The sequence below is a fragment of the Pseudomonas sp. genome, assembly GCF_033723075.1.
In the GTDB taxonomy this organism is placed as follows: domain Bacteria; phylum Pseudomonadota; class Gammaproteobacteria; order Pseudomonadales; family Pseudomonadaceae; genus Aquipseudomonas.
In genome coordinates this window covers 1-55,815 of the sequence record NZ_JAWVXU010000023.1, presented here as the reverse complement: position 1 = coordinate 55,815, position 55,815 = coordinate 1, and the positions used below count along the sequence as shown (strand labels likewise).

The window sequence follows — 55,815 nt, the reverse complement described above, 5'->3', positions numbered from 1 at the left end:
CATCCGCCGGCAGAACGGCAGCTACCTGTGGGTGCTGGTGCGCGGCGTGGCCGAGCAGATCGCTCAGGGCCAGCGGCGCATGGCTGGCTCGCAGACCGACATCAGCCAGCGCCGCGCCGTCCAGGAGCAACTGCAGCATGCCGCCCGCCACGACCCGCTCACCGGCCTGGCCAATCGCGACCGCCTGGCCGAGCTATTGACCCAGGCCCTGCAGCGCCAGGGCCGCACTGGCGCGCGCGAGTCGGCATTGCTGTTTATCGACCTGGACCGTTTCAAACTGATCAACGACAGCCTCGGCCACCACATCGGTGACCATGTGCTGGTGGAGGTGGCGCGGCGTCTCGGCCACTGCCTGCGCCCCGGCGATCACCTGATCCGCTTCGGCGGCGACGAGTTCGTGGTCCTGCTCGACGATCTCGCCTGCACCGCCGACGCCGAGCGGGTGGCCCAGCGCATGCTGGACAGCCTGCAGCCGCCCCTGCAGGTGCAGGAGCACCAGTTGGTGGTCAGCATCAGCATTGGCATCGCCACGCTCAGCGAGGAAAACGCCGGCCTCGACTCGCTGCAAGCCGCCGACCTTGCCCTGTACCGCGCCAAGGCTGCCGGCAAGGCGCAGTTCGCCCGTTACAGCGTCGAAATGCAGGCCCAGGCCCAGCATCAACTGGAACTGCAGAGCGCACTCAGCCGGGCGTTGGTCAGGGACGCGTTCAGTCTGGTCTATCAACCCATCTGCCAACTGGATCGCGAGCAGCCCTACCTGGTGGCCGTGGAAGCCCTGTTGCGCTGGCAGCACAAGGGCCAGCCGGTTTCGCCACTGGAGTTCATTCCCTGTCTGGAAGAGTCCGGGGCGATCCTGGCGGTCGGCGACTGGGTGCTGCGCCAGGCCTGCGCGCAGGTACGCCACTGGCAACTGGCCGGCCAGGCGTCTCTGCGCTGCTCGGTCAACCTGTCCAGCCGGCAACTGCAACAGGTCGACTTCGCCGCACGGGTCGCCGATATCCTGCGCGAGAGCGGCCTGCCGCCCGCCAGCCTGGTGCTGGAGATCACCGAAAGCCAGCTGATGGAAGACAGCGCCCAGACCCTGGCCTGCCTGCGCGAACTGGCCAGTCTGGGCATCCAGCTGGCGCTGGACGATTTCGGCACCGGCTACTCCTCGCTCGGCTACCTCAAACGCTTCCCGCTGCACATCCTCAAGGTCGACAAGAGCTTTATCAGCGGCCCCTCCGCCGATGGCGACTCGCAGCTGATCAGCCGCGCCATCATCGGCCTGGGCCTGAGCCTTGGCCTGGAGGTGGTGGCCGAGGGCGTGGAGCGCAGCGAACACCTCGACTTCCTGCGCGCCGAAGGCTGCCGCCTGGCCCAGGGCTACTGGTTCAGCCGTCCGCGGCCACCGGCCGAGCTGGAACGGCTGTTCAGCGGCGAGGACTGCTTCGAGGGCCTCTACTGCCTGCTGCAAGCGCAGCCCGCGCTTTCCCCCACATAAAACTCAACTCGCCGGTCAGTTGCCGTGCCGCCGCCCAGGCCAATACCAGGGCGCGCGACTACGCGCAGCTTGTGCCGGCTGTTCAGCACGCGTGCGGCTGAGTATCCTGACCAGCTGCGAACCCGCAATCCGTATTGCCCCTCAACCTGCGAACCCTCGATGACCACATGGAAGACCCACCTGCTGCGTGTCATCGCCCTGATCCAGCGCAATCCGGGGCTGGTGGCGATCTTCGGCTTCGCCTCGGGGCTGGCGAGCTTCCTGCTGGTCGAACGTCAGGCCGAACTGGCCCAGGTACTGGCCACGGTGATGCTGGTCAGCTGGTTGTGGCTGATCCTGGAAAACATCCTGCGCGCGCAGATCGCCCGCTGGTTCGGCTTCGAGTTGCCGCCGCCGCTGCTGCGCTACGCGACCCAGATGATCCACCAGGAAAGCCTGTTCTTCGTCCTGCCGTTCTTCTTCATCACCACCACCTGGAACAGCGGCCAGGCCCTGTTCAGCGGCGTGCTGGCGGTGGCCGCGCTGGTCTCGATCATCGACCCGCTGTACTACCGATGGCTGGCGCCGCGGCGTTGGCTGTTCCTCGCCTATCACACCCTGGCACTGTTCGCGGTGATGCTCACCGCCCTGCCGATCATCTTCAAGCTGACCACCCCGCAGAGCTATCAGCTGGCCCTGGCCACCGCGGTGATCCTGTCGTTCCCCAGCCTGATCGGGATCATCACCGTGCAACGCTGGTGGCGCGGCGTGCTGCTGGTCGGCTTGACTCTGGCGCTGGGTGCGACCGGCTGGCTGGCGCGCTCCTGGGTGCCGCCGGCGACGCTGTGGCTGACCGAGGTCGCAGTGACCACCGAGTTCGATGACCGCAACCGCGCACCGGGCACCAGGCTGAAGCAGCTCAGTGTCGCGCAACTGCAAAACCAGGGCCTGTTCGCCTACACCGCGATCAACGCGCCGCGCGGCTTGAACGAACGCATCTACCACGTCTGGCGCCACAATGGCCGGTCCGGCGAGCATATCGCCCTGGACATCCACGGTGGCCGCGAGAAAGGCTACCGTGCCTGGACCCACAAGCAGAACTTCCCCGCCGACCCAGTCGGCAACTGGCAGGTGCAGGTCATGACCGAGGCCGGGCAGATGATCGGCGTACTGCGTTTCAAGGTGGTTGAGTAGGCTGGGCCTACGCTTCTTCAGCCGAAGAACCAGTAGCACACGCCGATGGCGGCGAGGATCCCGGCCAGGTCGGCGAACAGCGCACAGGCCACGGCATGCCGGGCGCGCTGGATGCCCACCGCGCCGAAATACACCGCCAGCACGTAGAAGGTGGTCTCGGTACTGCCCTGCACCGTAGCGGCCAGCAGGGCGGGAAAACTGTCCACGCCGAAGCTCTGCATGGTCTCGATCAGCATGGCCCGCGCCGCGCTGCCGGAGAACGGCTTCATCAGGGCGGTGGGCAGGGCGTCGATGAAGCGGGTGTCCCAGCCCAGCCACTGGACCACGGCGCGCACGCCATCGAGGCCGAAGTCCAGGGCGCCGGAGGCGCGCAGCACGCCGATCGCGCAGAGCATGGCGACCAGGTAGGGCAAGAGGCTCTTGGCCACGTCGAAGCCTTCCTTGGCGCCTTCGATAAAGCTCTCGTAGACCGGCACCCGGCGCAGGGCACCGACCAGCAGGAACAGCAGGATCAGGCCGAACAGGGTGAGGTTGCCGAGCAGCGAGGACAGCGCCGCCAGCGCCGTGGCCGAGAGCCCGGCGAGCAGCGCCATGAAGCCACCGAGCAGCAGCGCACCGGGGATCAGGTAGGCCAGCACTACCGGATCCCACAGGCGTAGGCGCTGCACCAGAGCCACCGCCAGCAGGCCGGCCAGGGTCGAGGCGCTGGTGGCCAGGAGGATCGGCAGGAACACCAGGGTCGGGTCGTCGGCGCCCTGTTGCACCCGGTACATGAAGATCGACACCGGCAGCAGGGTCAGGGATGAGGTGTTGAGCACCAGGAAGAGGATCTGCGCGTTGCTCGCCACCACCTTGCTCGGGTTCAGCTCCTGCAGCGCGCGCATGGCTTTCAGGCCGATCGGCGTGGCGGCGTTGTCCAGGCCCAGGCCGTTGGCGGCGAAGTTGAGGGTGATAAAGCCCAGCGCCGGATGGCCGCGCGGCACTTCGGGCATCAGCCGCGCGAACAACGGCCCCAGGGCGCGGCCCAGGAGGTCGACCAGGCCGGCCTTCTCGGCGATACGCAGGAAGCCCAGCCACAGGGTCAGGGTGCCGAACAGCACCACCATCACCTCGACCGCCAGCTTGGCCATGGCGAACAGGCTCTCGACCATGGCGGCGAACACTGCCGGATCGTCACCCAGCAACCAGCGCGACAATGCTGCCACTGCCGCCACCACGAAAAAGCCCAGCCACAAGCCGTTCAGCATCATCCACCCCCAATCGATGCGCGGATGATAACGCGGCTCAAGGTGCTGGCGTCGAGGTTGTGTGGTGACTGGCGGGGATTAACCGAACACAGCCCTGCCCGAGCATGGCGCCCTGCTATTGGCTATCAGCAGGCCCGCAACGCTCTGCCAGCGCCCCATTGCAGGGCGCCAGCCAGTGCCGTGGTTAGCTAGCCCCGTGGGCGGCGGCCCATGATGAATGACACGATGAACAGCACCAGGAACACCACGAACAGAATCTTCGCGATACCCGCGGCAGTGCCGGCGATACCACCGAAGCCCAGTACGGCTGCGACGATGGCGATGATCAGAAAAGTTATGGCCCAGCTCAGCATGGCGTTTCTCCTTGGTGCGTGAGGTCTTGCTGTATATGACTCGAATTCAGTGTAGGACGTTCCAGCTCGGGTATTGCCAGCACCTGGCCAGCGCTGCTTGGCCCGCCGCACGGCTGACCCGGCTCGACACCCGCCTGGGCGCGACTGCCCCACAGCGATTGGCCGGCCAGCACCGTATCGCCGAGCATCACGCCTGACAGGGCCAGCAGAACAACCAGCAGCAAGACCGTCGCACAGAGGGCCGCCTTGCTCGTCTGCTGCGCCATGAGCATGGCTAGAAGACCCAGCCAGATTGACGCGGCGGGGCGTTCCAGGCCGGCGCCAGGCTATCGCTGCTGACCTGCTGCAGCCGCCGGACCGGCGCGGCACCTGGCGGTAGGGCTGGAGCCGTGAGCATGGCGCGGGGCGCAGTCACTTCGGCATCCCGACTCAGCATCAGCCCGATCAGCGCCAGCAAAAACGCGCTGCCAACCAACAAATACTTATCGCTCAACGCGAGAGCGAACTGACGGCTACTCATCCTGAAATTCCTCTCGGTTGTCCGGTGCCCGGCCGGCATGGATGCTGGCGCTGGGTGCTTAAAGATTGACTATTGCAGTGGGCATTTGCAGTTGCCATGCCATCGCTGCAGAAAATAAAAAGACATAAAAATCAACAAGATAAAAATAATTTTAGCAACGACTACGGGCATCCTGCACGAACCATTGCTGGCCGTCGGGCGTTTTGCCCGACGGTCGAGAAGAAGCACCCCTGTGCCGCCAACCGGCTGGCTCCATCGATTGCCCGGGTTCACCCAGGCGTTCGGCCGGCGCACAACCCCGGCGGAGCCCGGTGTGCAACCTTTAGTCCGTGATGCTCAGGCCTGCGGCCTCCACCGCCCGTACACCGCGGATGTTGCGCGCGGCGTACGGGCAGTTGACGAACGGGGCAGGCTGGCCGCCCCGGCAGGGGTCACTGCAGGGAGTTCTTGAGGGCGCGCATGCGGTCGTGGTTAGCGCGGACCTTGGGCATTTCTGCCATCAGCAGTGCGCGCACGTCCGGCTCGGCGCTTTCCAGGGCATCCTCGAAGGCATGCAGGATGCGGTCTTCGGCTTCTTCCAGTTGCGCCACGTAGGTGGCTTCCTTGTCGCTGGTCAGGCTCGCCTTGGTTTCTGCATAGACCTGACGCAGTTTGCCGATAAAGGTGCCTCCGCTGGCCGGGGTTTCCTGATTGGTGGCGACCTTTACCGAGAGCGCGCGAATCAGCTCGGTTTTGCTCTGCGACATGTCGCGGAACAACACCTGCAGTCGTACATCCTTCACTTCGTCGTGGGCATGTTGGTAAAACTGCTGGCCGTCACGGGTGATTTCGATCAGCTCGTTCAGTTGTGCGATTTTGTCGGTCATCTGGAATTCCTCTGCGTGCATCGGCTGCACGCTATTGGGGGACAGCAGCCTTGGGGCGCTGTTTGGATGGGTTAGTCGGCGACGCTCAGGGCGTCGGCATTGACCCCGCGAACGCCGCGGATATTGCGTGCGGTCTCGATGGCCAATTGCTTCTGCGCGCTGCTCGATACGCTGCCGCCGAGGCTGACCTGGCCGTCCTTGGTTTTTACCGAGATGTCCAGGCCGTCGAGGTTGCGGTTGTAGATAAAGCTGGATTTCACCTTGCTGGTGATCCAGGTATCGCTGATGGCCTGGCCGGCATCATCGGCGGCGTTCTGCGTCTTGGCGGCGGCAGTAGCGTCACCGCTGACGCGGATCTGGTTATCGACCTTGCGCACTCCATCGGTATTGCTCGCCAGGCTGCCGGCCAGGTCCTTGGCGGCCTGGTTCTGGGCATTACCGCTGAGGGTGAGGTTGCCATTGTCGGCCTGCACCTTGATATCCAGGCCCTCGGTGTTGCTGTTCCACAGCAGCTTGGATTTCACCGTGGCCACCGTGGTGGCGTCATCGAAGCGCTGCGCCATGGTCGGTTTGCTGCTGCTCTGCCTTTCGACGTTGGGGTCGACCTTGAGTTGGTTATCGACCTTGGTCACGCCTTCGATGCCCAGAGCCAGTTGTTCGGCCAGGTCGCGCTCGACGTCGGTTTCGACGCTGCCGCTGAGCTTGGCGCTGCCGTTTTCCACGTCCACGTCGATGGTGAAGGGATTGAGGTGGCGGTTAAGGGCGAAGGTGGTCCAGATCGAGCCTTCCTGGCGGGCCTCGCTAAGCTGGCGACTGGTATCGCCCTCGGCGGCGAAGGCACTGAAGGGCACCAGGCCGATCAGACCGGCGGTTGCGGTGGCCAGGGCTAGCGTTTTCAGTTTATGCATGGCAGTTGCTCCAATTAGTCACGATCAATCAGCCGCCTGTCGCAGCCGTTACCAATACTTCGCAAGCGTCGTGCCAGCTTAAATAGATAGAAAACCCTTTTATTATCAGTTGCTTATATATTCATCTAGACGAGTTGTTGCATGCAGCTTGCATGATCGCCCGGCCCACGCCGTGCAACTTGCACGACATCCTGCGGCCTAAACCCTTGCACTCGGTTTAAGGAGGAAGGGTATGCACGCAACGGCAATGGAACAGAACAACGGGCGCATTCTGCTGGTCGATGACGAGTCGGCCATTCTGCGGACTTTTCGTTATTGCCTGGAGGACCAGGGCTATCGGGTCAGTACGGCCACGACCGCAGCCCAGGCCCATGCCTTGTTGCTGCGGCAGGTCTTCGACCTGTGTTTTCTCGACCTGCGCCTGGGCGCGGACGATGGCCTCGAAGTACTGGCGCAGATGCGTCTGCAGACCCCCTGGATGCGGGTAGTGATCGTCACCGCCCATTCGGCGGTGGACAGCGCGGTGGATGCCATCCAGGCCGGTGCCGCGGACTATCTGGTCAAGCCCTGCAGCCCCGAGCAGTTGCGCCTGGCCGCCGCCAAGCAGCTGGAAGCGCGGAAGATGGTCGAGCGCCTCGAGAGCCTGGAAGGCTATGTGCGCAAGCCCGGCACCGACCTCGACTCGCAAAGCCCGGCGCTGATGGCGGTGCTGCAGACCGCCCGGCAGGTGGCCGACACCGATGCCAATATCCTGATTCTCGGCGAGTCCGGCACCGGCAAGGGCGAACTGGCCCAGGCCATCCACCGCTGGAGCAAGCGCGCGAAGAAGGCCTGCGTGACCATCAATTGCCCGTCGCTGAGCGCCGAACTGCTCGAGAGCGAGCTGTTCGGCCACAGCCGCGGAGCCTTTACCGGGGCCAGCGAGAGCACCCTGGGCCGGGTCAGCCAGGCCGATGGCGGCAGCCTGTTTCTCGACGAGATCGGCGATTTCCCGCTGATCCTGCAGCCCAAGCTGCTGCGTTTTATCCAGGACAAGGCCTACGAGCGCGTCGGCGACCCGGTGACCCGTCAGGCCGACGTGCGGATACTCGCGGCCACCAACCTCAACCTGGACGAGATGGTGCGTCTGGGGCGCTTTCGCGAAGACCTGCTGTACCGTCTGAATGTCATCACCCTGACCATGCCGCCGTTACGCGAGCGCCGCGAGGACATCCTCGACCTGGCCGAGCGCTTTCTCGCCCGCTTCGTGGTCGAATATGCCCGCCCCGCGCGCAACTTCAGTGACGGCGCGCGCGCGGCGCTGCTGGCGTACGCCTGGCCGGGCAATATCCGCGAACTGCGCAATGTGATCGAGCGCGCCAGCATTATCTGCACCGAGGAACTGGTTCAGGTCAGCCACCTGGGGCTGAGCGTGCATCACGGCACCAGCCAGCCCCAGGTCGGCGATCCGCTGAGCCTGGAGGCACTGGAGAAGGCCCATATCAGCGCCATCCTGGCCAGCTGCGAGAGCCTCGATCAGGCCGCCAGAACCCTCGGTATCGACGCCTCGACCCTGTACCGCAAGCGCAAGCAGCTGAGCCTGTGACGTTGCGCAACCGCCTGCTGCTGAGCAGTGGCGCGCTGCTGACGGTGGCGTTGATCGGTCTGCTGCTGGGGATTTTCAGCGTACTGCAGCTGACCCAGGTGCAAAGCCAGGTGATGCAGCGCAACCTGCAGATCATCGACGCCAGCCTGGGCCTGCGCCAGGAACAGGGCAAGCAGGTGCTCCTGCTGTTGGCGGAAGACCTCGACCGGGCCGCCCTCGAAGCTTCCGACCAGCGCTTTCGGCGATGGCTGCAGCGCGCCGAAGAGAGTGCAATGGATGTCAGCGATCGCCAGGCCATTGGCCAGATCGAGCGCGCCTACACCCACTTCGACGAGCTGCTGGCCAAGCCGCTCACCGTGCGCCGCGAGCTGCTCAACAATGACCAGTTCGGTCAGGCCATGGACATCCTGAGCGAGCGCATCAATGCCGTGCAGCTGCGCTATGTCGCCGCCGTGGAACAGGCGGAGGCCAGTTCGCGGCAGCGTGCCTGGCTGATTGCCGGGCTACTCGGGCTGATTGGCCTGGCGATGCTGCTGATCGGTTTCGCCAGCGCCCACGGCATCGCCCAGCGCTTCGGCCAGCCGATCGAAGTCCTCGCGCGCGCCGCCGACCAGATTGGCCAGGGCGACTTTCAGGTCGTCCTGCCGGTTACCCCGGTGGCGGAGATGTCCGCCCTGAGCCAGCGCTTCGGGCTGATGGCCGAGGCCCTGCGCGAATTCAGGAACAGCGACGTCGAGGCCCTGCAGGCCGAGCAGCACCGCCTGCAGGCGGTGCTCGACAGCATCGACGATGGCCTGCTGATCTTCGACAGCCAGGGCCGGATCGAACACTTCAACCCGGTGGCCCGGCGCCAGCTTTGCTGGGACGCGCAGTACCTGGGCCGCGAACTAGGCGAGGCGTTGCAGCGTCCCGAACTGAGCACGCAACTGCGGCAGGTCTTGCAGGGTGAAAGCCTGGATGGGGAGCTGGACGACCTGCAGATCGAGGTCGCCGGCGAGAAGCGCCTGCTGGCCTACAGTCTGTCGTCAGTCAGTCACGGCGAGGGGGCCTTTATGTGCGCGGTGATGGTGCTGCGCGATGTCACCGAGCTGCGCATGTTCGAGCGGGTGCGCAGCGAGTTCGTCCTGCGCGCCTCTCACGAGCTGCGTACCCCGGTCACCGGCATGCTGATGGCCTTGTCCCTGTTGCAGGAGCGCCTGGATTTCCCGCCGGCCTCCCGCGAGGCGGATCTGCTGAGCACCCTCGATGAGGAAATGCACCGGTTGCTGCGGCTGATCAACGACCTGCTGGACTTCTCGCGCTATCAGAACGGCCTGCAAAGCCTGGTGCTGTCGAGTCAGGTCATCGAGCCCCTGCTGCGGCAGGCACAGCAGCGTTTCAGGGCCCAGGCCGACGAACTGGGAGTGGCCATCAGCACCCAGCTGCAGGGCGATCTGCCGCTACTGGACATCGATCCGCTACAGATCGAGCGGGTTCTCGACAACCTGATCGGCAATGCCCTGCGCCATAGCCAGCCAGGCGGCGAGATCCGCCTGCAGGCCAGCCCCAAGGGCACACGGGTGCTGATCAGCGTGGAGGACAGCGGCGAGGGGATTGCCCATAACCGGCAGGCGCGGATCTTCGAGCCCTTCGTCCAGTTTGGTGAGCGGCGCGGCGGGGCCGGCCTGGGCCTGGCCCTGTGCAAGGAAATCGTGCAACTGCACGGCGGCCATATCGGCGTGCGCTCGCAGGTCGGTAAGGGCGCGCAGTTCTACCTGTTGTTGCCGGTCTCGGCTGTCCCGGCGGTTGCAAACCCTACACCGCAGGCGCCCCAGGCGGGCGTTTCATGCCCACAGCTTTAGAGGTGGTGAGCATATCGAGCGCCGTAGCGATACTGTCTCCAGGCGCTCATGCTCCAGGCGCTCATGTAGCGCAAGCGCAACAGCGTAGCGAACGTTTTTTCACAACCTCTCAGTGCTGCATCTGCTGGTTGAGCACCAGCAACAGCGCCGCCGTCTCGGCATCCGGCTCACCGTCGTAGCGCGCCTGGCGGTACTTCATCTGGAAGGCGGCCAGTACATTGCGCGTGGCCTCATCCAGTTCGCCATGTTCGGGCACCAGATAGCCCTGCCGCGCCAACTGCTGCTGAAACCAGGCCACCGTGGGCAGGCTCTGGCTGAACAGGGCCTGCTGCTGCGCCACGGCCTGGGTGTCCGGCCAGGGCAGCAGACCGGCGTCGGCCAGGCGTTTCCAGGGGAACAGCGGTCCCGGATCGACCTTGCGCTGGGGTGCCACGTCGCTGTGGCCGAGAATGCTGCCGAGGGGTAGCTGATGGCGCTGCATGATGTCCTTGAGCAGTTCGATCAGCGCGTCGATCTGTGCCGGGGCATAGGGTTGCCAGTAGCGCCCGGCGGGGCCCTCGTAGTAACCCTGGTTGATCAGTTCGATACCGATCGAGGTGCTATTGAGCCAGGTGCGCCCCTGCCACTGGCTGTCGCCGGCATGCCAGGCACGGCGATTTTCATCGACCAGGCGGTAGATGGTCGGCGGCGTAGCGCCGATCAGGTAATGGCTGCTGACTTCTTCCTCGGTCAGCAGGCGCAAGGAGCGCGACAGATCGGTCGAGGTGTAGTGCAGGATGATGTACTGCACCCGGCTGTTCTGGCCGACCGCGGTGTAACGGCTGTCGATCCGCGGACCGCTGGCACAACCGGTGAGCAGGGTGATCAACAGGGCAAGGCAAAAGAATTTCATGGGCGGATATGCAACACGCTTTGCAGGTTATCCAACAGCATGTCGACGCTGAGCATGATCAACAGCATGCCCATCAGTCGCTCTACTGCGGTCAGCCCGCGGGGGCCGAGGAAACGCTGCAGGAACGAGGCCTGCAACAGGATAAAGGCGGTCGCCGCCCAGGCCAGAATGACTGCCAGGTAGAGTTCCCAGAGCGGCCCTTCATGGGTATTGCGCAGGGTCATCAACACCGCCAGGGCCGAGGGCCCCGCCACCGCCGGCGTCGCCAGCGGCACCAGTATCGGCTCGCCATCCGGGACATCGCCGAGCACGCCTTGCGGGCCGGGGAAGATCAGGCGCATGGCGATCACGAACAGGATGATACCGCCGGCAATCGCGGTTGCCTCGCGCGACAGGCCGAGGGCGCTGAGTACTTTGTCACCAAAGGTAAGGAACAGCAGGAGCAAGGCCAGGGCGCAGAGCAACTCGCGCCCCGCGATCCACAGCCGGCGCCTGGGTGCGACGTTCTTCAGCGCGGCGATAAAGATGGCAATATTGCCGAACGGGTCGGTCACCAGAAAAATCAACACCGCGATACCGAAAATATCCATGCAGCACTCCTCGACAGGTCGCGACAGTCTAATGTTGTAGAAGGCGTCAGTCTGTCGGCAATACGCCTTCGCCAGGCACATCGGCGGCAAGCGCCTGTAACCGCCGCCCATCCCTTGGGTCAAACGACACTCGAGGAACCCCCCATGCGTGCACTGTTGTGGTTCAAACAGGATCTGCGCCTCGACGATCACCCGGCCTTGCAGGCCGGGCTGAGTGCAGAGTGCCTGCTGCCAGTGTTCGTCTTCGATCCGGCGCAGTTGCAGCTCTGCGCGTTTGGCACTCGCCGGCTCGGTGTGCACCGTGCGCGTTTTCTCCTGGAAAGCCTGGCCGCACTGGATGGTGCCCTGCGCCAGCGCGGCTCGCACTTGCTGGTTCTGCCGGGCGCGCCCGAGCAGGTGATTCCCCAGCTGGTCAGCCAGTTCGACTTGGACCTGGTGCTGACCCTGGAAGAGATCGCCCCGGACGAGCGCGCGCAGCTGGCTCGTGTACAAGATGCGCTCGCCGGCGTGGCGCTGCAGCAAGCGCCGGGCAACAGCCTGTTGCGCGCCGAGGAGCTGCCCTGCCAGATCGCACAGATGCCGCAAGTCTTTACCCAGTTCAAGAACCTGGTCGAGGATCGTGTGCATGTATTTCAACCGCGTCCGCCGCCGGATCGCCTGCCGGTCCTGCCGGATGGCGCTGCGGCGTTGCTGCAGGCACTGCCGACCCTGTCCCAGCTGGGCCTGGGCGATCCGCTCAGCGTGTCGGCCAGCGCCTTCCCCTTCTCCGGCGGCGAGACCGCGGCCCAGGCGCGGCTGCGCGACTACCTGTGGGGTAGCCAGGGTGTGCGCCACTACAAAGAGACGCGCAACGGCCTGATCGGCAGCGAATACTCGTCGAAACTGTCCCCCTGGCTGGCCAGCGGCAGCATCTCGGCGCGGCGGGTGATGGCCGAGTTGCGTCGCCATGAGGGGCAATACGGCTGCAACGACTCAACCTATTGGTTGTGGCTGGCACTGCTCTGGCGTGATTTCTTGCGCTGGACCCTGGTTCGCCACGGCAGCGCGCTGTTCAAGGCCGGCGGTTTGAAAGCCACGGAGCACGCCCCGCAACGACTCGATCAAGGCTTCGAACGCTGGTGTCAGGGCCGTACCGGCATGCCGCTGGTGGACGCCAATATGCGCGAACTGGCTGCTACCGGCTTCATCTCCAGTCGCGGCCGGCAGATCGTCGCCAGTTACCTGATCAACGACCTGCAGCAGGATTGGCGGTACGGTGCCGCCTGGTTCGAGGAGCACCTGATCGACTACGATCCGGCGAGCAACTGGGGCAATTGGGCCTACCTGGTCGGGGTCGGCAGCGACCCCCAACGCCAGCGCACCTTCAACGCTCTGCGCCAGGCCCGCGAATACGATCCGGACGCTACCTACGTCAGCCTCTGGCTGCCGGAGCTGCGCCACCTGCCGCAGCATTTGCGCCACACGCCGTTTCTGCTCTCGCAGTTGCAGCTGGACGCGCTCAACTACCCGCGCCTGGAACAGATTCCCGAGACCTGGCGGCCCTATCTGCCGAGAGCGGCCTGAAGCCCCGGACTGGACGTGGAGAGCGGAGGATGGGGCGAGCCGCGCAGGTGACAACCCCTCCGTACTGCAAATGCCGGCGCAACTCGTCCGCAGGATGTGTTGAGCGCAGCGATACCCATCAAGCGGTTTATGCCTGTACCCGCAGGCAGGGCGAATATCGATGATGGGTTACGGCGCGTTTGTTCTGCGGGCAGCAGGTCAATTTGCGGGCGCCTAACCTCGGCGGCCGCTCCTACATGGGGTGGCGAATGCCCAGCGCCTATCCTGAGGGCTCAGCCCGCCTCGACGCGGTTGCGGTTGCCGCGCTTGGCCCGGTACAGGGCCTGGTCGGCGCGCTCGAAGACCTGGTCGGCGCGTTCAGCGCTGGCGAAGGCACTGATCCCGGCCGACAGGGTAATAGTCACCCGCTCGCCCCTGAAGTGGAACGGGCAGGCCTCAATGCCGGCGCGCAGGGTTTCCAGCAGTTGCAAGCCACCCGCCAAGGGGGTCGCCGGGATCAACAGGGCGAACTCCTCACCGCCGAAACGGGCGATGAAGTCGGTCTTGCGCAGGCGCTTGTGCAGTTCGCCAGCGATGATTTTCAGCACTTTGTCGCCGGCCAGGTGGCCGTACCCGTCGTTGATCCGCTTGAAATGGTCGATGTCGACCACTGCCAGTAGCAGTTCGCCGCCGTAACGTTGCCAGCGCGCCAACTCCAGATCCAGGCGTTCGTTCCAGGCCGCACGATTGGGCAGGCCGGTGAGCGGATCGAGCAAGGCCTTCTGCCGTTGCTCTTCCAGGTGCTGACGAAAGCCCTTGGCTTCCTGCTCCATGTTAGCCACTCGCTCGACCAGGGTTTGCAGGCGCCCGGCCACCAGTTGTTCGCGCTCGTCACGCTGGCGCTGGTATTGCTCCATGGTACCGAGCAAGCCGCCCAGGCGGGTTTCCACCAGTTCCTTGAGGCTCGGCAGATCGGTTGCCTGCTGCACGCTGCTGTGCAGGCCGTCGACCTGCTGGCGCAGTTCGCTATCCAGCTCGCGCGCGGCGCTGACCGAGTCGGCGTAGCCATCGTGGGCGTCCTGCAAACCGCCCTGGAAGGCCGCCAGGCGTTCATTGAGCTGCTTGAGGTAACCCTCGAACTCGCGCTGGCCGACGTCTGCGACGGCCAGCATCAGCACGGCCAGATCATCCAGCACCGGCACCAGCTCATACAGGTTCAAACCGGCCAGAATGCGCTCGCGCAGCAGGTCGGCCTGGTCCTGGTGGCGCTCCGGCAGGGCCAGCTCATCCAGCAGACCGAGCAGGGTGGTCTCGACATGCTTGGCGATGGCGCTGTAACCAGGCTCGGGCGGCGCCGGCAGGGCGTAGTCGGGATCCGTCTCGGCAGGCGCGAGCGGTGCTTCAGCGGAGCGCGGCGCTGCTGTCGGCGGCAACAGGCCGGCAGGCAGTGGCAGGCTGTCGAGCACGCTCGCCGGCGGAACCGGGGTTGGGGCGTGAACGGCGCGCGGCGCGATCTGGCTGACGGCGACCTCAGTTGCTTCGGCCACGGGGCCGGCGGGCGCTGGATCCGCCAAGGGCGCGACTGCCGGTGACACTGTCGCCGGCTGCTGCGCCACTGGCTCAGGCACGGATTCGGCCGCGGCCGGCAGCTCATGGATGGCCGGCGTGCGGCCGGCGAACAGGCGCTGGAGCAAGCCCGGACGTTCGACCTGCTCGTGCCCCAGGACAGCCAGAGCCTGTTGCTGCAGGGTACTCAGCTCGGCCAGCAGCAGCGGCAACTCACGCAGCTGCTCGGCACGGCTATCGAGCTGCTTGGCATAGTCTTTCAGCGGCTTGCGCACTTCCCGCGGCAGCTCCAGATCGAGCAACTGGCCAACCAGCGCCACCAGCGCAGTGGAAACCTGACCGACCCGCTGTTGACGCCGCTGTTCGGAGTCCAGCACGGTTTTTTCCAGACGCGGGATCAGCGCCGAGAGTCCCGCATCCATGTCGTCGCGGCGCAGGATTTCGCGCAGATCCTGCATGCACTGATCGACGGCTTTATCGGCCCCCTCGGCCGCCAGGCTGCTGCGCACCAGGCCACGACGCAGCAGATCGACCCGGGCGTCCCAGCGCCGTTCGAGGGCTTCCTGCTGTTCGAGGCTGGCCAGGTACTTGTTTTTCCAGCGCTGGGCGTCGTTGTTCATTGCGGCTTTCCGCGGGCTGGCAGGTTCGGCAGGGGCCGCTGCAGGCCGCCCAACGCATGGGGCAGACGAATTTCCACTGCCACCGGCAGATGGTCGGAGATCGGCAGGGCCAGCACCTCGAAGCGCTCCAGCAGCAGGTCGGGACTGAGCAGGATGTGGTCGAGGCAGCGCTGCGGCCGCCAGCTGGGAAAGGTCGCTTCGATCTGCGGCGCCACCAGGCCGAGGTCGCGCAAGGGCGAGCTCAGCAGCAGGTCGCTGGCGTGGGTGTTCATGTCGCCCATCAGAATCTGGTGCCGGTAGCCGCCGATCAATTCGCGGATATAGGCCAACTGGCGGGTGCGGGTACGCGCCCCGAGTGCCAGGTGCATCATCACCACCACGATGGCGTCCTCGCCTTCGCCAATGCGCAGCAGCATCGCGCCGCGGCCGCGTGGGCCCGGCAGCGGGTGATCCTCCAGCAGGCTGGGGCGCAGTCGGCTGAGCACGCCATTGCTGTGCTGGGCCAGATGGCCAAGATTGCGATTGAGCTGCTGATACCAGTAAGGGAAGGCACCGAGGTGGGCCAGGTGTTCGACCTGGTTGACGTAGCCGGAGCGCAGACTGCCGCCATCGGCTTCCTGCAGGGCGACCAGGTCATAATCCGCCAGCAGATTGCCGATGCGCTGCAGATTGCCGGCGCGGCCGTTGTGCGGCAGCAGGTGCTGCCAGCTGCGAGTCAGGTAGTGATGGTAGCGCTGGGTGTTGATGCCGACCTGGATATTGAAACTGAGCAGACGCAGGAGCCCGCCACAGGGCCAGTCGCCGACCGCAGTGCACTGCGGGTTGACCTGTGGGTCACACAGGCCAACCTGGCGGCTGCTCGACCAGCGGCGCAGCATGCTCGGCACTCGTGGCGGCCGCCTACTGCGCTGCGCGCTCTTTGTCGATCAGGTAGTCGGCCACTTGCAGGGCCTGCTCCGGGCCACCTGAGCTGCCGATGTCGAAACGGTACTTGCCGTTGACGATCATCACCGGCACGCCGTTGATCTGGTAGGCCATGGCCAGTTTCTTGGCCTTTTCCATCTGGCTTTTCACGCCGAAGGAATTGTAGGTCTTGAGAAAGGCATCCTGGTCGACGCCCTGGGTGGCGAGGAATTCAGCCATTTCCTGTGCCGTCGCCAGCTTCTTGCCTTGCTTGTGAATGGCGTCGAATACGGCGGCATGTACTGCAGACTCCACCTTCATCGCTTGCAGGGTGATAAAGCCCTGGCCTTGCACATTCCACAGCCCGCCGAACAAGGCCGGGATGCGCACGAAGTTGACGTCGTCCGGCAACTGCTCGATCCACGGATTGATGGTCGACTCGAACTGATAGCAATGCCCGCAGCCATACCAGAACAACTCGACGACTTCGATCTTTCCGGGCTTGGATACCGGTACGGGGCTGGCGAGCTCGACATAGTTCTTGCCGGCTACGGGTTCGGCCTGAACAGCCAGGGCGAACAGGCTGCTGATAGCCAGGGCGGCGCCGAGGATCAGTTTACGCATGTGGTACTCCTTGCTTGGATGTTAAGCGTCGCCCAGCGACGAGTCGTTAGTGAGACTCTGTGCTGTGGACCAGGTTCCAGCCATTGTAGCGGGCTGACAAACGAAAAAGGGTGGCCGCAGCCACCCTTTTCTTTGCAGGTTCTTACATCATCCGCGGCAAGGCTCAGCGATTGTGAAAATATCGAGAGGATTTTTTCACAAGCGCTGGGTGAATCAGTGCAGGCCCTGGATGAAGCTGGAAACCGCTTCGATATCCTTGTTGCTCAGCTTGGCGGCGATGCTGCGCATGATCAGGCTGTCACCGTCGTTGGTGCGATTGCCTTCACGGAAATCGGTCAACTGCTTGGCCACATAGCCGGCATGCTGGCCACCGATTTGCGGGAAGCCGGCAGCGTCGAGGCCCGCACCATCGGGCGAATGGCAGCCGGTACAGGCCGGCATGCCTTCGTTCAGCTTGCCGCCACGGAACAGTGCTTCGCCACGGGCGACCAGTTTCGGGTCGGCGGCGCCCACGCTCATCTTCTGGCTGGCGTAATACGCGGAAATATCGGCCAGGTCCTGATCGCTGAGGTTATCCAGCAGGCCGGTCATTTCCACGACCGGACGGGCACCCGACTTGATGTCGTTCAGTTGCTTGAGCAGGTAGCGCTCGCCCTGACCGGCCAGTTTCGGGAAGTTCGGTGCAGCACTGTTGCCATCGGCGCCGTGGCAAGCGCCACACACGACAACCTTGCCTTGACCGGCGGCAGCATCACCAGCGGCCTGGGCCAGGCCGGTGATGCCCAGGGTCAACAGCAGACTCACGAGTATTTTGTTCATCAACTAATCCAACTACGGCTAAGAGAAAGAGTTATGGGCCGGATTTACTCGGTCATCCACTGTATGACGGCTTGGTAATCCTCGGCGGTGCAGTCCATGCACAAGCCACGCGGTGGCATGGCATTCAAACCATTGGTGACGCTTTGCACCAGCACGTCCATGCCTTTGGCCAGACGAGGTTCCCAGGCAGCCTTGTCGCCTTTTTGCGGCGCCATCGGCAGTTGCCCGTTATGGCATGCCGCACAGGTACGAGCGTAGACCGTCTCGGGATCCTGGGTAGCATGGCTATTGAACGACAACATCAACACACCAGCAGCAAGCAGCATTTTTTTCATCAGATGGCCTCATCAGGGAGGGGAACGTCCTGCTTCTAGGGCAGCGGTTCTCATTCGTTCCCACGAACACTTATCCTGCGAGTGGGACAAAGCGCACACAAAATCTGCGGCATTATATACTGGCGCCACCGAAACGGAAACGACGCCGCTTGCCGTGCCGCCTGGCGCCCGGCAGGATGTGCGCAAATGTCGCAAGGGCTGCGCACCTGCAAGTTCCCTTATGCCCGCCCTCACCGGATACCCTGATGCAAGCTAAGAACCCCATTATCGGCCTGTGCCAACAGGCCACCTTTCAGATCAGCGCCGCCAAGGTCGACCAATGTCCGGACGATCTGGGCTACGAAGTGGCCTTTGCCGGCCGCTCCAACGCCGGCAAATCCAGCGCGCTGAACACCCTGACCCACGCCAGCCTGGCGCGCACCTCGAAAACCCCGGGGCGTACCCAGCTGCTGAACTTCTTCCGCCTGGACGATGAGCGGCGCCTGGTCGACCTGCCCGGTTATGGCTACGCCAAGGTCCCGATCCCGTTGAAGCTGCACTGGCAAAAGCACCTGGAAGCCTATCTGGGCAGCCGTGAGTGCCTGCGCGGGCTGATGTTGATGATGGATATCCGCAAGCCGCTGACCGAGTTCGACATCTTGATGCTCGACTGGTCGACGGCCAGCGAGATGCCCATGCACATCCTCCTGACCAAGGCCGACAAACTGGCGTTCGGCGCGGCCAAGACCGCGCTGCTCAAGGTGCAGCAGGACATCCACAAACGCTGGGGCGACCGGGTCAGCATCCAGTTGTTTTCGGCGCCCAAGCGCCTGGGCATCGAAGAGGCCCAGGCGGTGCTGGCCGAGTGGCTGCAATTGGGTGAGTTCGCGCTGCCTGACGATGAGGAAGCCGAGGCCTGATTCGGGATGGTGGACAAAAAATTTCCAGGAGAAATTTTTAACCTCGCCCCGCGACGGCCCGCAAGGTGGTCGTCAGGCCATAAAAAAAACCCCGAGACTCATATGGGGAGAGAGAGTCTCGGGGTCTAAGGGTCTGAACCGCTAGGGCGGGGTTCAGATATCTGCCAACACTTAACACAACAAGGAGCATCGAAAGGCTTTCTGGGCCATTCGTAGGTTCTGACTAGTGGGGCAAACGCAAAGTTCAGCCGTTTCTTAGATTCTATTGGTCATAAAACATCTTGGGGTGATGTCTTGAGGTTTTAAAGGCCGCGACCGAACCCTTCCGCAGACGGGTTCACGCCGGCAAACCGCCGTATCAGTGCGCCTCGTCCCAGTTATCGCCCACGCCCACTTCCACCAGCAGCGGTACATCCAGTTCGGCCGCACCGCTCATCAACTGCTTGATTTGCTCGCGCACCTGCTCGAGCAGGTCTTCGCGTACCTCCAGCACCAGTTCATCGTGCACCTGCAGGATCACCTTGGCATCCAGCCCCGATTCGCTCAGCCAGTTGTCCACGGCGATCATCGCGCGCTTGATGATGTCCGCGGCGGTGCCCTGCATGGGCGCGTTGATCGCCGTGCGTTCGGCGCCTTTGCGCAGGCCCTGGTTACTCGAACGTATCTCCGGCAGGTACAGCCGGCGGCCGAACAGGGTCTCGACATAGCCCTGCTCGGCGGCCTGTTCGCGGGTGCGCTCCATATAGGCCAGTACGCCTGGATAGCGGGCAAAGTAAACGTCGATATAGGCCTGCGCCTGCTTGCGCTCGCAACCAATCTGCTTGGCCAGGCCGAAGGCGCTCATACCGTAGATCAGGCCGAAGTTGATCGCCTTGGCGCTGCGCCGCTGATCGCTGCTGACGTCGTCCAGTGACACGCCGAACACCTCGGCAGCAGTGGCCTTGTGCACGTCGCGACCATGGCGGAAGGCATCCAGCAGCCCTTCGTCATGGGCCAGGTGGGCCATGATGCGCAGCTCGATCTGCGAATAGTCCGCGGCCAGCAGTTTGTAGCCGGCGGGCGCGACGAAGGCCTGGCGAATGCGCCGGCCCTCGGCAGTGCGGATCGGAATGTTCTGCAGGTTCGGGTCACTGGAGGACAGCCGGCCGGTGGCCGCCACCGCCTGGTGGTAAGAGGTGTGGATGCGCCCGGTACGCGGGTTGATCTGCTCCGGCAGGCGGTCGGTGTAGGTGCTCTTGAGCTTGCTCAGGGTGCGGTACTGCATCAGTACCTTGGGCAGTTCGAAGTCCTGCTCGGCCAGTTCGGCGAGCACCGCTTCGGCGGTGGATGCCTGGCCCTTGGCGGTCTTGCTGATGATTGGCAGGCCGAGCTTCTCGTAGAGGATCACCCCGAGCTGCTTGGGCGATGACAGGTTGAACTCCTCGCCGGCGATGTCGAAGGCCTGGCGCTCCAGCGCCACCAGCTTGTCGCCCAGCTCGACGCTGTGCTGGCCGAGCAGCTTGGCATCGACCAGCGCGCCCTGGCGCTCGATCCGCGCCAGCACCGGCACCAGTGGCATCTCGATCTCGCGCAGGACCTTGGCCAGGCTCGGTTCGGCTTCCAGCTTGGCCCACAGGCACTGGTGCAGGCGCAGGGTCACATCGGCGTCTTCCGCCGCATAAGGCCCGGCCAGTTCCAGGGCGATCTGGTCGAAGGTCAGTTGCTTGGCGCCCTTGCCGGCGATGTCTTCGAAACGGATGGTGCTGTGGTCGAGGTATTTCAGCGCCAGGCTGTCCATGTCGTGGCGGGTCGCCGTGGAATCGAGCACGTAGGATTCGAGCATGGTGTCGAAGGCCACGCCCTGCACCGCGATCGGCGTCGAGGCATTGGCGAGGATATTGATGTCGTACTTGGCGTGCTGGCCGACCTTGGCCTTGTGCGGATCTTCGAGAATCGGCTTGAGCGCCGCCAGTACCTGGTCACGATCGAGCTGCGCCGGCACGCCCATATAGGAGTGGGCCAGCGGGATATAGGCGGCTTCGCCAGCCGTGACCGCAAACGACAAGCCCACCAGCTGCGCCTTCTGCGCATCGAGGCCGGTAGTTTCAGTATCGAAGGCGATCAGCTCGGCGCCTGCGAGCTTCTCCAGCCAGCTGTCGAACTGGGCCTGGTCGAGGATCGTCAGGTAGCCAGACGGGGCCGGGGCCGGAGCGACGCTGGCCGGCTCCGCTTGCGGCACGGCGCTGGCGGTCAGGCTGAACAGGTCGGCGGCAGGCGGGGCGACGCTGGCGACCTTGCTGGCCTTGGCAACCTGGCCCTGGTTCTGGCGCAACAGCTGATCGCGCCAGCTCTTGAATTCCAACTCTTCGTACAGTTCGATCAGCGCGGGCACATCGGCCTCGCCCGGATGCAGCGCGTCGATTTCCAGGTTCAGGGGCACGTCCAGCTTGATGGTCGCCAGCTCGTAGGACAGGTACGCCATGTCGCGGTGCTCGGTGAGCTTGGCCGCCAGGGTCTTGGCCCCACGGATCGGCAGCCCGGCCACCTGGTCGAGGTTGGCGTAGATCACGTCGAGGCCGCCGCCGATGCCGACCAGTAGGCCCAGCGCGGTTTTCTCGCCGACCCCCGGCACCCCGGGAATGTTGTCGACCTTGTCGCCCATCAGCGCCAGGTAGTCGATGATCAGCTCAGGACCGACACCGAATTTCGCTTTCACGCCATCGATGTCATAGACGCTACCGGTCATGGTGTTGACCAGGGTAACGTGCGGGCAGACCAGCTGGGCCATGTCCTTGTCGCCGGTGGAAATCACCACGTCGCGGCCTTCGCCGGCGCATTGGCGGGCCAGGGTACCGATCACGTCATCGGCTTCGACGTTGTCGACGCACAGCAGCGGAAAGCCCAGCGCCTTGACGCTGGCGTGCAACGGCTCGACCTGCACGCGCAGATCGTCGGGCATCGACGGCCGGTTGGCCTTGTACTCGGCGAACAGCGCATCGCGGAAGGTGCCGCCCTTGGCGTCGAACACCACCGCGAAGGGGCTGTCGGGATACTGCTTGCGCAGGCTCTTGAGCATGTTCAGCACGCCCTTCACCGCACCGGTGGGCAAGCCCCTGGAGGTGGTCAGCGGCGGCAGGGCATGGAAGGCGCGGTAGAGGTACGAGGAACCGTCGACCAGGACGAGAGGAGCTTGGCTCATGAGCAGGATCAACCTTTTCGGCGGGGGCGGCGTTAGAATAGCCGCACCATTGAAAACAAAGGGACAAGGTTATCATGCGCACACTCAATCGCCTGTTGCTGGCCAGCCTGCTGGCAGTCATTCCGCTTGCGGCATTTGCCGATGATGCGCCCTCGGCCGAGCCGGATGTGACCATCCGCCAGGAAGGCGACCGCACCGTTGAGGAATACCGGGTCAATGGCTTCCTCTATGCAATCAAAGTCACGCCCAAGACCGGCAAGCCCTACTTTCTGGTGCGCGCCGACGGCAGCGACGGCAACTTCGTCCGTTCGGATTCTCCGGACATGCTGATTCCGTCCTGGGAAATCTTCAAATGGTAAGTCGGCGGTTCTGATATGTCGGTATTCACCCCCCTAGAGCGGCACGAGCTGGAAGCCTTCCTCGCGCCTTATGGCCTGGGTCGCCTGCGCGACTTCCAGGGCATCACCGCGGGCAGCGAGAACAGCAACTTCTTCGTCAGCCTGGAGCAGGGCGAGTTCGTCCTGACCCTGATCGAGCGCGGCCCCAGCGCCGACCTGCCGTTCTTTATCGAACTGCTCGATGTTCTGCATGAGGCCGGCCTGCCGGTGCCCTATGCCCTGCGCACCGAGAGCGGCGAAGCGCTGCGCAGCCTGGCAGAGAAGCCGGCGCTGTTGCAGCCGCGCCTGCCGGGCAAGCACGTCAGCCTGGCCAACCCGCACCATTGCCAGGAGGTCGGCAGCCTGCTGGCGCACATTCACCTGGCCACCCGTGGGCATGTGCTGGAACGGCAGAGTGATCGCGGTCTGGACTGGATGCTCGAAGAGGGGCCGAGCCTGGCGCTGAAACTGCCGGAGGCGCAATTGCCGCTGCTGCGTGATGCCCTGGTGGAGATCCATGCGCTCAAGCCGCGCCTCCTTGCCTTGCCGCGGGCCAACCTGCACGCCGACCTGTTCCGCGACAACGTGCTGTTCGATGGCAACCATCTGGCCGGCGTGATCGATTTCTACAATGCCTGCTCCGGGCCGATGCTCTACGACCTGGCGATCGCCATGAATGACTGGTGCTCGGACGCCGATGGCAGTCTCGATCCGCACCGCGCCCAGGCCCTGCTCGGCGCCTATGCCAGCCTGCGTCCCTTCACCCCGGCCGAAGCCGAGTTGTGGCCGGCCATGCTGCGCATCGCCTGCGTGCGCTTCTGGCTGTCGCGGCTGATCGCCGTCGATTCCTTCGCCGGCCAGGAGGTGCTGATCCACGATCCGGGTGAGTTCCAGCACCGTCTGCTGCAGCGCCAGCAGGTCGAGGTGGCGCTGCCGTTCGCCCTGTAACGGCCGGTAGGGTGCGCCGTGCGCACCAGGGTGTCTCGTGCGGCGTCGAGGCGGCCAGCCCCAGGCCCTCTCCCGGCATACCTGGCGGCACACCCCGATTGGTGCGCATGGCGCACCCTACCCCTGACCACGCACCCTATGGCAGTTGCCTCAGCCGCACTTGGAATAACCGCAATTCAGGCAGGTGGCGCAGCCCTCCAGGTGCACCACCGCCTGGGTCTGGCACTTGCTGCACAGCTGCGCACCGGGCGGGAAACCCTCGCCCGGCTCCACCGTGCTGGCGTCCTGGCTGGCCTGATAGACCGCCCACTTCTCTGCCAGCAGCCGGCGCTGTCCTTCATCCAGCTCATGACCCGCGAGCAGGCCGATGGCGATCAGGTGACGCTCCAGCACCGCGCCGATCTCCGCCACCAGCGACGGCATGTAGACGCCGCCGCGCTTGAGGTAGCCGCCGCGCGGATCGAACACCGCCTTCAGCTCTTCGACCAGGAAGGTGCAGTCGCCGCCCTTGCGGAACACCGCCGACATGATCCGGGTCAGCGCCACTATCCACTGGAAGTGCTCCATGCCCTTGGAGTTGATGAAGATCTCGAACGGCCGACGCTGCTCGTGGGGCGTGCCGGCGTTGAGCAGGATGTCGTTGATGGTGACGTAGAGCGCATGCTCGAACAGCGGCGACTTGATCTTGTAGGTGACGCCGAACAGGCTCTCCGGGCGCTGCAGGGTCTCGTCCATCTGCACCGGCGCCGGCGTCTCGGCGGCGGCCGCGCGCTGCATCGCCTCGACCTCGTCGACTACCTGGTAGCCGACGATGGGTTTGTCGATCTTTACCACCATGACCTGCTCCCATGCGCGCGGCCGGCCGCCGATACGGCGCGGCAAACCCGCTCAATACTTGCCGTAATAGCCTTCCTTCAGGGCCTCGAACAGGTTGGCGGCGCTGTGCAGCTCGCCGTCGTACTCGACCTCCTCGTTGCCCGCCAGCTCCACCAGGCTGCCGTCCTCCAGTTCGAAACGATAGCGGGTGCGCGCCAGATCCGCCTCCTTGACCAGCACGCCCTGGAACGCCGCCGGGTTGAAGCGAAAGGTGGTGCAACCCTTGAGGCCCTGGCGCCAGGCGTAACGGTAGATGTCCTTGAACGCCGCGAAGGGATAATCCGCGGGCACATTGGCGGTCTTGGAGATCGACGAGTCGACCCATTTCTGCGCTGCCGCCTGCATGTCCACATGCTCGCTGGGGCTGATGTCCTCGCTGCTGACGAAGTAGTCCGGCAGGCGCTCGGCCGGGTCGTCGGCGCCGGGCCGCGCACGCGGGTTGACCCGCGCGCGGTAGGCCAGCAACTCGTAGCTGAGCACCTCGACCCGATCCTTGCTCTTGCGCCCGGCGCGGATCAGGTTGCGCGAATAGCGCTGGGCGAAGCTCGGCTCGATGCCATTGGAGGCGTTGTTGGCCAGGCTCAGGCTGATGGTGCCGGCCGGGGCGATGGAGCTGTGGTGGGTGAAGCGCGCGCCACGCTCGGCCAGCGCCGCCACCAGTTGCGGCGCATGCTCGGCGAGGTGCTGCATGTAGCGCGAATAGTTGGCGTGCAGCACCCGGCCCGGCAGACGGTCGCCGACCTGATGGCCGTCGGCGACCATCTCCGGGCGCTGGCGCAGCATCGCCGCGGTCACCTCGAACTCTTCGGCCAGCAGCGGCGCCGGGCCTTTTTCCTCGGCCAGCTCCAGGCCCATCTGCCAGCCGGTCAGGGCCATTTCGCGCGCCACCTCCTCGGTGAACGCGCAGGCCTGCGGGCTGCCATAGCGCAGCTTGAGCAGCGTCAGTGCCGAACCCAGGCCGAGAAACCCCATGCCATGCCGGCGCTTGGCGAGAATCTCGGCACGCTGCGCCGCCAGCGGCAGGCCGTTGATCTCCACCACGTTGTCCAGCAGGCGGGTGAAGATGCGCACCACGCGGCGGAACCTGTCCCAATCGAAGCGCGCGTCGGCGGCGAACGGCGCCTCGACGAAGGCGGTCAGGTTGAGCGAACCGAGCAGGCAGGCGCCATAGGGCGGCAGCGGCTGTTCGCCGCACGGATTGCTCGCGCGGATGTCCTCGCACCACCAGTTGTTGTTCTGCTGGTTGACCCGGTCGATCAGGATGAAGCCCGGCTCGCCGTAGTCGTAGGTGGCCGCCATCAGCGCGTCCCACAGCTCGCGGGCGCGCAGCGTAGCGTAGACCTTGCAGGCCACCAGGCCGTCTTCGCGCACGCAATAGCCGTCGTGCAGCGGCCAGTCGCGCCAGCGCACCTGGGTCGGGTCATCGAGATCCAGCGCTGCACGCTCCTTGGCATGCAGCGGGAACAGCAGCGGCCAGTCGGCGTCGGCCTCCACCGCCTGCATGAAGTCGTCGCCGACCAGCAGGCTCAGGTTGAACTGGCGCAGGCGCCCATCCTCGCGCTTGGCGGCGATGAACGCGCGCACATCCGGGTGGGCGATATCGAAGGTGGCCATCTGCGCGCCACGGCGGCCGCCGGCCGAGCTGATGGTGAAACACATCTTGTCGAAGATATCCATGAACGACAGCGGTCCGCTGGTCTGCGCCCCGGCGCCGGACACCAGGGCGCCACGCGGACGCAGGGTGGAGAACTCGTAGCCGATGCCGCAGCCGGCCTTGAGCGTCAGCCCGGCCTCGACCAGCTTGCCGAGGATGTCCTCCATGGAATCGGCGATGGTTCCCGAGACCGTGCAGTTGATGGTCGAGGTCGCCGGCTTGTAAGCCTCGGCACCGGCATTGGCGACGATCCGTCCGGCGGGAATCGCGCCATTGCGCAGCGCCCAGAGAAACTCCGCATACCAATGCTCGCGCACCGGCGGCGCCTCCACCTCGGCCAGGGCCCGGGCGATACGCTGCCAGGTGCCATCGACATCGGCATCCAGTGGCTGGCCGTCACGGTCATGCAGGCAATACTTCTGCGCCCAGATATCCAGCGCCGCCGCCTGCAGGGCAATCCCCGCGGCCGCCGTCGAACTGCCCGCCGCACGCTTGGCCATCTACTGTCCTCCTGCCGCCGAGGTGATAAGAGCGAATCCTGCCTTTCACCTTAGCAGGCACGTCAAGCGGCGCGCCGGCCGGTTGTCGTGGTGGCCAGTCGGCGTTGCTATAGATAAAGGGGAAGGGCTGCAGGCAGCGAAGAGCGGTCATTGGGCCAGTCGTCGCGCAATCGTGCCCGGACGGATAACCGGATGTGACGATCTCCTCCCTCCCGATGGGCAGCGTTGGCCTCCTATCGCCAGGGGCGGAGGCCATGGCGGCCTCTTTCCCGGTCTGCAACCCTTGCCCGCCAGGAGGAAAGACGCCCGCTTGAGCTACTGGAAATCATTCCCCGCATGAGCGACCTCGAGCGCATGCAGCAGCGGATGCATGAACAGTGGGCATCCGCCTGAGCAGCGCCCCCGGGTTCAACCAAAAAGCAGTAGGTGTGGCTGGGCTCGGTCGTCCCGAACCTTGGCAGGTGTCACGTTGCTCTGTGATTAATTGACCTGCAGCAGTGTTTTTATCGATAGGGCGAAAACTTGTTCTGCGCTGGCTATTTTTGTTTGAGCATGTCTACCGAAGCCTCACCGCCGAGACCGAAATGAAGAACATCAAGATAACCCTGTGGGCGTTGCTGATAGGGCTAACCCTGCTATGGGCACTGGCAGATACCTTCCTGCCGCAGCCGCTGAGCTATTTCTCGCTGCGCGCGGTGCTGGTGCAATACACCGGCATCATCGCGATGGCGGCCATGAGCGTGGCAATGATGCTGGCTGTGCGTCCGCGCCGGCCCGAACAGCTGCTTGGCGGACTGGACAAGATGTACCGGCTGCACAAGTGGTTGGGCATCAGTGCGCTGGTGTTTGGCAGCCTGCACTGGGTCTGGGCCAAGGGGACCAAGTGGGCGGTCGGCTGGGGCTGGCTGAGCAAGCCGGCCAGGGGGCGCGGTGCGGGCCTGGGACTTGACTCCATTGAGCAGTTGCTGCGCAGCCAGCGCGGGTTGGCCGAGACGCTCGGCGAGTGGGCGTTCTACGCCGCCGGGGTGCTGATCATCCTGGCGCTGGTCAAGCGCTTCCCCTACCGCTGGTTCGCCAAGACCCACACCATCCTGGCCGCGCTCTACCTGGTGCTGGTGTTCCACACTGTAGTGCTGGTCAAGTTCGCCTACTGGTCCCAGCCGGTCGGCATAGTCACCGCCCTGCTGCTGGTCGGCGGCAGCCTGGCGGCGTTCCAGGCGCTGTTCAAGCGCATCGGAGCCCGGCGCAAGGTTCAAGGTGAAATCCAAAGCCTGACCCAGTACCCGGAGCTGCACGTGCTGGAAACCCACATCGCACTGCAAGCGGGCTGGCCCGGGCACAAGGCCGGCCAGTTTGCCTTCGTCACCTCGTCTGAGTCGGAAGGCGCGCACCCCTATACCATCGCCTCGGCCTGGAACCCGCAGCAAGCGCAAATCACCTTTATCACCAAAGCCCTGGGCGACCACACCAGCCGACTGCCGCAGACCCTGCACGCGGGCGATCGGGTGACGGTAGAAGGGCCGTACGGCTGTTTCACCTTCGAAGACCAGAAGCAGCGGCAGATCTGGATCGGTGCCGGCATCGGCATCACGCCCTGTGTGGCGCGGCTGAAGCAACTGGCGCTGACGCCTGATCATCACTACAGCATCGATCTGTTCCATCCCTCCGCCGAGTATTCGCCCCAGGCCATTGATAAATTGCGCGCCGATGCCACCGCCGCCGGGGTCCGGCTGCACCTGTTGCTCGCCGACCAAAACGGCCGCCTCAATGGCGAACGCCTGCGCAAGGAAGTTACGGACTGGCGCGATGCCAGCGTCTGGTTCTGCGGGCCTACGGGCTTTGGCCAGGCCCTGCGCGATGACCTGGTGGCCCACGGTCTGAAGCCGGCAGACTTCCATCAGGAATTGTTCCAGATGCGTTAAGCCCCATTCCAGGGGGCATACAGCTGAGTGGGGGGCTGGCGATTGCAGGAAAGTCTGCCCAGTGATGGTTCTCAGCTGTCGGCTGGAAGCGGACTGTCTGACCTTGAAATAAATGCGTCCCCTTTTTCCGCGCTCCTGCCTGATTGCGTCCGGCTCAGGCGCGGAAGCGGCCGACCAGTTCCGCCAGGGTCTTCGACAGCCGGGAGAGCTGCTGGCTGGCCTGCATGCTCTGCACGGAGTTCGCCGCGGCATCGTTGGACAGGTCGCGAATGTCGGTGATGTTGCGCGCTATTTCCTCGGTGACGCTGCTCTGCTCCTCGCAGGCGGTGGCGATCTGGGCGGCCATGTCGTTGATGCGCAGCACCGAAGCGCTGGTGTCACTGAGCACCTGATCGACCCCGGCGGCGCGCTCGACGCTGTCGCGGGCCTTGCTGCTGCCGGCGTGCATGGCGTGCACGGCCTTGGCGACGCCGGCCTGCAGGCGCTCGATGCGCACCTGGATATCCTTGGTCGAGTCCTGGGTGCGCCCCGCCAGCGCCCTCACCTCGTCGGCCACCACGGCGAAACCGCGACCCTGTTCACCGGCCCGTGCGGCCTCGATGGCGGCGTTCAGTGCCAGCAGGTTGGTCTGGTCGGCGATGCCGCGGATCACCTCGAGCACGGCGCCGATGCTGGAGGTTTCCTGGGCCAGGGCGGCAATGGTTTCCGATGCGCTTTCCACTTCCTGGGCCAGCTGGCGGATCGACTCGATGGTGCTGCCGACCACCTGGGCGCCATCGCGGGACTGGCTGGTGGCTTGCTGCGCGGCGTCCGATGCGTTCAGTGCGTTGTGTGCCACCTCATGCACGGCGGCACTCATTTCGGTTGCGGCGGTGCTGACCTGGTCGAGCGCCGCATGTTCGCTGCTGATCAGCTGGTCATTGGTCGCGGCCATGTTGGCCATGGCGCGTGCAGCCGCATCGACTTCTCCGGTAACCCGGCCGACCTCGGCAATCAGCGGTTGCAGCTTGTCGAGAAAACGGTTGAAGGCATTGCCGAGCTGGCCCAGTTCGTCAGCCGAACGCACTTCCAGCCGTGCCTGCAGATCGCCGTCGCCTTCGGCAATCTGCTCGACACGATTGAGCAGCCGGCGCATGGGCTGGAGCACCACCAGCGGCAGGCCAAGGACCAGCAGCGCGCAGCCAAGCAGGCCGATCAACAAAATGCTGCCTTGTTGCAGGCCCACGGCAGCGCCATCGTCGATCGCCACCTGGCCTTCGCGAAGCGATGCCTGGTCTTCCAGTTCGCCAAGCTTGTCGATGGCATCACGCATGGTCTCGAACTGGCGTTCGCTGTCGCCAAAGCTCAGGGCGCTGGCCGCCTGCGGATCGCTCTCGGCCTGCTCGATGACCCGCTGCGAGACCTGCTTCCACTGCTCAAGGCCGCGATTGAATTGCTCGACCAGAGCCTGGGCTTCGGCACCCGGCTGCATCGCGACATAGCGCTGCACGCGATCATGGGCCTGCTGCAGGTTTTCCGCGTGACTGGCCCGCAGCGCTTGGGTGTGGCTGCCCGCATCGCTGCCGAGCAGGCTGCGCTCGGCAACAAAGGCCTGGTAGAGATCACGATCGGCATTGAGCAGCAGGCTGATGGCCGGCAGGTAGCGCTTAGTCAGCTGAGTGCTGGACGCCGTCACCTGGTCGATGCCACGCATACCCGACCAGCCCATCAGCACCAGCAACAACGCCAGGAAGCCGATCGGCAGGGTGATTTTCCAGCGAAAGCCGAGATCGGCAAAGAAGCGCAACATGGCGTTACTCCTTGAGGGATTGTCCTTGCTATCGGCAGATATGCCCTCAGCGAAAGACCATTAGTCGATATTTTCCCAAGAAGCGATGAGAAAAGGGGGCGCCCTTTGAATGGCATCGCCTGGCGGTCTGCGAGGGATCGAATGCAGCCATGGGCGCCAAACCGGCGCAACCGTATTGGTTGCGTCCCGGGGCAGGGGGCTCTTTCCGCATATGGGGTAACCGCCTGCCACTCGTACCCAGCGACTCCGCGGCGCTCAGGGCGCCCTGAAGTTGCAGGTCAGGTAGCGATTGCTGAAGCCGTAGCGCAGCATCGAACCCAGGCGCAGCAGCAGGTATGCGGGGTGCTTGCGGTAGTACTGCAGCACGGCGTTGCCCACCCCTTCGGAGCGGTGCTGCTTGATCGGGCGTTTGACGAACAGGCCCTTGAACTGCCACCACTGGATCTGCTCGAAAGACTGAGCCGGGTGCAAAGCATGGCTGCGGAACAGGGCGAGGAACGAGGCTTTGCTGAAGTCATGCAGGTGGTGCGGGTTGCCGTCCAGGGTCGGGGTGATGGGTACCGAGGCGATCACCTGGCCCTGCTCGGCCAACAGCGCGGCATAGTTGGCAACCAGTAGCCGCGGGCTTGGCAGGTGCTCGATGGTTTCCAGGCTGACGATGCTGTCGAAGCGCGGCTCGGCACTGAAGCTCTGGGCATCGGCGCAGCGGTAGCTGAGGTTGGGCAGGCGGTAGTGCTCCTCGGCATAGGCGATGGCGGCCGGGTCGATGTCCACCCCCAGCACCGTCTTGTCCGGGTGCAGTTCGGCCAGCAAGGCGGTGCCGTAGCCGCAGCCACAGGCCATGTCGAGGATGCGCTCACCGCTCAGGCAGGCCGCGGCGAAGCGATAGCGCTGCATATGGATGCGCAGGGTGTTCTGGTCGTCGGCATTGTTCGGGTCGAGTTGCTTGGGGTAGATGCGTTCGATGGTCAGCATGCGGGCCTTCCCTGGTGAACCAGCGGCAGCGCTGATAACGCCGGACTATAGGCCAGTACAGGGATTGGATATACCGCTCGACCGATAAGACGGTTGCGACCTGCTGGTGGATCGATGTGGCGTGATCCATCCGGCCAAGGGTTACGGGCTTGCACGGTTATGGGCTGGGGCCGCTCGCGCAGCTGAGCAGCGACCGCCTTGATGGATTGTCAGCCATCCCTGGATCCCGCCGGCAACGCCGAGCACGGCCCGAGCCAGCCGTCGCCAGCCGATAGCCTTTGATCGCGCGGTCTTACAGGGCGCTCAGGCACTCGACCAGGCCATTGGCCAGGTTGTCCAGCAGGGCCTCGTAGCCGTTGCCATCCACTGACAGCGCGGCGCCCATGGTGTCCAGCTCGGCCAGGGTCACCGGCAGGCCGGCCGTCAGGGTCTCGGCCAGGCGTGGGCGCAGTGGCGGTTCGTTGAATACACAGGCCGGGCCTGCCTGTTGCAGACGGGTGCGCATGGCGGCGACATGGCGGGCACCGGGCTGCACTTCGCTGGCCACGCTGAACACCCCGGCATGCTCGAGGCCGTAGGCGGCTTCGAAGTAGTCGTAGGCCTCGTGGAAGACGAAGTAGGGCTTGCCGGCCAGGCTGCTCAGACGGGTTTTCAGGCGCTGGTCGAGGGCCTCCAGGCGTTCGCCGAAGGCTTTGGCATTGGCCTGATAGCGCGCGGCGTTGGCCGGGTCGACGCCGCTCAGGTCGGCGGCCATGCGCGTGGCGATCACCCGGGCATTGGCCGGCAACAGCCAGAGGTGCGCATCCAGGGCGCCGGGACGGTGAGCGTGATCATGCTCGTCGGCGACCGCCTGCTCATGCTCGTCGTGCTCCGCATGGGCTGGGTCGTGGTCATCGTCCTCGGCATGACTGTCGCCGAAGTGGCGCAGGTGCATGCCGGGCAGATCCTGCACGGCGACACTGGGCTGGCTGCGAGCGGCTAGCACCCGCGGCAGGAAACTTTCCAGGTCGGGGCCGATCCAGTACAGCAGCGCCACCTCGCGCACCCGCCGCACATCGGAGGGGCGCAGGGCGTAGTGGTGCGGCGAGGCGCCGGGCGGCAGCAGCACTTCGGGGCTGCCGACACCGTCCTGCACGGCCGCGGCGATCAGCTGCAACGGCTTGATGCTGGTCAGCACGCGCACCTCGGCGAGGGCGGCAGGGCTGGTGAGAAAAACGGCGCAGAGCAGACTGACAGCAGAAAAAAGACGCAACACGGAGGGCACCCGGACTGGAAGGAACGGGTAATATAATAACGTCTCCAGTCTCTGCCGTCCCTGCCCATGACTCAGCCACCGCTCGCCTCACGTCCCCACGACCATTCCCACTGCGTCAGCCATGCCCTGGCCGAGGCCGAAAGCATCTGCGCACGGCAGGGTCTGCGCCTGACCGCCCTGCGCAAACGCGTGCTGGAGCTGGTCTGGCAGAGCCACAAGCCGCTCGGCGCCTACGACATCCTTGCCGAGTTGAGCGAGCAGGACGGCCGCCGCGCCGCGCCGCCGACCGTATATCGGGCACTGGATTTTCTCCTGGAAAACGGCCTGGTGCACCGCATCGCCTCGCTCAATGCCTTCGTCGGCTGCAGTCACCCGACGCATACCCATCAGGGCCAGTTCCTGATCTGCCGCAATTGTCATGCAGCCATCGAACTGGAGCACCCGGCGATCAGCGAAGCGATCGTCAGTGGCGCGCAGAGCGTCGGTTTCGTGGTCGAAGGCCAGACCGTGGAAGTGGTCGGCCTCTGCGCGGGCTGCCAGGAGGCTGCATGAGCGATGCCCTGATTCGCCTCGACGGGATTGGCGTCAGCTTCCGCGGCCAGAGCGTGCTGCAGGATGTGCAACTGAGCGTCAAACCCGGCGAGATCGTCACCCTGATCGGCCCCAACGGTGCCGGCAAGACCACCCTGGTGCGTGCCGTGCTCGGCCTGCTCAAGCCCGATAGCGGCAGCGTCTGGCGCAAGCCGAAACTGCGCATCGGCTATATGCCGCAGAAACTGCATGTCGATGCCACCCTGCCACTCAGTGTGCTGCGCTTTCTGCGCCTGGTGCCCGGCGTCGATCGCGCCAGCGCCCAGGCGGCGCTGGCCGAAGTCGGCGCCAGCCAGGTGATCGACAGCCCCTTGCAGAGCATTTCCGGCGGCGAGCTGCAGCGCGTGCTGCTGGCCCGCGCCCTGCTGCGCGAGCCGCAGCTGCTGGTGCTCGACGAGCCGGTGCAGGGCGTCGACGTCAGCGGCCAGGCCGAGCTGTACCGGCTGATCACCCAGTTGCGCGACCGCCATGGTTGCGGCGTGCTGATGGTGTCCCACGACCTGCACCTGGTGATGAGCACCACCGACCAGGTGGTCTGCCTCAATCGGCACGTCTGCTGTTCCGGCCACCCCGAGCAGGTCAGCTTTGATCCGGCCTTCGTCGAACTGTTCGGCCAGGACGCCAAGAGCCTGGCGATCTATCACCACCACCACGACCACGAGCACGACCTGCATGGCGCCGTGGTCGACCAACCGAGCGCCGGTCTGAGCATCAAGGGCCCGCTGCAACCCCATGTACACGGAGATGGCTGCAAGCATGGCTGATTTTCTGCTCAACGCCCTGCTCGCCGGCCTGGCCCTGGCGATAGTCGCCGGCCCGCTCGGCTCCTTCGTGGTCTGGCGGCGCATGGCCTATTTCGGCGACACCCTGTCCCATGCTGCGCTGCTCGGCGTCGCCCTCGGCCTGATGCTCGACGTCAGCCCGACCCTGGCGGTGACGGTCGGCTGCGTGCTGCTGGCGGTGCTGCTGGTGACCCTGCAGACCCGCCAGCCGCTGGCCTCGGACACCCTGCTCGGCATTCTCGCCCACAGCACCCTGTCCCTGGGACTCGTTGTCCTGAGCTTTATGAAGGACGTGCGCATCGACCTGATGGGCTACCTGTTCGGCGACCTGCTGGCCGTCGGCCCCAGCGACCTGGCCTGGATTCTCGGCGGCAGCGCCCTGGTGCTGGTGCTGCTGGCGCTGCTCTGGCGACCCTTGCTGGCGATCACCGTGCATGAGGAGCTGGCCCGGGTCGAAGGCCTGCCGGTGGCGGCGATCCGCCTGAGCCTGATGCTGCTGATCGCCGTGGTGATCGCCGTGGCGATGAAGATCGTCGGTGTGCTGCTGATCACCTCCCTGCTGATTATTCCCGCCGCCGCCGCCCAGCGTCATGCGCGCACGCCGGAGCAGATGGCCTTTGGCGCCAGCCTGTTGGGCATAGTCGCGGTGTGCGGCGGCCTCAGCCTGTCGTGGTTCCAGGACACCCCGGCCGGCCCCTCGATCGTGGTGTCGGCGGCCAGCCTGTTCCTGCTCAGCTTCGCCTGGCCGCGGCGCACGGCCTGAGGCGCGTGCGAGTCGCGACGGCATAGGCGCAGCACGCATCCTGTAGGGGCGGCGGGGACGCCTAGTTCCATGGCCGCGATGATTCCCCGGATTGCATCCGGACTACGGGAGCGTCATCCACTCTGTCGCAGCAAGGTTTGGTCGCGCTCGGCCCGGCGGTGTAGAATTGCCCGTTTTTTGCCCAACATGAGACTCGCAGAAATGATCTCGTTCGCCTCACGTTGTCTTTCCATCCTCGCCCTTTCGCTGCTGCTGGCCGCCTGCCAGAGCGCGTCGCAAGGACCGGGCGCGGCCACCGACGAGTTGCTCGGTGACTTTCGCCTGCTCGAACAGAGCCTGACCAGCGGCCAGTTGAGCGAAGCCGAAAGCCGGCTCAAGTCCCTGCGGTTGCGCGCCAGCGGCGACGCCCGCCTGGAGGTCTATCAGCGCCAGCTGGCCGAGGCCTATCTGCGCCAGGGACAAACTGCCCTGCAGACCGGTGATCTGGATCGTGCGGCCAAGGCCCTCAGCAAGGCGCGCCAGTTGATGCCGCAGGCGCCCGCACTGACCACCGGATTGGGTGGCGCGATTGCCAAGGTTCGGCAAACCGAGCTGGATGCGGCGGACCTTGCCAGCAACGCCGCCGAACAGGCTGCCGCCCAGGCCCAGGCCGCACGTCGGGAGCAGGCTCGGCAGCTGCACCTGGCCGCCGAGCGCCAAGCCGCCGCCATCAAGGCGACCGACCATGCGCCGACGCTGCCGTACGCCCAACTGATCGACCCTGCCGCACCCCGCAGCATGATTGCCCTGCCGATGCTGGACAGCCGGGACAACCAGGGCCTCTACCGTCTGCTCGATGCGGTCGCCGCGGATGTGGTCGAGTTCCGCTGCGCAGTGGCTATCCAGGTCCGCCAGGCCGGCGACTATCTGTGGCTTGCCCCGCTGCTCAAGGCCCGCATCGAACGTCTCGACCCGGACTTCAGCCCGACCATGAGCCAACTGCTCGAGCCCGACCAGACTCCGCAACTGCTGCTCAGTCCGCAGCACTAGCCCCGGCAGGGTTCTGTCGCCACGACGTGCGCCGGCGCTTGGCCCTGTGCATTTCATGCGATCTGGCTATAACCATAGGCCTACAAAGATTTTTACGGCCTAAAGAGTGCCGGGTAGACTAAGCGCCTTCATGCCTACCCGGCAGCTCGACAAACCCAAAAGGTTTAACGCGTGATCAACTTTCACCAGGTCCGCAAGGCGTATCGCGTCAACGGCCAAGATATCCCCGCCTTGCAGCCGAGCGACCTGCAGATCGCCCGTGGCGAAGTGTTCGGCATCATCGGCCATTCCGGTGCCGGCAAGAGCACCCTGCTACGCTTGATCAACCGTCTGGAAGAGCCTTCCGGCGGGCGCATCCAGATCGACGGCGAAGACGTCACCGCGCTGGATGCCAATGGCCTGCGGCGCTTCCGCCAGCGGGTCGGGATGATCTTCCAGCACTTCAATCTGCTCTCGTCGAAGACCGTCGCCGCCAACGTCGCCCTGCCGCTGAAGCTGGCCGGGGTGCTGTCGCGCAGCGCCATGGAGGTACGGGTGGCCGAACTGCTGGCGCGGGTCGGCCTCAGCGAGCACGCCAACAAATACCCGGCGCAACTGTCCGGCGGACAGAAGCAGCGGGTCGGCATCGCCCGCGCCCTGGCCACCGAGCCGAAGATCCTGCTGTGTGACGAGGCCACCAGCGCCCTCGACCCGCAGACCACCGCCTCGGTGTTGCAACTGCTGGCGCAGATCAACCGCGAGCTGAACCTGACCATCGTCCTGATCACTCACGAAATGGACGTGATCCGCCGGGTCTGCGACCGCGTGGCGGTGATGGACGCCGGCGTGATCGTCGAGATGGGCTCGGTGGCCGATGTCTTTCTGCATCCGCAGCACGCCACCACCAAACGCTTCGTCCAGGAAGCCGAACAGGTCGACGAAGACGAACTGCACGACGACTTCGCCCATGTGACCGGACGCATCCTGCGCCTGACGTTCCAGGGCCAGGCCACCTATGCGCCGCTGCTCGGCCGCGTGGCGCGCGAGACCGGGGTGGATTACAGCATCCTTGCCGGACGCATCGACCATATCAAGGACACCCCCTACGGCCAGTTGACCCTGGCCCTGACCGGCGGCGACCTGGATGCCGCGCTGGCGCGCTTCGCGGCCGCCGACGTGCACATGGAGGTACTGCGCTGATGGAGGCTCTCCTGACCCGCCTGTTACCCAATGTCGATTGGGCGGAAATCGGCTACGCCAGCCTCGACACCCTGAGCATGCTCGGCGGCTCGCTGCTGTTCACCGTGATCCTCGGCCTGCCCCTGGGCGTGCTGCTGTTCCTCACCGGCCCGCGGCAGATGTTCGAACAGAAGGCGCTGTACGGCGTGCTGTCGCTGCTGGTGAATATCCTGCGCTCGGTGCCCTTCGTCATCCTGCTGATCGTAATGATTCCCTTCACGGTGCTGGTCACCGGCACCTCGCTGGGCGTGGCCGGGGCCATCCCGCCGCTGGTGGTGGGCGCCACGCCGTTCTTCGCCCGTCTGGTAGAAACCGCGTTGCGTGAAGTGGATCGCGGCATCATCGAGGCGACCCAGGCCATGGGCGCGAGCACCCGGCAGATCGTGGTCAACGCCCTGCTGCCCGAGGCACTGCCGGGCATCTTTGCCGCCGTGACGGTGACCGCCATCACCCTGGTGTCCTACACCGCCATGTCCGGCCTGATCGGCGGCGGCGGCCTGGGCGACCTGGCGGTGCGCTACGGCTACCAGCGCTACCAGCCCGACGTGATGCTGGTCACCGTGGTGCTGCTGCTGGTGCTGGTGCAGATTCTGCAAACAGCCGGCGACAAGCTGGTGGTGCACTTCTCCAGAAAATAAGCAGCACCCGCAAATAAGTGCGCTGTATTGAATCGCGGCTATCCGCCGAGCCCCTATCTATCCCACAAGGAGCTTCATGATGAAAAAATTGCTGACCGCCATCGCTGTCGTCGCCGCGTTTTCCAGCGCTGCCCAGGCCGAAACCCTGAACGTCGCGGCCACCGCCGTGCCGCACGCGGAAATCCTCGAGTTCGTCAAACCGGCCCTGGCCAAAGACGGCGTCGAGCTGAACGTCAAGGTCTTCACCGACTACGTGCAGCCCAACGTGCAGGTCGCCGAGAAGCGCCTGGACGCCAACTTCTTCCAGCACCAGCCGTACCTCGACGAGTTCAACAAGAGCCGCGGCACCGAGCTGACCAGCGTCGCCGGCGTGCACGTCGAGCCCTTCGGTGCCTACTCGAGCACGATCAAGGACCTCAAGGACCTACCGCAGGGCGCCAACGTGGTCATCCCCAACGACGCCACCAACGGCGGCCGCGCCCTGTTGCTGCTGCAGAAGGCCGGGATCATCACCCTGAAGGACGCCAGCAACATCCTCGCCACGCCGAAAGACATCGCCGAGAACCCGAAAGCCATCAAGGTGCGGGAACTGGAAGCCGCGACCCTGCCGCGCGTGCTGACCCAGGTCGACCTGGCGCTGATCAACACCAACTACGCCCTGGAAGCCAAGCTCAACCCGACCCAGGATGCGCTGATCATCGAAGGCAGCGACTCGCCCTACGTCAACATCCTGGTCGCCCGTCCGGACAACCAGGACAGCGTCGCCATGCAGAAACTGGCCAAGGCGCTGAACAGCCCCGAAGTCAAAGCCTTCATCCTGGAGAAATACCAGGGTGCGGTGGTGCCGGCGTTCTAAGCCGTCGCTTCTTCGCTAGTCATATGAGCCCGCTCCCGCAGCGGGCTTTTTCTTGCCGGCAAGTTCGTTCTGGTGTGCACGCCTAGGTCGTGCGCACCAGCTGTGTAGGGTGGATGACGCCTTTTTCATCCACCATCGCGATTTGGTGGATGGATAAAGCGTCATCCACCCTACGAGATCGCAGGCCCAGATAAACATAGGATCTACTTCGCCGTTTCGCGCAGGCACTCCAGCAGACAGTCCAGCGCCGGCTGGCGCTGCGCACGGCGCAGCACCGCGATCAGTTCGCGGTGGAAGGTCAGTGCGCCCAGTTCGAGCACCCGCAGCTGGGTCGGCCGCTGCAGCCACAAGCCGGCGCGCGGGATCAGCGATACGCCGAGGCCGCACTCGACCATGCGCACGATGGCCTCCAGTTCGTCCAGTTCCAGTGCCTCGTGCACGCTCAGGCGCTGTTCGCGAAGGAACTGGCTGACCCGGCGGCCACCGAAGGAGCGCCGGTCGTAACGCACGAACGGCTGCTCGGCGAGGATCTGCAGCGGATCGTCGCCGGTAACGCTCACGGGCGTGATCAGGACGAAGGGCTCGCGTGCCAGGCTGATTTGCAGCAGTTCCTTGGGCAACTCGAACGGCGGCTGGATCAGCAGCGCCAGATCCAGTTCGCCGGCATCCACCTGGCTGAGCAGATTGAGCGACACGCCGGGCACCAGCTTCAGTTCGACCCGCGGCGCCAGCGCCCGAAAGCGCGGCAGGGCGTCGGGCAGCAAGCCGGTCTGCACACTGGCGATGGCGCCGACTTTCAGCTCGCCCTGCCACTCGGCCGCCGACGTTGGCAGGGCCATCTGCGCATACAGGGCGAGCATCTGCTCGGCCAATGGCAGGGCATGCCGACCGGCGGCGTTGAGCAACGCGGCGCGGCCGCTGCGATCGAACAGGCGCACACCCAGGCCCCGTTCCAGTACCCGCATCTGCGCGCTGACCGCCGACTGGGTCAGGCCAACCTGCTGGCCGGCGGCGGCGAAGGTGCCATGCCGGGCGACCATCACGAAGGTTCTCAACTCGCGCAACATCGCCGCCTCGACTGATCAATTTTGTTTGTGCTTGCGAACAAGGATATTCGCTTTCAATCAGTATTGCTGTTGCTGAGAATCAACGGACAGTCACCACAAGGAAGCACAGCATGGCACTCGCCCCCTTTCACCTGGCCATTCCCGTCCACGACCTGGCTGCGGCCCGGCACTTCTACGGTGAGGTATTCGGCTGCGCCGAAGGCCGCAGCAGCGCGCATTGGGTGGACTTCGACTTCTTCGGCCATCAGTTGGTGATCCACCAGGCGCCGCAGATGGACTATCAAAAAACCGCACACAGCAACCCGGTGGACGGCCACGAGGTGCCGGTGCCGCATTTCGGTGTGGTGCTGGGCTGGGATGATTGGCAGCAACTGGCCGAGCGCCTGCAAGCCAGGCACACCCGCTTCGTCATCGAACCCTATGTACGCTTCGCGGGCCAGGTCGGCGAACAGGCCACCCTGTTCCTCCTCGACCCCTGCGGCAATGCCCTGGAGTTCAAGGCATTCAAGGATATCGGCCAGTTGTTCGCCAAATAGCCCTGCGCTGGATGGTCAGCGGCGTGACCGGCCAGCCGGGAGTTCGTCGTCGGCCTGGCGGCGGTGCTCGTCCTGTGCGCCTTGCTCACGGCGCGGGAAGGGGCTATCTACCAGGGACGATGTGCAACGCGGGCTGCGGCAAGCAGCTCGGTGGCTGGGCAATTCGAGGCGATGATGATCAAGCGATTGCGCGCGCGCGGCCGTCTGTTCCTGCTCTTCGTTGTGCTGCTACTCGTCGCCTGCGAAGGCGAAACGCCGCCGGCCGCAGGCTTCGCCGGGCTGGGCGGCGCGGCGCAGGGCTTTGCCCGGGTCGAGCCGGGGCGGGTGCTGGGGTTCCCGGCCGACCACGGCGCGCACCCGGATTACCGCATCGAGTGGTGGTACCTCACCGCCAATCTGCAGGACGCCCAGGGCCGTCCCTGGGGGGTGCAATGGACGCTGTTTCGCAACGCCCTGCAGCCCGGCTCGCACGAGGCGGACTGGCGCAACCAGAACCTGTGGATGGGCCATGCCGCGCTGACCGGCCCGGACGGCCATCGCCACGCCGAGACCTTCGCCCGTGGCGGCATCGGCCAGGCCGGGGTGGTGGCCGAACCCTTGCAGGCCTGGATCGACGACTGGCAACTGCGCAGCCGCAGCCCGGCCAATGACGGCCTGGGCGAGCTGGAGCTGCATGCCCGTGGCGAAGGCTTCAGCTACCGCCTGCGCCTGACCAGCGAACGGCCGCCGGTGCTGCAGGGCGTGCAGGGTTTCAGCCAGAAGTCCGGCCAGGGTCAGGCCTCCTATTACTACAGTCAGCCGTTCTTCCAGGCCGAAGGCAGCCTGCTGGTGGACGGCAAGCGTCATGCGGTCACGGGGCAGGCCTGGCTCGACCGCGAATGGAGCAGCCAGCCGCTGGCGCCCGATCAGCAGGGCTGGGACTGGTTCTCCCTGCACCTGCAGAGCGGCGAGAAACTGATGCTGTTTCAGGTCCGCCAGGCCGACGGCGCGCATTACCGCGCCGGCACCTGGATCCATGCGGACGGCCGGACCGAGCCGCTGCGCCAGGCGGATATCCAGATGCAGCCGGTGCGCTTCAGCCGGGTCGCCGGCCGGCGCCTGCCGACCGCCTGGAGCCTGCGCATCGCCGCCAAGGAGTTCGCCATCGACACCACGCCGTTGCAGGAGCAGGCCTGGATGGCCACCCGCTTTCCCTACTGGGAGGGGCCAATCCGTTTCAGCGGTAGCCACCCGGGCGTGGGCTACCTGGAAATGACCGGCTATTGAGAGGCTGTGAACAAACTCCCGCCTACTGCGACCGCCTCTGCGAACGCCTCCAAACGCCTGGAGACGGTCCCGCTACGGGGCTCGATATGTTCACAACCTCTGAGCCGTCTTCAGCGGCGCTGCGGGGTGTGGCGCACCGGTGCGCCGCCCGCCACGTAGTAGGGCGCGGTGCTGCGCGGCAGCGGGGTGCGCCCACGGATCTTGTCGGCGATCTTCTCGGCCATCATGATGGTCGGCGCGTTGAGGTTGCCGGTGGTGATCAGCGGCATGATCGAGGCGTCGACCACGCGCAGCCCTTCGATGCCGTGCACCCGGCCCTGGCCGTCGACCACCGCCATCTCGTCCTCGCCCATCTTGCAGGAGCAGGACGGGTGGAAGGCGGTTTCCGCATGATCGCGGACGAAGGCGTCCAGTTCGGCGTCGCTCTGCACTTCGGCGCCGGGGCTGAGTTCGCGGCCGCGAAACGGATCGAGCGCCGACTGGCTCATGATCTCGCGGGTGATGCGGATGCCGTCGCGGAACTCCTGCCAGTCCTGCGGGCTGCTCATGTAGTTGAACAGGATGCTCGGGTGCTGGCGCGGGTCCTTCGACCTGGCCTGGACACGGCCGCGGCTCGGCGAGCGCATGGAACCGACGTGGGCCTGGAAACCGTGTTCCCTGACCGCGTTGCTGCCGTTGTAGTTGATCGCCACCGGCAGGAAGTGATACTGGATGTTCGGCCACTCGAACTCGGCGCTGGTGCGGATGAAACCACCGGCCTCGAACTGGTTGCTGGCGCCGGTGCCCTTGCCGAGCAGCAGCCACTTGGCGCCGATCGGCGGCTGGTTCCACCATTGCAGCGCCGGGTACAGCGACACCGGCTCCTTGCAGGCGTATTGCAGGTACATCTCCAGGTGATCCTGGAGGTTCTCGCCGACCCCGGGCAGCTCGTGCACCAGGGGGATGTCGAGGTCGCGCAGCAGGGCGGCCGGACCGACCCCGGAACGCTGGAGGATCTGCGGCGAGGCAATGGCGCCGCTGCACAGTAGCACTTCGCGGCGGGCATTGACGGTGGTCGGGGTGTTGCTGTCGCCGTGCAGGTAGTCGACGCCGATGGCGCGCTTGCCGCTGAACAGGATGCGCTCGGTCAGGGCGTGGGTGACGATAGTCAGGTTCGGCCGACCCTTGGCCTGGTCCAGATAGCCGCGCGCGGTGCTGGCGCGCCGGCCCTGCGGGGTCACGGTGCGGTCCATCGGGCCGAAGCCTTCCTGCTGGAAGCCATTGAGGTCATCGGTGCGCGGGTAGCCGGCCTGCACCCCGGCTTCGATCATGGCGTGGAACAGCGGATTGTTGCCGGCCTTCGGCGTGCACACGCTGACCGGGCCGTCGCCACCGTGGTAGGCGTTGGCGCCGCTGTCGCGGGTTTCTGCTTTCCTGAAATACGGCAGGCAGTCCAGATAGCTCCAGTCCTCCAGGCCCTTCTCTTTGGCCCAGCCGTCATAGTCGAGGGCGTTGCCGCGGATGTAGCACATGCCGTTGATCAGGGACGAGCCACCCAGGCCCTTGCCGCGTCCGCACTCCATGCGCCGGTTGTTCATGTGCGGCTCCGGCTCGGTCTCGTAGGCCCAGTTGTAGCGCCGGCCCTGCAGCGGGAAGGCCAGCGCGGCGGGCATCTGGGTGCGGAAATCCAGGCGATAGTCCGGACCGCCGGCTTCCAGCAGCAGCACACTGACCTCGGTATCCTCGGTCAGGCGGGTGGCCAGCACGTTACCGGCCGAGCCGGCGCCAATGATGATGTAGTCGAATTCTTGGGACATGTGCATTACCTGCGTAGCCCGGATGCATCCGGGAAGACTGTCTGGCAATACCCGGACTGCATCCGGGCTACGGGGCGGCGATCACTCTGTAGGAGCGGCCGGGCGGCGCACCGCCTTGGCTGCGATAGCGGTTCGCGGGCATGGAACTGGGCGTCCCTCACCGCTCCTACAGGTATGTCGGTGGTCAGAAAACCGAGGCGTAGTCGCCCAGTTCGACCTGCACCGATTTGATCCGGGTGTAGTGCTCCAGGGTGCTCAGACCGTTCTCGCGGCCGACACCGGACTGCTTGTAGCCGCCCACCGGCATCTCCGCCGGCGACTCGCCCCAGGTGTTGATCCAGCAGATGCCGGCTTCCAACTGGTGGATGACCCGGTGCGCACGGGCCAGGTCGCGGGTTACCACGCCGGCGGCGAGGCCGTAGTCGGTGTCGTTGGCACGGCGGATCACTTCCTCTTCCGTGTCGTAGATCAGGATGCTCATCACCGGGCCGAAGATTTCCTCACGGACGATGGTCATCCCATCCGTGCAGTCGGTGAATACGGTCGGTGCCACGTAGGCACCCTTGGCGTAGTCGCCGTCGCTGACCCGCTCGCCGCCGATCAGCAGGCGCGCGCCTTCGCTCCGGCCTTTTTCGATATAGCCGAGCACGCTTTCCATATGGGCGAAGCTGACCAGCGGGCCGAAGTTGGTGTTGTCGTCTTGCGGGTCGCCCAGGCGGATGCGCTTGACCCGTTCCAGCACCTTGCTCTCGAAGCGCGCCTGGAGCATGCGCGGCACGAACACCCGGGTGCCATTGGTGCAGACCTGGCCGGAGCTGTAGAAGTTGGCCATGACCGCGATATCGGCGGCGCGGTCGAGGTCGGCGTCCTCGAACACGATCAGCGGCGACTTGCCGCCCAACTCCATGGTCACTTCCTTGAGCGACGAGCTGGAGGCGCTGGCCATGACCTTCTTGCCGGTGACGGTGCCGCCGGTAAAGGAAATCTTCTCGATGCCCGGATGCTCGGTCAGCCACTGGCCGACTTCGCGACCGCTGCCGGTGAGCACGTTGAACACGCCATCCGGCAGGCCGGCTTCGCTGTAGATTTCGGCCAGTTTGAGGGTGGTCAGTGAAGTGACTTCGCTGGGCTTGAAGATCATCGCGTTGCCGGCGGCCAGGGCCGGGGCGGATTTCCACAGAGCGATCTGGATCGGGTAGTTCCAGGCGCCGATGCCGGCGACCACGCCCAGCGGCTCGCGGCGGGTGTAGACGAACGCGCTTTCGCGCAGGGGGATCTGCTGGCCTTCGATGGCGGGCACCAGGCCGGCGTAATACTCGAGCACGTCGGCGCCGGTGACGATGTCGACGTAGCGGGTTTCCGACAGCGGCTTGCCGGTGTCGAGGGTTTCCAGCTCGGCCAGCTCGTCGTTACGTTCGCGCAGGATGTCCACCGCCTTGCGCAGGATGCGCGAGCGCTGCATGGCGGTCATCGCCGCCCAGACCTTCTGCCCGGCGGTCGCGCTGGCGACGGCGCGTTCGACGTCTTCCTGGCTGGCGCGCTGCACGTTGGCGAGCACTTCACCGTTGGCCGGGTTGATGCTTTCGAAGGTGGCGCCGCTGGTCGAGTCGACATAGCGACCGCCGATGTAGAGCTTCTGTTCGTCGAATCGGGCCATGGGGAGTCCTCTCTTGTCTGTTGTCTTCGCAAGGCTGGCTGGCGGCTTCGGTGCGCCTTGGCCAGATGGGTCGGCAGGTCCAGGTGTCGCGCGCGGCGACAGTGTCCAGGCCGGAAAGAGTGAAAATCAGCCTACGTTATTTTTATTGAACGTTCAATCAATAAAAATAACCGAGAGCGACCTGAGGCGGTCTGGATGCGACAGGCAGCATGCTGGAGGCGGGTGAAAGGGTTTTGCGGGAGTCGCGACCTAGCGGACTCCGGATCGCCGGAGCGCCCAACAGTCCGTAGGGTGCGCCGTGCGCACCGGCTCTGAGGCAATGGTGCGGGTTGTTAATGCTGCGCGCTGGGCAATCAACATCGCCCTGTAATGGACAGCGTTGCGCTCAGCCAGCCTTGGCCAGTTGCTGGTCGAGATAGTCGTAGGCGATCTGGATGGCCTGCTGGGTATCGAAGCTGCCGCCGGACAGTGCACCGCGCAGCCACAGGCCATCGATCAGGGCGGCCAGGCCGCGCGAGGCGGCACGGGCCTGCTGCACGGGCAGGACACGGCGGAACTGGCAGCACAGGTTGGAATCCAGGCGGTGGTCGTTGACCCGCTGCAGGCGGCGCAAGGATGGCTGGTGCATGCTGCTGGCCCAGAATGCCAGCCAGGTTTTGATCGCCGGACCGTTGACCTGACTGTCGTCGAAGTTGCCGTCGATCATTGCCCGTAGATGCGCACGCGGGCTGTCGTCCTTGAGCGCGGCCCGGCGTGCGCGCACCGCAGTGCTCAGGGCCAGCATCAGGTGGCGCATGGTGGCGTCGAGCAGGCCGTTCTTGTCCTTGAAATAGTGGCTGATGATGCCATTGGACACCCCGGCGAGACGGGCGATATAGGCAATGCTGGCATCGCCCATGCCGACCTGATCGACGGCTTCGAGGGTGGCCGCAATCAGTTGCGAGCGGCGGATCGGTTGCATTCCGACCTTGGGCATCGGTGTCTCCGTGGTTCGAGGGGGATGAAAGCAAGCGTCTACGCTGAGCACCTTGTGCTGGCCGCTGGCGAGGTGGCGCGACGGCGCTCGATATCTTCACAGGCTCTGAGGGCGTTGCCGGGGTTGGGCAGCAGTCTAGGCCGATTTTGATTGACCGATCAAACAAATATGCCGTGCGGCCCGCGACTTGCCGACCGCGGCAGAGCCAGCACCTGTTCCTTGTTGCAGGGCTGGCAACCCCCTACGTGCCGTGACACTGGCGGACTATGCCATTACAATTTGATTAACATCAAACTTGAGTGATTGGCTATTTTATGGAAAGCAAGACTGCGCGTCTCACCGTGTTGATCGATCCGGTCAAGAAGAAGGCGTTCGAGGAGCTGTGCGCCGGGCAGGACCTGACGCCGTCTCAAGTCGTGCGCCAACTGATTCGCGATTACCTCGAGAGCCACGGTGCCACCTACGCCACCCAGAGCAAGCGCGGCCCAAGCGCCAAGTCATGATCCGCTGAGCCGCTTGGCCCTCAGCTATAGCCCGGTGCGTGCTCGCGCTCCTCGTAAGCACCCAGCGCGGCGCTGAAGTCGGCGTGATAATGCTCTGCCCCGATCTCCTGCAGGATGCCCGCCTTGTCCAGCTTGGCCAGCACCTTGTGGTTGGCCTCGCAGAGCTTCACCACGATCTTGCGTTTGTGCAGTTGCTGGATGACTTCCTCCAGCGTCTGCAGGCCGGTGATATCCATGAAGGGGACGCGGTTCAGGCGAATCACCAGCATCTGCGGATCGGTATGGGTCTGTGCCAGTGCGCGCTCGAAGTTCTCTGCCGCGGCAAAGAACAGGGGCCCTTCGATCGTGTACACCAGCACCCCAGGCGGCAGGCGGGTATGACCGCCAACCCGTAACTCGGCTTCCAGCTCCTGCTCGACGACCTGCTGCACTTCGACAGAGGCGGCCATCCGCCGCATGAAATGCAGCATCGCCAGGATCACCCCGATGTTCACCGCAACCACCAGGTCGCTGAACACCGTGAGGCCGAAGGTGATCAGCAGGATCGCCACGTCCGCCCGCGGGGCACGCAGCACCATGCGCTTGAAGTGGCGCAGTTCGCTCATGTTGTAGGCGACCACGAACAGGATCGCCGCCAGCGCGCACAGCGGGATGTCCGACGCCAGCGGAGCCAGGAACAGGATGATCAGCAGCAGGGTGACCGCATGCATGATGCCGGCCAGTGGGCTGGTGCCGCCGTTACGGATATTGGTGGCGGTGCGCGCAATCGCGCCGGTGGCGGCGAACCCGCCGAACAGTGGCGTGGCCAGGTTGGCGATGCCCTGGCCGATCAACTCCTGGTTGGAATCATGTTTGGTGCCGGTCATGCCGTCGGCCACCACCGCCGACAGCAGCGACTCGATCGCCCCGAGCATGGCAATCGCAAAGGCCGGGCCGATCAGCTCGATCACCCGCGGCAGGCTGATTTCGGGCAGGCCGAATTCGGGCAGACCCTGGGGGATGCCGCCAAAGGCGCTGCCGATGGTGGCCACCCCATCGAACTGAAACAGGGCCTGGATCAGGGTGACCACCAGCATCGCCACCAGCGGGCCTGGCACGCGCCTGAGCCCCGGCAACTTAGGTGAAAACAGCACCAGGCCCAGGCTGAGGATGGCCAGCAGCGTGGTGGCCGGGTGCAGGTCCGGTAGTGCTTGCAGCAGATGCCAGAACTTCTCGTGGAAATGCTCGCCGCCGACCTTGGGCAAGCCGAAGAAGTCCTTCCACTGGCCGACCCAGATGATCACCCCGATCCCGGCGGTGAAACCGACGATCACCGGGGCGGGAATGAATTTGATCACCGCGCCGAGCCGGGTAATGCCGAGCAACAACAGCATGACGCCGGCCATCATGGTCGCGATCTGCAGGCCATCGATGCCGTGCTCGGCGGTGATGCTCGCCAGAATCACGATGAAGGCCCCGGTCGGCCCGGCGATTTGCAGGCGACTGCCGCCAAACAGGGATACCAGCACGCCGCCAATGATCGCCGTATAGATGCCTTGCTCGGGCTTGACCCCCGAGGCGATGGCAAAGGCCATTGCCAGCGGCAACGCGACTATCCCGACGATCACTCCGGAGACCAGATTGTTCAGCCAGTGCTTGCGCCCCAGCAAACCGGCCTTCCACGCTTCACGTACCGCAATCATGGCGAACTCCTCAGTGAGTGCATGTGCATGATATTATCATGCAGTGATAATGAAGCGGCTTTTTGAGCGATCGTCCCGAGACTTAGCGGTTGTGAAAAAATACAGCGCCGTCGCGAAGCAGTATCCAGGCGTTTGGAGGCGGTCGCAGTGGCGGGGAGTTTTTCACAGCCTCCACGGCGGCCCTGCAGGCCGGGGCGTAGCGGAGCAGGCGACTGACACTGAGCGCACGGGTGTGCGCAAGCACCAACAAAGTGGGTGACCGAGATGAACCGTAACAACGTTAAAAGCAAGCATGCCGAGGGCGTCACCTTCGATACCCATGTGATCGCCAACCCGACCAACCTCAAGGAGTGGATCGTGTTCTTCAAGAAGGACGCGGGGAGAAGCTACTTCCTGGTCGACGATAGCGAAGAAGTCGAGTCGTTTGTCCATCTGGATGATTTGATCGACGAGTTGCGCGAGCTGGGTATCAAGAACGCAGAGATCCATTTTTAACTGCCGAATCGGGCACGTTCCCGAGGGGAACGGGGCGAAGCGGCGTGGGGCGGCGTAGGCTTTAAACCTGCGGAGTATTTGCCATCGAGCCGCTCAGAGCCGTTCGAGGAAGCGCAGAATCGTCTCATTGACCCGCTGCTGGTGGGTGATCGGACCCATGTGCCCGACGCCCTCGAACTCGACCACCTCTACCCGCGGCAAGGCCCGGGTCAGCAGCCGGGCGACGCCCAGTGAGGAAGCCGGCGAGTCCTTGCCCAGCATGTACAACACAGGAATATCCAGCTCGGCGAAGGCCGCCAGCGTGGTGGGCTCACCGAGCAATGCCTCGGCCCAGCCGCGCACATTGCCGATCGAGGTGGTGATAGGGCCCTGACGCGATTCAGGCATGCGCGCCCAGCTGCCTGCGCCCATCCAGTAGTCGATAAAACACTCGGCGGCACCCTGCGTATTGCCCGCCTCCAGCGCAGCGGTTGCCGCCGCCACGGTGGCGCGGATGCCGTCGGCGGCATTCGGCGGCGGCGCTTCGGCATCGAGCAGAGAAAACAGCGTCGGTTCATACAGGGCCAGGGCGCGAACGCGCCGGGGCTGGCTGAGCGCGGCGATCAACGCCACCGCCGCGCCATAGGAATGCGCAACCAGGGCAAAGGGCTCGCCGGCGCGGGCAAACACCGGCTCGAGCAGGGCCACTTCGTCGCGTAGTGCAACCGCCCGCTCGTCTGGCCAGGCCGGACTCCGACCCGCCCCCAGCGAGTCGGCGGCCAGCACATGAAAGCTGGGCGCCAAGAGCTCCATCAACGCCCGCCACTGGCTTGACGTGCTGGCGTTCGAGTGCAGACAGACCACCCCGGGGCCGACACCGGCTTCGCGAAAGAACGGGATCAGTGGCTGCATGGCGAGTCCTCGGCAGGGGAAAGGACAAGGATTCAGTCTAGCGCGGGTTCTTACCGAGCGATAAAGGCCGAAGGCATCGTTTGGCTGGCCAAACAACGCCGTTGCCCGACCCAGCGATGCGAGATCGCCTCGGGTGGAAATGCCGTGGTGCGCGTGCCGCCGGGATGATTGATTGCCCGGTTGCACCGGCCACGAAAAAGCGGGCCGAAGCCCGCTTTCTGCTGTTGCTGTAACAGTGCCTACTTCAACCAGCCTGCCACGCGCTCGGGGTTGGCGGCGACCCAGTCCTTGGCGGCCTGCTCCGGCTTGGCGCCTTCGCTGACGGCCAGCATGACTGCGCCCACATCTTCGGCGCCCCAGGAGAACTTCTTGAGGAACGCGGCAGCTTCTGGAGCCTTGGCTTCCATACCCATGCTGGCCACGGTGTCGATGTGCTCGGCTTCACCGAAGACATTCTGCGGATCTTCGAGGAAGCGCAATTTCCACTTGGCGAACATCCAGTGCGGAATCCAGCCGGGAACCACGATGGCTTCGTTCTTCTTCTCGGCGCGGGCCAGGGCGATGGCCATGGCCGGGCCGGAACTCGGCATCAGTTTGAAGTCCAGTTTGTACTTCTCGATGGCTTCTTCTGTACGGCGCATCACGCCAGCGCCAGCGTCGATACCGGTGATCTTGCCGTCGTAGGCTTCCTTGTTCTTGTTCAGGTCTTCGATGCTCTTGGCTTCGACATAGTCGGGAACCACCAGGCCGATTTTCGCGCCTGCGTAGTTGGTGCCGAGGACCACCACCTTGTCTTTCATCTTGGTGAAGTACTCGCCGTGAGTGACCGGCAGCCAGGCGGAGAGGGTCGCGTCCAGGTCACCGCGGGCCACGCCTTGCCACATGATGGCAGGCTCGACCGCTTTCAGCTCGACCTTGTAGCCGAGGTTGCTCTTGAGGATTTCGCTGGCGACATGGGTGGTCGCGACGCTGTCGTCCCAGCCATTGACGTAGCCGATGGTCAGGGTAGGTTTTTCCGCCGCCATGGCAGTCGACATGCCCAGCGCGAGTGCGGCAACGCCAAGGCTTTTCAGGCAGAAGGTGGATAGTTTGCGCATAGATTTGATGCTCCATCAGTGAGAGTTGCAGTTCAACTGTGTTGCTGGCTCGTGCTGATTGCGGGTGTTGCGGTGCTCGGTGTGCGCCGGGCAGGCCACGAGTGGTCTGCCGGTGGTCATCCGCAAGGCAAAGCCGTAGGCAAGCCGGCTGCCTGGGGCATCCGGCTGGTACGCTGCGGTTGCGGCTTGCTACCTGGCCCGCCCGGTCGGTCCGGTCGGTCCGGGTGGGCCGGGATTGCGTTGTCGGCCTAGAGTCCGACGTGTTTCTTCACGGCGGCGATGCCATCCTGGCCGTCATAGGTGGTGACGCCTGCCAGCCACTTGTCCAGGGCCTCCGGGTTGGCCTTGATCCAGTTCCTGGCCACTTCTGTCGGGTCTTCTTTCTCCAGCACTTTTTCCATCAGCTGGCTTTCGATCTCGACGCTGAATTGCAGGTTGTTCAGCAGCTTGCCGACGTTGGGGCAGCGCGCTTCGTAATCCGGTGGTACCACGGTGTAGACCTTGGCCGCGCCGTAATCCGGGCCGAACACGTCATCGCCGCCGGACAGGTAGGTGATATCGAACTGGGTATTCATCGGGTGCGGTGCCCAGCCGAGGAACACTACCGGCTTGTTTTTCCTCACGGCGCGTTGCACCTGTACCAGCATGCCGGCTTCGCTGGACTCGACCATGCGGAAACTGCCCATGCCGAACTGGTCTTCTTTGATCATTTTTTCGATCAGCAGGTTGCCGTCGTTACCGGGCTCGATGCCGTAGATCTTGCCGTCGAGTTCCTTCTTGAACTTGGCGATGTCCTGGAAGCTTTTCAGGCCAGCCTCAGCCAGGTAGGTCGGCACGGCGAGGGTGTACTTAGCGCCTTCCAGGTTGGCGGTCGGCAGCACCTTGACGCCGTTGTCCTTGGTGAACGGCTCGATCACCGCGTCCATCGAGGGGGCCCAGTAGCCAAGGAACACATCGATCTGGCCCTTTTGCACGCCGGTGAAGGCAATCGGCACCGAGGCCATGATCTTGCGGGTCTGGTAGCCCAGGCCTTCGCTCAGGGTCATGGCCACGCCGGTGGTGGCGGCGATGTCGGCCCAGCCGATCTCGGCGAAGCGCACCTGTTTGCAGCTTTCCGGCTCTTGGGCCCAGGCGCTTTGCAGCAGCGCGCAGGACAGCAGGCCAACTCCAGCAATGGTTTTCAACTTGCTCATTTATGGCTCCCTCTGTGAACGGATAAGGTGAAAGTCTTACTGGCGCTGCAATTTCGCACTCACCCAGCTGATCAGGGTGGCGCGTTTCTCGCTTTGCTTGGTGCCGAAGCTTTCGGTAATGCGGTCGAGGATGATCGCCAGCAGTACCACGGCCATGCCGCTCTCGAAGCCTAGACCGATATCCAGACGCTGGATGCTCGCCAGCACGTCGTTACCCAGGCCGCCGGCGCCGACCATCGAGGCAATGATCACCATCGACAGGGCCATCATGATGGTCTGGTTGACCCCGGCCATGATCGACGGCATGGCGCTAGGCAGTTGCACCTTGAGTAGCAGCTGGGTCTTGCTGCAGCCGAAGGACTGACCGGCCTCGATGATTTCCTTGTTGACCTGGCGGATACCCAGGTTGGTCAGGCGCACCGCCGGCGGCATGGCGAAAATCACCGTGGCGATGATCCCCGGCACCCGGCCCAGGCCGAACAGCATGGCCGCCGGAATCAGGTAGACGAACGCCGGCATGGTCTGCATGAAGTCGAGAATGGGGCGGATGGTGGTCGCCACCCGCTCGCTCTTGGCCGCCCAGATGCCCAGGGGGATACCCAGCAAGAGGCTGATCAGCGTCGCGGAGAAGGTCAGGCCGAGGGTCACCACGGTCTGCTCCCAGAAGCCGGTGAGGACAATCAGGATGAAGGAGACGGCGGTAAAGGCGGCAAACCGGGCGCCGATGCGCCAGAGGCCGAGGCCGACGAAGATGGCGATCAGCAGCCACGCCGGCGGCAGCATGAGGATGGCCTCGATGCCTTCGGAAAACGAGCTGACCACGCCGCCGATGCTGTCGAAACCGTCGCTGTAGTTGTCCAGCAGGTGCTGCACGCCGTCGTTGACCCAGCTGCCCAGGTCGAGTTTTTTCTCACTCATGTCATTCTCCCTGCATGCGGGTCAGCAGGCGACCCTTGCTAATGGCGCCAGAGTATTGGCCGTTGCCACCGACAACCGGGATCGGACCTTCGTTGTCCACCAGGCGCTCGATCACTTTATCCAGCGGCATGTCTTCCGGCACCGGGGTGATCTGCTTCACCACGCTTTGGTCGAGTTTGCATGACTGACCACCTTCAACCAGCAGGGCGATCTTCTCCAGGCTGATGGATCCATAAAAACGGTTGTTCTCATCGACAATGAAGGCGTAATGCTTGTCCAGCTCCTGAAGCTTTTGCGAGACGACCTGGGCGTCCGGAGCAACGCCGTTGTGCACGAAGATCGGCACGCTATTCGCCATGAGCTGGCCGGCAGTGAGGTAGCGGTTGGTGTCGACGGTGTCGAAGAAGTTGCGCACATAATCATTGGCCGGGTTGTCGACCAGCTCTTGCGGTGTGCCGACCTGTACCAGCTTGCCGCCTTCCATGATGGCGATACGGTTGCCGATACGCATGGCCTCCTCGATGTCGTGGGAGACGAAGATGATGGTGCGGCGGTGTACTTTCTGCAGCTCGAGCAGCAAGTCCTGCATTTCGCGGCGCTTGAGCGGGTCGAGGGCGGAAAACGCCTCGTCCATGATCATCATCGAGGGATCGACGGCCAGGGCGCGGGCCAAGCCGACGCGCTGTTGCATGCCGCCGGAGAGTTCGTGGGGGTGCATCTGGGCGAAAGTCTCCAGCCCCACCTCCTTGAGGACCTCCATGGCGCGCTGTTCCCGCTCCTTGCGGCTTACCCCTGCCACTTCCAGGCCGAAGGCCGCATTGTCCAGCACGGTGCGTGAAGGCATCAGGGCGAAGGACTGGAACACCATGCTCATGTCGCGGCGACGCAGGCTGATGAGTTCCGCGTTGGACATCTTGGCGACGTTATGGCCGTCGATGAACACATCGCCGCCGGAAGGCTCAATCAGTCGGTTGATCAAACGAATCAGGGTAGATTTGCCGGAACCGGAAAGGCCCATGAGGACGAAAATTTCGCCTTCTTCGACACTGAACGACACATCGCTAACACCAATCACCGCGCCGGTTTCGGCGAGGACTTTTTCCTTGCTCCAGCCTTGCTTGCTCTGGGCGATGGCTTCTTGCGGTTTGTTGCCGAAAACCTTGTAGAGGTTTTTGACGACGATTTTTCCAGACTGCATGATGGGTGTTTCCCCTTCAGTAGACATCCAGATCAGCTACATGGAACCTGTCGCGCGCCATCGGGGCGTTCGTCAGGTGATGCCGACTGTTCTTGCCTGTGGGTGTGGGCGTGGTTTCGAGTGCTGGAAGGCCTTTTGCCGGGCGGCTGGCAGGGCGCTCAGGCACAGTCCATAACACAGGCCCGGACCCGCAGGGGTCATGGGCATTGCTAGAGTCAGTTGCTGAGTGAACCTTGTATTGCCGTACTGCAAACTGCTTTCCAAATCCTCTGGCAGCGTTGAGAAGCCCAATCCTTGGGAGTTCACATCTCGAACCGAGATGCGCGTACATCCGAAATTTTCTTGTTGGGCTGGCGCCCAAGTGTGGTGCCAGCGCTGTTCTGTTATTCGGTCCGGAGCGGTGGGCTCCGGTCTGCCATCTCCCTCGGGAGTTGGCAGCGACGTAATCGGCTGACTCAAAGATATAGCCTTCGAATCGCGGCAATTGTCGGTTTGCGACGCCGACGTATTGGGCGACGACATGGCGCTGGCCTATAAAACCTTAACAGAGTTATTTAGCCCCTGGCCAAGGCTGAAGCCCGCGCCATCCGTGGTTTTCAGCTATTGACATGAGTGTAGCCGCCGTATGCCGGGGGCTGTGGGAGAATGAAAAAAAATGAAATTCAGGGCATTTTTTTGTTGTCTGATGGCAAATCCGCCAGGCTGCCGTCGCGTCGGGTGACGCCTTCGAGCCATTGCGCGTGTACCTGCGGATGGGCCTGCAACCAGGCCTTGGCTTCGCGCCTGGGGGTGGTGTTCTGGTTGAGGATCGCCTCCATCAGGTCATTCTCCATCTGCAGGCTGAAGCGGATATTCTTGAATAGCCGGCCGAGGTTCGGGCATTGCGTCGCAAAACCCTTGCGCACCGTGGTATAGACGGTGGCGCCACCCAGGTTGGGGCCAAAGTAGTCATCGCCGCCAGTCAGGTAGCGCATGTTCAGCTGGTTGTTCATGGGGTGCGGTTCCCAGCCGAGGAACACCGCCCATTTATTCAGATGATCGGCGCGTTTGACATGCAAGATCATGTTCGACTCGCTGGACTCCACCAGTTCGAATCCGCCGAGGTCGAAGATGTTCTTGTCGATCATCTGCTGGATCAGCTGGTTGCCGCTGTTGCCCGGTTCGATGCCGTAGATCTTGTCGCCCAGTTGCTGGCGGAATTTGGCAATGTCGCGAAAGTCCTTGAGGCCGGCTTCGTGTGCGGCCTGATTGACCGCCAGGGTGTACTTGGCGCCCTCCAGATTGACCGTCAGCAGCTCCACCGAGCCGTCGTCCAGGTAGGGGCGGATGTCCTTCTCCGAACTGGGTAGCCAGGTGTCGAGGAACACGTCGATCTCGTTGTCGTGCAGCGCCTTGAAGGTCTCCGGCACCGACAGGCGCTTGACCTGGGAGCGGTAGCCCAGGTCGTTGAGCACCAGGCGGGTCACGGCGTTGGTGGTGATCAGGTCGGTCCAGCCGACGTCGGCCAGGCGCACCCGGTCGCAGGTGGCGGGGTCAGCGGCGTGGGCCAGCAGCGGGCTGCTCAGGGCCAGTGCCAGCAGGCAGTTCTGGGGTAATTTCATCGGCTTATCCAATAGCGGGTGACGGATCCCCCCTCGGGGTCGCAGGCCATGAACCTGGCGAGACGAACGGCTGCTGGCCGGCGCATGGGCGTCGGATCATTGCGCCGGGACTTGGTCGCTGCCTATGCGTCAGGTCGCTGACAGAACGCTGGTGTCGCATTTGGTCGTGGGGGAATGCAGGAGTCAGCTTACCGGCGATCCGGCGATCCGCCGTCCAACGGTGCGGCACAGGTGGCGCCACGTATCGCCGCGCCGAACCGCATCCCGTGCGCTGCTGTGCAGGCGAGGCGGCGGTTTCCATTCGGCCCCTCGATTGCCGATCTGACGGCTTTGGACACGAACGCGTCGGTGTGGGACTTCTGCGGTCTGCGCAAATCCCGATGATGGCCGCACAGCTGGAATGCGTGCAGGAGATTAATTGTGGCTATCAGTGTTTTCGACTTGTTCAAGATCGGTATCGGGCCTTCCAGCTCGCATACCGTCGGCCCGATGCGCGCTGCCGCGCTGTTTACTGGCGCGCTGCGCGAGCGTCATCAGCTTGAGCGCGTGCAGCGTGTGGAAGTGCGCCTGTATGGCTCGTTGTCGGCCACCGGCATCGGTCACGGCAGCGACACCGCGGTGATCATGGGCCTGATGGGCGACTGGCCGGATCAGATCGATCCGGCGAACATTGCGCCGCGCATTGAAGCACTGCACAGCAGCGGCACCTTGCAGCTGGACGGACGTTTGCCGATTGCCTTCGACTGGCAGCGCGACATGTTGCTGCTCGAAGAAAACCTGCCCTATCACCCCAATGCCATGACCCTGACGGCTTACGCGGCC

51 protein-coding genes and 1 pseudogene (1 of these 52 only partly in view) are annotated in these 55,815 nt (G+C 64.5%); 21 read left to right on the top strand and 31 right to left on the bottom strand.

Going from position 1 to position 55,815, the window contains the following annotated elements:
- Both R3355_RS21190 and R3355_RS21185 read left to right on the top strand, forming a co-directional pair.
- Window positions 1-1,483 carry the 3' portion of an EAL domain-containing protein gene (locus R3355_RS21190; protein ID WP_318963039.1) on the top strand. It extends 764 nt beyond the left edge of the window, so only the last 1,483 of its 2,247 coding nucleotides appear in the window; its start codon lies beyond the left edge, outside the window; it ends in the stop codon at window positions 1,481-1,483.
- 159 nt (window positions 1,484-1,642) lie between these two features.
- Complete coding sequence (locus R3355_RS21185; RefSeq protein ID WP_318963038.1) at window positions 1,643-2,656, top strand: DUF5924 family protein; 1,014 nt, start codon at window positions 1,643-1,645, stop codon at window positions 2,654-2,656.
- Window positions 2,657-2,673: 17 nt separating this feature from the next.
- On the opposite strand, the gene R3355_RS21180 is transcribed toward R3355_RS21185, so the two are convergent.
- From R3355_RS21180 to R3355_RS21155, 6 genes are all read right to left on the bottom strand, one after another.
- On the bottom strand, window positions 2,674-3,903 hold the full coding sequence (locus R3355_RS21180; protein ID WP_318963043.1) for a nucleoside recognition domain-containing protein: 1,230 nt from the start codon (window positions 3,901-3,903) through the stop codon (window positions 2,674-2,676).
- Window positions 3,904-4,091: 188 nt separating this feature from the next.
- The gene (locus R3355_RS21175) at window positions 4,092-4,256 is read right to left on the bottom strand and encodes a DUF1328 domain-containing protein (RefSeq protein WP_318963036.1); all 165 of its coding nucleotides are present in this window, start codon (window positions 4,254-4,256) and stop codon (window positions 4,092-4,094) included.
- Complete coding sequence (locus R3355_RS21170) at window positions 4,250-4,528, bottom strand: hypothetical protein (protein WP_318963034.1); 279 nt, start codon at window positions 4,526-4,528, stop codon at window positions 4,250-4,252. The genes R3355_RS21175 and R3355_RS21170 overlap by 7 nt, the downstream gene beginning before the upstream one ends.
- A gap of 2 nt (window positions 4,529-4,530) precedes the next feature.
- A complete protein-coding gene (locus R3355_RS21165) occupies window positions 4,531-4,776 on the bottom strand; it encodes a hypothetical protein (protein ID WP_318963033.1) in 246 nt (81 codons plus the stop codon).
- Window positions 4,777-5,207: 431 nt separating this feature from the next.
- Window positions 5,208-5,642: a PA2169 family four-helix-bundle protein gene (locus R3355_RS21160; protein WP_318963031.1), complete on the bottom strand. Its 435-nt coding sequence runs from the start codon at window positions 5,640-5,642 to the stop codon at window positions 5,208-5,210.
- A gap of 71 nt (window positions 5,643-5,713) precedes the next feature.
- On the bottom strand, window positions 5,714-6,550 hold the full coding sequence (locus R3355_RS21155) for a BON domain-containing protein (protein WP_318963030.1): 837 nt from the start codon (window positions 6,548-6,550) through the stop codon (window positions 5,714-5,716).
- A gap of 247 nt (window positions 6,551-6,797) precedes the next feature.
- Here R3355_RS21155 and algB point away from each other — a divergent pair, with 247 nt between their 5' ends.
- Window positions 6,798-8,135, top strand: a complete 1,338-nt coding sequence (gene algB / locus R3355_RS21150) for a sigma-54-dependent response regulator transcription factor AlgB (protein WP_413243555.1) — start codon at window positions 6,798-6,800, stop codon at window positions 8,133-8,135.
- Window positions 8,132-9,976: an ATP-binding protein gene (locus R3355_RS21145; protein WP_318963026.1), complete on the top strand. Its 1,845-nt coding sequence runs from the start codon at window positions 8,132-8,134 to the stop codon at window positions 9,974-9,976. The genes algB and R3355_RS21145 overlap by 4 nt, the downstream gene beginning before the upstream one ends.
- 109 nt (window positions 9,977-10,085) lie before the next feature.
- Here the strand turns inward: R3355_RS21145 and R3355_RS21140 are convergent, their stop codons facing one another.
- Window positions 10,086-10,868 carry an N-acetylmuramoyl-L-alanine amidase gene (locus R3355_RS21140; RefSeq protein WP_318963025.1) on the bottom strand — a complete coding sequence of 261 codons (783 nt, stop codon included), beginning with the start codon at window positions 10,866-10,868 and terminating at the stop codon, window positions 10,086-10,088.
- Window positions 10,865-11,458 (bottom strand): MarC family protein, encoded by a 594-nt coding sequence (locus R3355_RS21135; RefSeq protein WP_318963024.1) that lies wholly within the window; start codon window positions 11,456-11,458, stop codon window positions 10,865-10,867. Before R3355_RS21135 ends, R3355_RS21140 begins: the two co-directional genes overlap by 4 nt.
- A 144-nt stretch (window positions 11,459-11,602) precedes the next feature.
- On the opposite strand from R3355_RS21135, the gene R3355_RS21130 reads away from it, so the two are divergent.
- Window positions 11,603-13,021, top strand: a complete 1,419-nt coding sequence (locus R3355_RS21130) for a DASH family cryptochrome (RefSeq protein ID WP_318963022.1) — start codon at window positions 11,603-11,605, stop codon at window positions 13,019-13,021.
- Between the two features lie 272 nt (window positions 13,022-13,293).
- Here R3355_RS21130 and R3355_RS21125 read toward each other — a convergent pair whose 3' ends face one another.
- The 5 genes from R3355_RS21125 to R3355_RS21105 all read right to left on the bottom strand — a co-directional run bounded on the left by R3355_RS21125 (window position 13,294) and on the right by R3355_RS21105 (window position 17,867).
- Complete coding sequence (locus R3355_RS21125; protein WP_318963021.1) at window positions 13,294-15,186, bottom strand: diguanylate cyclase; 1,893 nt, start codon at window positions 15,184-15,186, stop codon at window positions 13,294-13,296.
- Window positions 15,183-16,064: an endonuclease/exonuclease/phosphatase family protein gene (locus R3355_RS21120; protein WP_318947528.1), complete on the bottom strand. Its 882-nt coding sequence runs from the start codon at window positions 16,062-16,064 to the stop codon at window positions 15,183-15,185. Before R3355_RS21120 ends, R3355_RS21125 begins: the two co-directional genes overlap by 4 nt.
- A gap of 22 nt (window positions 16,065-16,086) precedes the next feature.
- Window positions 16,087-16,713 carry a thiol:disulfide interchange protein DsbA/DsbL gene (locus R3355_RS21115; RefSeq protein WP_318963020.1) on the bottom strand — a complete coding sequence of 209 codons (627 nt, stop codon included), beginning with the start codon at window positions 16,711-16,713 and terminating at the stop codon, window positions 16,087-16,089.
- A 213-nt stretch (window positions 16,714-16,926) separates the two neighbouring features.
- Window positions 16,927-17,532 carry a c-type cytochrome gene (locus R3355_RS21110; protein WP_318963019.1) on the bottom strand — a complete coding sequence of 202 codons (606 nt, stop codon included), beginning with the start codon at window positions 17,530-17,532 and terminating at the stop codon, window positions 16,927-16,929.
- A gap of 44 nt (window positions 17,533-17,576) precedes the next feature.
- Window positions 17,577-17,867: a c-type cytochrome gene (locus R3355_RS21105; RefSeq protein WP_318963018.1), complete on the bottom strand. Its 291-nt coding sequence runs from the start codon at window positions 17,865-17,867 to the stop codon at window positions 17,577-17,579.
- Between the two features lie 245 nt (window positions 17,868-18,112).
- On the opposite strand from R3355_RS21105, the gene yihA reads away from it, so the two are divergent.
- Entirely contained in the window at window positions 18,113-18,766 is a 654-nt protein-coding gene (gene yihA / locus R3355_RS21100; protein ID WP_318963017.1) for a ribosome biogenesis GTP-binding protein YihA/YsxC, read from the top strand.
- A 358-nt stretch (window positions 18,767-19,124) separates the two neighbouring features.
- Here the strand turns inward: yihA and polA are convergent, their stop codons facing one another.
- A complete protein-coding gene (polA, locus tag R3355_RS21095) occupies window positions 19,125-21,944 on the bottom strand; it encodes a DNA polymerase I (RefSeq protein WP_318963016.1) in 2,820 nt (939 codons plus the stop codon).
- A 74-nt stretch (window positions 21,945-22,018) separates the two neighbouring features.
- On the opposite strand from polA, the gene R3355_RS21090 reads away from it, so the two are divergent.
- Both R3355_RS21090 and R3355_RS21085 read left to right on the top strand, forming a co-directional pair.
- Window positions 22,019-22,303, top strand: coding sequence for a DUF2782 domain-containing protein (locus R3355_RS21090; RefSeq protein WP_318947522.1), 285 nt, complete (start codon window positions 22,019-22,021; stop codon window positions 22,301-22,303).
- A 15-nt stretch (window positions 22,304-22,318) separates the two neighbouring features.
- Window positions 22,319-23,269, top strand: a complete 951-nt coding sequence (locus tag R3355_RS21085; protein WP_318947521.1) for a homoserine kinase — start codon at window positions 22,319-22,321, stop codon at window positions 23,267-23,269.
- Window positions 23,270-23,419: 150 nt separating this feature from the next.
- Here the strand turns inward: R3355_RS21085 and R3355_RS21080 are convergent, their stop codons facing one another.
- Window positions 23,420-24,106, bottom strand: coding sequence for an NrdJb (locus tag R3355_RS21080; RefSeq protein WP_318963014.1), 687 nt, complete (start codon window positions 24,104-24,106; stop codon window positions 23,420-23,422).
- A 51-nt stretch (window positions 24,107-24,157) separates the two neighbouring features.
- Window positions 24,158-26,299: an adenosylcobalamin-dependent ribonucleoside-diphosphate reductase gene (locus tag R3355_RS21075; protein WP_318963013.1), complete on the bottom strand. Its 2,142-nt coding sequence runs from the start codon at window positions 26,297-26,299 to the stop codon at window positions 24,158-24,160.
- Between the two features lie 584 nt (window positions 26,300-26,883).
- On the opposite strand from R3355_RS21075, the gene R3355_RS21070 reads away from it, so the two are divergent.
- The gene (locus tag R3355_RS21070; protein ID WP_318963011.1) at window positions 26,884-28,221 is read left to right on the top strand and encodes a ferric reductase-like transmembrane domain-containing protein; all 1,338 of its coding nucleotides are present in this window, start codon (window positions 26,884-26,886) and stop codon (window positions 28,219-28,221) included.
- Between the two features lie 154 nt (window positions 28,222-28,375).
- Here the strand turns inward: R3355_RS21070 and R3355_RS24460 are convergent, their stop codons facing one another.
- The 4 genes and pseudogenes from R3355_RS24460 to znuA form a co-directional block, all read right to left on the bottom strand.
- Window positions 28,376-29,155 (bottom strand): methyl-accepting chemotaxis protein, encoded by a 780-nt coding sequence (locus R3355_RS24460; protein WP_413243554.1) that lies wholly within the window; start codon window positions 29,153-29,155, stop codon window positions 28,376-28,378.
- Between the two features lie 78 nt (window positions 29,156-29,233).
- Window positions 29,234-30,010: pseudogene (locus tag R3355_RS24455) on the bottom strand (MCP four helix bundle domain-containing protein); the annotation flags it as partial.
- Window positions 30,011-30,265: 255 nt separating this feature from the next.
- Window positions 30,266-30,985, bottom strand: coding sequence for a class I SAM-dependent methyltransferase (locus R3355_RS21060; RefSeq protein WP_318963008.1), 720 nt, complete (start codon window positions 30,983-30,985; stop codon window positions 30,266-30,268).
- A gap of 292 nt (window positions 30,986-31,277) precedes the next feature.
- The gene (znuA, locus tag R3355_RS21055) at window positions 31,278-32,240 is read right to left on the bottom strand and encodes a zinc ABC transporter substrate-binding protein ZnuA (RefSeq protein ID WP_318963006.1); all 963 of its coding nucleotides are present in this window, start codon (window positions 32,238-32,240) and stop codon (window positions 31,278-31,280) included.
- A gap of 66 nt (window positions 32,241-32,306) precedes the next feature.
- On the opposite strand from znuA, the gene zur reads away from it, so the two are divergent.
- The 7 genes from zur (at window position 32,307) to R3355_RS21020 (ending at window position 38,117) form a co-directional block, all read left to right on the top strand.
- Complete coding sequence (gene zur, locus R3355_RS21050; RefSeq protein WP_318963005.1) at window positions 32,307-32,792, top strand: zinc uptake transcriptional repressor Zur; 486 nt, start codon at window positions 32,307-32,309, stop codon at window positions 32,790-32,792.
- Window positions 32,789-33,595 (top strand): zinc ABC transporter ATP-binding protein ZnuC, encoded by an 807-nt coding sequence (gene znuC / locus R3355_RS21045; RefSeq protein WP_318963004.1) that lies wholly within the window; start codon window positions 32,789-32,791, stop codon window positions 33,593-33,595. Before zur ends, znuC begins: the two co-directional genes overlap by 4 nt.
- Window positions 33,588-34,376, top strand: a complete 789-nt coding sequence (gene znuB / locus R3355_RS21040; protein WP_318963003.1) for a zinc ABC transporter permease subunit ZnuB — start codon at window positions 33,588-33,590, stop codon at window positions 34,374-34,376. Before znuC ends, znuB begins: the two co-directional genes overlap by 8 nt.
- A gap of 201 nt (window positions 34,377-34,577) precedes the next feature.
- Window positions 34,578-35,405 carry a hypothetical protein gene (locus R3355_RS21035; protein WP_318963002.1) on the top strand — a complete coding sequence of 276 codons (828 nt, stop codon included), beginning with the start codon at window positions 34,578-34,580 and terminating at the stop codon, window positions 35,403-35,405.
- 171 nt (window positions 35,406-35,576) lie between these two features.
- Entirely contained in the window at window positions 35,577-36,584 is a 1,008-nt protein-coding gene (locus R3355_RS21030) for a methionine ABC transporter ATP-binding protein (protein WP_318963000.1), read from the top strand.
- A complete protein-coding gene (locus tag R3355_RS21025; protein ID WP_318951341.1) occupies window positions 36,584-37,261 on the top strand; it encodes a methionine ABC transporter permease in 678 nt (225 codons plus the stop codon). Before R3355_RS21030 ends, R3355_RS21025 begins: the two co-directional genes overlap by 1 nt.
- Window positions 37,262-37,340: 79 nt before the next feature.
- Window positions 37,341-38,117: a MetQ/NlpA family ABC transporter substrate-binding protein gene (locus R3355_RS21020; RefSeq protein WP_318962999.1), complete on the top strand. Its 777-nt coding sequence runs from the start codon at window positions 37,341-37,343 to the stop codon at window positions 38,115-38,117.
- Window positions 38,118-38,320: 203 nt separating this feature from the next.
- Here the strand turns inward: R3355_RS21020 and R3355_RS21015 are convergent, their stop codons facing one another.
- The gene (locus R3355_RS21015; protein WP_318962998.1) at window positions 38,321-39,184 is read right to left on the bottom strand and encodes a LysR substrate-binding domain-containing protein; all 864 of its coding nucleotides are present in this window, start codon (window positions 39,182-39,184) and stop codon (window positions 38,321-38,323) included.
- Between the two features lie 110 nt (window positions 39,185-39,294).
- On the opposite strand from R3355_RS21015, the gene R3355_RS21010 reads away from it, so the two are divergent.
- A complete protein-coding gene (locus R3355_RS21010) occupies window positions 39,295-39,720 on the top strand; it encodes a VOC family protein (protein WP_318949557.1) in 426 nt (141 codons plus the stop codon).
- A 174-nt stretch (window positions 39,721-39,894) separates the two neighbouring features.
- On the top strand, window positions 39,895-40,986 hold the full coding sequence (locus R3355_RS21005; protein ID WP_318962997.1) for a lipocalin-like domain-containing protein: 1,092 nt from the start codon (window positions 39,895-39,897) through the stop codon (window positions 40,984-40,986).
- A gap of 110 nt (window positions 40,987-41,096) precedes the next feature.
- Here the strand turns inward: R3355_RS21005 and betA are convergent, their stop codons facing one another.
- The 3 genes from betA to betI form a co-directional block, all read right to left on the bottom strand.
- Window positions 41,097-42,782 carry a choline dehydrogenase gene (betA, locus tag R3355_RS21000; protein ID WP_318962996.1) on the bottom strand — a complete coding sequence of 562 codons (1,686 nt, stop codon included), beginning with the start codon at window positions 42,780-42,782 and terminating at the stop codon, window positions 41,097-41,099.
- Between the two features lie 184 nt (window positions 42,783-42,966).
- A complete protein-coding gene (betB, locus tag R3355_RS20995; protein WP_318962994.1) occupies window positions 42,967-44,439 on the bottom strand; it encodes a betaine-aldehyde dehydrogenase in 1,473 nt (490 codons plus the stop codon).
- A gap of 385 nt (window positions 44,440-44,824) precedes the next feature.
- Window positions 44,825-45,415: a transcriptional regulator BetI gene (gene betI, locus R3355_RS20990; protein ID WP_318949553.1), complete on the bottom strand. Its 591-nt coding sequence runs from the start codon at window positions 45,413-45,415 to the stop codon at window positions 44,825-44,827.
- A gap of 314 nt (window positions 45,416-45,729) precedes the next feature.
- Between betI and R3355_RS20985 the strand changes: the two genes are divergently transcribed.
- Complete coding sequence (locus tag R3355_RS20985) at window positions 45,730-45,918, top strand: CopG family transcriptional regulator (protein ID WP_318949552.1); 189 nt, start codon at window positions 45,730-45,732, stop codon at window positions 45,916-45,918.
- Window positions 45,919-45,938: 20 nt separating this feature from the next.
- Here the strand turns inward: R3355_RS20985 and R3355_RS20980 are convergent, their stop codons facing one another.
- The gene (locus R3355_RS20980) at window positions 45,939-47,600 is read right to left on the bottom strand and encodes a sulfate permease (RefSeq protein WP_318949551.1); all 1,662 of its coding nucleotides are present in this window, start codon (window positions 47,598-47,600) and stop codon (window positions 45,939-45,941) included.
- Window positions 47,601-47,864: 264 nt separating this feature from the next.
- On the opposite strand from R3355_RS20980, the gene R3355_RS20975 reads away from it, so the two are divergent.
- On the top strand, window positions 47,865-48,095 hold the full coding sequence (locus R3355_RS20975) for a hypothetical protein (protein ID WP_318962992.1): 231 nt from the start codon (window positions 47,865-47,867) through the stop codon (window positions 48,093-48,095).
- A gap of 93 nt (window positions 48,096-48,188) precedes the next feature.
- Here R3355_RS20975 and R3355_RS20970 read toward each other — a convergent pair whose 3' ends face one another.
- The 6 genes from R3355_RS20970 to choX all read right to left on the bottom strand — a co-directional run bounded on the left by R3355_RS20970 (window position 48,189) and on the right by choX (window position 54,993).
- Window positions 48,189-48,986 carry an alpha/beta hydrolase gene (locus R3355_RS20970; protein ID WP_318962991.1) on the bottom strand — a complete coding sequence of 266 codons (798 nt, stop codon included), beginning with the start codon at window positions 48,984-48,986 and terminating at the stop codon, window positions 48,189-48,191.
- Window positions 48,987-49,225: 239 nt separating this feature from the next.
- Window positions 49,226-50,083, bottom strand: a complete 858-nt coding sequence (locus R3355_RS20965) for a glycine betaine ABC transporter substrate-binding protein (RefSeq protein ID WP_318962990.1) — start codon at window positions 50,081-50,083, stop codon at window positions 49,226-49,228.
- 248 nt (window positions 50,084-50,331) lie between these two features.
- Window positions 50,332-51,276 (bottom strand): choline ABC transporter substrate-binding protein, encoded by a 945-nt coding sequence (locus R3355_RS20960; RefSeq protein ID WP_318962989.1) that lies wholly within the window; start codon window positions 51,274-51,276, stop codon window positions 50,332-50,334.
- A 36-nt stretch (window positions 51,277-51,312) separates the two neighbouring features.
- Window positions 51,313-52,194, bottom strand: coding sequence for a proline/glycine betaine ABC transporter permease (locus R3355_RS20955; protein WP_318962987.1), 882 nt, complete (start codon window positions 52,192-52,194; stop codon window positions 51,313-51,315).
- A 1-nt stretch (window position 52,195) separates the two neighbouring features.
- Window positions 52,196-53,392, bottom strand: coding sequence for a glycine betaine/L-proline ABC transporter ATP-binding protein (locus tag R3355_RS20950; protein ID WP_318962986.1), 1,197 nt, complete (start codon window positions 53,390-53,392; stop codon window positions 52,196-52,198).
- Between the two features lie 662 nt (window positions 53,393-54,054).
- Entirely contained in the window at window positions 54,055-54,993 is a 939-nt protein-coding gene (choX, locus tag R3355_RS20945) for a choline ABC transporter substrate-binding protein (RefSeq protein ID WP_318962985.1), read from the bottom strand.
- 420 nt (window positions 54,994-55,413) lie between these two features.
- Between choX and R3355_RS20940 the strand changes: the two genes are divergently transcribed.
- Window positions 55,414-55,815: serine dehydratase beta chain (locus tag R3355_RS20940; RefSeq protein ID WP_318962983.1), on the top strand; the 402-nt coding region annotated here is incomplete at its 3' end.

What these genes read in the sequence shown, in the direction of transcription:
- R3355_RS21185 (WP_318963038.1), top strand. Translation starts at nt 1,643, where the DNA reads ATGACCACATGGAAGACCCACCTGCTGCGTGTCATCGCCCTGATCCAG.
- R3355_RS21180 (WP_318963043.1), bottom strand. Translation starts at nt 3,903, where the DNA reads ATGCTGAACGGCTTGTGGCTGGGCTTTTTCGTGGTGGCGGCAGTGGCA.
- R3355_RS21175 (WP_318963036.1), bottom strand. Translation starts at nt 4,256, where the DNA reads ATGCTGAGCTGGGCCATAACTTTTCTGATCATCGCCATCGTCGCAGCC.
- R3355_RS21170 (WP_318963034.1), bottom strand. Translation starts at nt 4,528, where the DNA reads ATGCTCATGGCGCAGCAGACGAGCAAGGCGGCCCTCTGTGCGACGGTC.
- R3355_RS21165 (WP_318963033.1), bottom strand. Translation starts at nt 4,776, where the DNA reads ATGAGTAGCCGTCAGTTCGCTCTCGCGTTGAGCGATAAGTATTTGTTG.
- R3355_RS21160 (WP_318963031.1), bottom strand. Translation starts at nt 5,642, where the DNA reads ATGACCGACAAAATCGCACAACTGAACGAGCTGATCGAAATCACCCGT.
- R3355_RS21155 (WP_318963030.1), bottom strand. Translation starts at nt 6,550, where the DNA reads ATGCATAAACTGAAAACGCTAGCCCTGGCCACCGCAACCGCCGGTCTG.
- algB (WP_413243555.1), top strand. Translation starts at nt 6,798, where the DNA reads ATGGAACAGAACAACGGGCGCATTCTGCTGGTCGATGACGAGTCGGCC.
- R3355_RS21140 (WP_318963025.1), bottom strand. Translation starts at nt 10,868, where the DNA reads ATGAAATTCTTTTGCCTTGCCCTGTTGATCACCCTGCTCACCGGTTGT.
- R3355_RS21135 (WP_318963024.1), bottom strand. Translation starts at nt 11,458, where the DNA reads ATGGATATTTTCGGTATCGCGGTGTTGATTTTTCTGGTGACCGACCCG.
- R3355_RS21130 (WP_318963022.1), top strand. Translation starts at nt 11,603, where the DNA reads ATGCGTGCACTGTTGTGGTTCAAACAGGATCTGCGCCTCGACGATCAC.
- R3355_RS21125 (WP_318963021.1), bottom strand. Translation starts at nt 15,186, where the DNA reads ATGAACAACGACGCCCAGCGCTGGAAAAACAAGTACCTGGCCAGCCTC.
- R3355_RS21120 (WP_318947528.1), bottom strand. Translation starts at nt 16,064, where the DNA reads ATGCTGCGCCGCTGGTCGAGCAGCCGCCAGGTTGGCCTGTGTGACCCA.
- R3355_RS21115 (WP_318963020.1), bottom strand. Translation starts at nt 16,713, where the DNA reads ATGCGTAAACTGATCCTCGGCGCCGCCCTGGCTATCAGCAGCCTGTTC.
- R3355_RS21110 (WP_318963019.1), bottom strand. Translation starts at nt 17,532, where the DNA reads ATGAACAAAATACTCGTGAGTCTGCTGTTGACCCTGGGCATCACCGGC.
- R3355_RS21105 (WP_318963018.1), bottom strand. Translation starts at nt 17,867, where the DNA reads ATGAAAAAAATGCTGCTTGCTGCTGGTGTGTTGATGTTGTCGTTCAAT.
- yihA (WP_318963017.1), top strand. Translation starts at nt 18,113, where the DNA reads ATGCAAGCTAAGAACCCCATTATCGGCCTGTGCCAACAGGCCACCTTT.
- polA (WP_318963016.1), bottom strand. Translation starts at nt 21,944, where the DNA reads ATGAGCCAAGCTCCTCTCGTCCTGGTCGACGGTTCCTCGTACCTCTAC.
- R3355_RS21090 (WP_318947522.1), top strand. Translation starts at nt 22,019, where the DNA reads ATGCGCACACTCAATCGCCTGTTGCTGGCCAGCCTGCTGGCAGTCATT.
- R3355_RS21085 (WP_318947521.1), top strand. Translation starts at nt 22,319, where the DNA reads ATGTCGGTATTCACCCCCCTAGAGCGGCACGAGCTGGAAGCCTTCCTC.
- R3355_RS21080 (WP_318963014.1), bottom strand. Translation starts at nt 24,106, where the DNA reads ATGGTGGTAAAGATCGACAAACCCATCGTCGGCTACCAGGTAGTCGAC.
- R3355_RS21075 (WP_318963013.1), bottom strand. Translation starts at nt 26,299, where the DNA reads ATGGCCAAGCGTGCGGCGGGCAGTTCGACGGCGGCCGCGGGGATTGCC.
- R3355_RS21070 (WP_318963011.1), top strand. Translation starts at nt 26,884, where the DNA reads ATGAAGAACATCAAGATAACCCTGTGGGCGTTGCTGATAGGGCTAACC.
- R3355_RS24460 (WP_413243554.1), bottom strand. Translation starts at nt 29,155, where the DNA reads ATGGCCGCGACCAATGACCAGCTGATCAGCAGCGAACATGCGGCGCTC.
- R3355_RS21060 (WP_318963008.1), bottom strand. Translation starts at nt 30,985, where the DNA reads ATGCTGACCATCGAACGCATCTACCCCAAGCAACTCGACCCGAACAAT.
- zur (WP_318963005.1), top strand. Translation starts at nt 32,307, where the DNA reads ATGACTCAGCCACCGCTCGCCTCACGTCCCCACGACCATTCCCACTGC.
- znuC (WP_318963004.1), top strand. Translation starts at nt 32,789, where the DNA reads ATGAGCGATGCCCTGATTCGCCTCGACGGGATTGGCGTCAGCTTCCGC.
- znuB (WP_318963003.1), top strand. Translation starts at nt 33,588, where the DNA reads ATGGCTGATTTTCTGCTCAACGCCCTGCTCGCCGGCCTGGCCCTGGCG.
- R3355_RS21035 (WP_318963002.1), top strand. Translation starts at nt 34,578, where the DNA reads ATGATCTCGTTCGCCTCACGTTGTCTTTCCATCCTCGCCCTTTCGCTG.
- R3355_RS21025 (WP_318951341.1), top strand. Translation starts at nt 36,584, where the DNA reads ATGGAGGCTCTCCTGACCCGCCTGTTACCCAATGTCGATTGGGCGGAA.
- R3355_RS21020 (WP_318962999.1), top strand. Translation starts at nt 37,341, where the DNA reads ATGAAAAAATTGCTGACCGCCATCGCTGTCGTCGCCGCGTTTTCCAGC.
- R3355_RS21015 (WP_318962998.1), bottom strand. Translation starts at nt 39,184, where the DNA reads ATGTTGCGCGAGTTGAGAACCTTCGTGATGGTCGCCCGGCATGGCACC.
- R3355_RS21010 (WP_318949557.1), top strand. Translation starts at nt 39,295, where the DNA reads ATGGCACTCGCCCCCTTTCACCTGGCCATTCCCGTCCACGACCTGGCT.
- R3355_RS21005 (WP_318962997.1), top strand. Translation starts at nt 39,895, where the DNA reads ATGATCAAGCGATTGCGCGCGCGCGGCCGTCTGTTCCTGCTCTTCGTT.
- betA (WP_318962996.1), bottom strand. Translation starts at nt 42,782, where the DNA reads ATGTCCCAAGAATTCGACTACATCATCATTGGCGCCGGCTCGGCCGGT.
- betB (WP_318962994.1), bottom strand. Translation starts at nt 44,439, where the DNA reads ATGGCCCGATTCGACGAACAGAAGCTCTACATCGGCGGTCGCTATGTC.
- betI (WP_318949553.1), bottom strand. Translation starts at nt 45,415, where the DNA reads ATGCCCAAGGTCGGAATGCAACCGATCCGCCGCTCGCAACTGATTGCG.
- R3355_RS20985 (WP_318949552.1), top strand. Translation starts at nt 45,730, where the DNA reads ATGGAAAGCAAGACTGCGCGTCTCACCGTGTTGATCGATCCGGTCAAG.
- R3355_RS20980 (WP_318949551.1), bottom strand. Translation starts at nt 47,600, where the DNA reads ATGATTGCGGTACGTGAAGCGTGGAAGGCCGGTTTGCTGGGGCGCAAG.
- R3355_RS20975 (WP_318962992.1), top strand. Translation starts at nt 47,865, where the DNA reads ATGAACCGTAACAACGTTAAAAGCAAGCATGCCGAGGGCGTCACCTTC.
- R3355_RS20970 (WP_318962991.1), bottom strand. Translation starts at nt 48,986, where the DNA reads ATGCAGCCACTGATCCCGTTCTTTCGCGAAGCCGGTGTCGGCCCCGGG.
- R3355_RS20965 (WP_318962990.1), bottom strand. Translation starts at nt 50,083, where the DNA reads ATGCGCAAACTATCCACCTTCTGCCTGAAAAGCCTTGGCGTTGCCGCA.
- R3355_RS20960 (WP_318962989.1), bottom strand. Translation starts at nt 51,276, where the DNA reads ATGAGCAAGTTGAAAACCATTGCTGGAGTTGGCCTGCTGTCCTGCGCG.
- R3355_RS20955 (WP_318962987.1), bottom strand. Translation starts at nt 52,194, where the DNA reads ATGAGTGAGAAAAAACTCGACCTGGGCAGCTGGGTCAACGACGGCGTG.
- R3355_RS20950 (WP_318962986.1), bottom strand. Translation starts at nt 53,392, where the DNA reads ATGCAGTCTGGAAAAATCGTCGTCAAAAACCTCTACAAGGTTTTCGGC.
- choX (WP_318962985.1), bottom strand. Translation starts at nt 54,993, where the DNA reads ATGAAATTACCCCAGAACTGCCTGCTGGCACTGGCCCTGAGCAGCCCG.